The 57,671-nt window shown below is 71.0% G+C and carries 46 protein-coding genes, 1 tRNA gene and 1 pseudogene (1 of these 48 running past the window's edge); 16 read left to right on the top strand and 32 right to left on the bottom strand.

Annotated elements, in window-relative coordinates:
- A protein-coding gene (locus ACFVIM_RS02595; RefSeq protein WP_384297507.1) for a polymorphic toxin-type HINT domain-containing protein crosses the window boundary here: on the bottom strand, nt 1-907 show its start. Its footprint begins 5,993 nt before the window's first position; only the first 907 of its 6,900 coding nucleotides appear in the window; the start codon lies at nt 905-907; its stop codon lies beyond the left edge, outside the window.
- Between the two features lie 439 nt (nt 908-1,346).
- Here ACFVIM_RS02595 and ACFVIM_RS02590 point away from each other — a divergent pair, with 439 nt between their 5' ends.
- Complete coding sequence (locus tag ACFVIM_RS02590; RefSeq protein WP_384297506.1) at nt 1,347-6,416, top strand: FG-GAP-like repeat-containing protein; 5,070 nt, start codon at nt 1,347-1,349, stop codon at nt 6,414-6,416.
- A gap of 566 nt (nt 6,417-6,982) precedes the next feature.
- Here ACFVIM_RS02590 and ACFVIM_RS02585 read toward each other — a convergent pair.
- Nucleotides 6,983-8,092: a hypothetical protein gene (locus ACFVIM_RS02585; protein WP_384297505.1), complete on the bottom strand. Its 1,110-nt coding sequence runs from the start codon at nt 8,090-8,092 to the stop codon at nt 6,983-6,985.
- A 423-nt stretch (nt 8,093-8,515) separates the two neighbouring features.
- Between ACFVIM_RS02585 and ACFVIM_RS02580 the strand changes: the two genes are divergently transcribed.
- Entirely contained in the window at nt 8,516-9,532 is a 1,017-nt protein-coding gene (locus ACFVIM_RS02580; RefSeq protein ID WP_384297504.1) for a hypothetical protein, read from the top strand.
- 248 nt (nt 9,533-9,780) lie between these two features.
- Here the strand turns inward: ACFVIM_RS02580 and ACFVIM_RS02575 are convergent, their stop codons facing one another.
- The 3 genes from ACFVIM_RS02575 to ACFVIM_RS02565 form a co-directional block, all read right to left on the bottom strand.
- Nucleotides 9,781-10,641 carry a DUF5655 domain-containing protein gene (locus tag ACFVIM_RS02575; protein ID WP_384297502.1) on the bottom strand — a complete coding sequence of 287 codons (861 nt, stop codon included), beginning with the start codon at nt 10,639-10,641 and terminating at the stop codon, nt 9,781-9,783.
- Between the two features lie 588 nt (nt 10,642-11,229).
- Nucleotides 11,230-12,279: a hypothetical protein gene (locus tag ACFVIM_RS02570; protein WP_384297501.1), complete on the bottom strand. Its 1,050-nt coding sequence runs from the start codon at nt 12,277-12,279 to the stop codon at nt 11,230-11,232.
- Between the two features lie 688 nt (nt 12,280-12,967).
- Nucleotides 12,968-14,386 (bottom strand): tol-pal system YbgF family protein, encoded by a 1,419-nt coding sequence (locus ACFVIM_RS02565; protein ID WP_384297500.1) that lies wholly within the window; start codon nt 14,384-14,386, stop codon nt 12,968-12,970.
- 785 nt (nt 14,387-15,171) lie between these two features.
- Between ACFVIM_RS02565 and ispH the strand changes: the two genes are divergently transcribed.
- The 8 genes from ispH to ACFVIM_RS02525 all read left to right on the top strand — a co-directional run bounded on the left by ispH (nt 15,172) and on the right by ACFVIM_RS02525 (nt 25,465).
- Entirely contained in the window at nt 15,172-16,476 is a 1,305-nt protein-coding gene (gene ispH, locus ACFVIM_RS02560) for a 4-hydroxy-3-methylbut-2-enyl diphosphate reductase (protein ID WP_384297498.1), read from the top strand.
- Nucleotides 16,473-18,350 (top strand): 1-deoxy-D-xylulose-5-phosphate synthase, encoded by a 1,878-nt coding sequence (locus ACFVIM_RS02555; RefSeq protein ID WP_384297497.1) that lies wholly within the window; start codon nt 16,473-16,475, stop codon nt 18,348-18,350. The genes ispH and ACFVIM_RS02555 overlap by 4 nt, the downstream gene beginning before the upstream one ends.
- Entirely contained in the window at nt 18,337-19,488 is a 1,152-nt protein-coding gene (ispG, locus tag ACFVIM_RS02550; RefSeq protein ID WP_384297496.1) for a flavodoxin-dependent (E)-4-hydroxy-3-methylbut-2-enyl-diphosphate synthase, read from the top strand. Before ACFVIM_RS02555 ends, ispG begins: the two co-directional genes overlap by 14 nt.
- On the top strand, nt 19,485-20,576 hold the full coding sequence (locus ACFVIM_RS02545) for a polyprenyl synthetase family protein (RefSeq protein WP_384297494.1): 1,092 nt from the start codon (nt 19,485-19,487) through the stop codon (nt 20,574-20,576). Before ispG ends, ACFVIM_RS02545 begins: the two co-directional genes overlap by 4 nt.
- Before the next feature lie 193 nt (nt 20,577-20,769).
- Complete coding sequence (locus ACFVIM_RS02540; protein ID WP_384297493.1) at nt 20,770-21,705, top strand: SAM-dependent methyltransferase; 936 nt, start codon at nt 20,770-20,772, stop codon at nt 21,703-21,705.
- 54 nt (nt 21,706-21,759) lie between these two features.
- Nucleotides 21,760-22,605, top strand: coding sequence for a methyltransferase domain-containing protein (locus ACFVIM_RS02535; protein WP_384297492.1), 846 nt, complete (start codon nt 21,760-21,762; stop codon nt 22,603-22,605).
- A 1-nt stretch (nt 22,606) separates the two neighbouring features.
- Nucleotides 22,607-24,079, top strand: coding sequence for a cytochrome P450 (locus tag ACFVIM_RS02530; protein ID WP_384297490.1), 1,473 nt, complete (start codon nt 22,607-22,609; stop codon nt 24,077-24,079).
- Between the two features lie 234 nt (nt 24,080-24,313).
- Nucleotides 24,314-25,465: a terpene synthase family protein gene (locus tag ACFVIM_RS02525; protein WP_384297489.1), complete on the top strand. Its 1,152-nt coding sequence runs from the start codon at nt 24,314-24,316 to the stop codon at nt 25,463-25,465.
- Between the two features lie 77 nt (nt 25,466-25,542).
- Here the strand turns inward: ACFVIM_RS02525 and ACFVIM_RS02520 are convergent, their stop codons facing one another.
- The 11 genes from ACFVIM_RS02520 to ACFVIM_RS02470 all read right to left on the bottom strand — a co-directional run bounded on the left by ACFVIM_RS02520 (nt 25,543) and on the right by ACFVIM_RS02470 (nt 33,740).
- On the bottom strand, nt 25,543-26,421 hold the full coding sequence (locus tag ACFVIM_RS02520) for a serine hydrolase domain-containing protein (protein WP_384297488.1): 879 nt from the start codon (nt 26,419-26,421) through the stop codon (nt 25,543-25,545).
- Nucleotides 26,422-26,841: 420 nt separating this feature from the next.
- On the bottom strand, nt 26,842-28,122 hold the full coding sequence (locus ACFVIM_RS02515) for a hypothetical protein (RefSeq protein ID WP_384297486.1): 1,281 nt from the start codon (nt 28,120-28,122) through the stop codon (nt 26,842-26,844).
- A 40-nt stretch (nt 28,123-28,162) separates the two neighbouring features.
- Nucleotides 28,163-28,456 (bottom strand): chaplin family protein, encoded by a 294-nt coding sequence (locus tag ACFVIM_RS02510; protein WP_384297485.1) that lies wholly within the window; start codon nt 28,454-28,456, stop codon nt 28,163-28,165.
- A gap of 290 nt (nt 28,457-28,746) precedes the next feature.
- Nucleotides 28,747-28,917, bottom strand: coding sequence for a hypothetical protein (locus ACFVIM_RS02505; RefSeq protein WP_384297484.1), 171 nt, complete (start codon nt 28,915-28,917; stop codon nt 28,747-28,749).
- A gap of 397 nt (nt 28,918-29,314) precedes the next feature.
- Nucleotides 29,315-29,545, bottom strand: coding sequence for a hypothetical protein (locus ACFVIM_RS02500; RefSeq protein ID WP_384297482.1), 231 nt, complete (start codon nt 29,543-29,545; stop codon nt 29,315-29,317).
- Complete coding sequence (locus tag ACFVIM_RS02495; protein WP_384297480.1) at nt 29,542-30,000, bottom strand: hypothetical protein; 459 nt, start codon at nt 29,998-30,000, stop codon at nt 29,542-29,544. Before ACFVIM_RS02495 ends, ACFVIM_RS02500 begins: the two co-directional genes overlap by 4 nt.
- Nucleotides 29,997-30,371, bottom strand: a complete 375-nt coding sequence (locus tag ACFVIM_RS02490; RefSeq protein ID WP_384297479.1) for a PadR family transcriptional regulator — start codon at nt 30,369-30,371, stop codon at nt 29,997-29,999. The genes ACFVIM_RS02495 and ACFVIM_RS02490 overlap by 4 nt, the downstream gene beginning before the upstream one ends.
- 472 nt (nt 30,372-30,843) lie before the next feature.
- Entirely contained in the window at nt 30,844-31,698 is an 855-nt protein-coding gene (locus tag ACFVIM_RS02485; RefSeq protein WP_384297478.1) for a hypothetical protein, read from the bottom strand.
- A 73-nt stretch (nt 31,699-31,771) separates the two neighbouring features.
- Complete coding sequence (locus tag ACFVIM_RS02480; protein ID WP_384297476.1) at nt 31,772-32,692, bottom strand: hypothetical protein; 921 nt, start codon at nt 32,690-32,692, stop codon at nt 31,772-31,774.
- A 195-nt stretch (nt 32,693-32,887) separates the two neighbouring features.
- On the bottom strand, nt 32,888-33,307 hold the full coding sequence (locus tag ACFVIM_RS02475) for an ester cyclase (RefSeq protein ID WP_384297474.1): 420 nt from the start codon (nt 33,305-33,307) through the stop codon (nt 32,888-32,890).
- A gap of 28 nt (nt 33,308-33,335) precedes the next feature.
- The gene (locus ACFVIM_RS02470) at nt 33,336-33,740 is read right to left on the bottom strand and encodes a hypothetical protein (RefSeq protein WP_384297473.1); all 405 of its coding nucleotides are present in this window, start codon (nt 33,738-33,740) and stop codon (nt 33,336-33,338) included.
- 384 nt (nt 33,741-34,124) lie between these two features.
- Here ACFVIM_RS02470 and ACFVIM_RS02465 point away from each other — a divergent pair, with 384 nt between their 5' ends.
- Nucleotides 34,125-35,297 (top strand): serine hydrolase domain-containing protein, encoded by a 1,173-nt coding sequence (locus ACFVIM_RS02465; protein ID WP_384297471.1) that lies wholly within the window; start codon nt 34,125-34,127, stop codon nt 35,295-35,297.
- Nucleotides 35,298-35,976: 679 nt separating this feature from the next.
- On the opposite strand, the gene ACFVIM_RS02460 is transcribed toward ACFVIM_RS02465, so the two are convergent.
- The 3 genes from ACFVIM_RS02460 to ACFVIM_RS02450 all read right to left on the bottom strand — a co-directional run bounded on the left by ACFVIM_RS02460 (nt 35,977) and on the right by ACFVIM_RS02450 (nt 38,246).
- Entirely contained in the window at nt 35,977-36,624 is a 648-nt protein-coding gene (locus ACFVIM_RS02460) for a hypothetical protein (protein WP_384297470.1), read from the bottom strand.
- 156 nt (nt 36,625-36,780) lie between these two features.
- Nucleotides 36,781-37,740, bottom strand: coding sequence for a helix-turn-helix domain-containing protein (locus ACFVIM_RS02455; RefSeq protein ID WP_384297469.1), 960 nt, complete (start codon nt 37,738-37,740; stop codon nt 36,781-36,783).
- Between the two features lie 344 nt (nt 37,741-38,084).
- Nucleotides 38,085-38,246, bottom strand: coding sequence for a hypothetical protein (locus ACFVIM_RS02450; protein WP_384297467.1), 162 nt, complete (start codon nt 38,244-38,246; stop codon nt 38,085-38,087).
- 438 nt (nt 38,247-38,684) lie between these two features.
- Between ACFVIM_RS02450 and ACFVIM_RS02445 the strand changes: the two genes are divergently transcribed.
- Both ACFVIM_RS02445 and ACFVIM_RS02440 read left to right on the top strand, forming a co-directional pair.
- Complete coding sequence (locus ACFVIM_RS02445; RefSeq protein WP_384297466.1) at nt 38,685-38,942, top strand: helix-turn-helix transcriptional regulator; 258 nt, start codon at nt 38,685-38,687, stop codon at nt 38,940-38,942.
- Between the two features lie 345 nt (nt 38,943-39,287).
- Entirely contained in the window at nt 39,288-40,169 is an 882-nt protein-coding gene (locus ACFVIM_RS02440; RefSeq protein WP_384297465.1) for a tyrosine-type recombinase/integrase, read from the top strand.
- Between the two features lie 85 nt (nt 40,170-40,254).
- On the opposite strand, the gene ACFVIM_RS02435 is transcribed toward ACFVIM_RS02440, so the two are convergent.
- A tRNA-Pro gene (locus ACFVIM_RS02435) sits at nt 40,255-40,331 on the bottom strand.
- A 116-nt stretch (nt 40,332-40,447) separates the two neighbouring features.
- On the opposite strand from ACFVIM_RS02435, the gene ACFVIM_RS02430 reads away from it, so the two are divergent.
- The gene (locus tag ACFVIM_RS02430) at nt 40,448-40,945 is read left to right on the top strand and encodes a DUF309 domain-containing protein (protein ID WP_384297463.1); all 498 of its coding nucleotides are present in this window, start codon (nt 40,448-40,450) and stop codon (nt 40,943-40,945) included.
- On the opposite strand, the gene ACFVIM_RS02425 is transcribed toward ACFVIM_RS02430, so the two are convergent.
- The 3 genes from ACFVIM_RS02425 to ACFVIM_RS02415 are packed head-to-tail and all read right to left on the bottom strand — an operon-like array spanning nt 40,933 to nt 44,065.
- A complete protein-coding gene (locus ACFVIM_RS02425; RefSeq protein WP_384297461.1) occupies nt 40,933-41,766 on the bottom strand; it encodes a lactate utilization protein C in 834 nt (277 codons plus the stop codon). The genes ACFVIM_RS02430 and ACFVIM_RS02425 overlap by 13 nt on opposite strands.
- Nucleotides 41,763-43,271, bottom strand: a complete 1,509-nt coding sequence (locus ACFVIM_RS02420; protein ID WP_384297460.1) for a lactate utilization protein B — start codon at nt 43,269-43,271, stop codon at nt 41,763-41,765. Before ACFVIM_RS02420 ends, ACFVIM_RS02425 begins: the two co-directional genes overlap by 4 nt.
- Nucleotides 43,268-44,065: a (Fe-S)-binding protein gene (locus tag ACFVIM_RS02415; protein ID WP_384297459.1), complete on the bottom strand. Its 798-nt coding sequence runs from the start codon at nt 44,063-44,065 to the stop codon at nt 43,268-43,270. The genes ACFVIM_RS02420 and ACFVIM_RS02415 overlap by 4 nt, the downstream gene beginning before the upstream one ends.
- Before the next feature lie 92 nt (nt 44,066-44,157).
- Between ACFVIM_RS02415 and cobF the strand changes: the two genes are divergently transcribed.
- Nucleotides 44,158-44,916, top strand: coding sequence for a precorrin-6A synthase (deacetylating) (gene cobF / locus ACFVIM_RS02410; RefSeq protein ID WP_384297457.1), 759 nt, complete (start codon nt 44,158-44,160; stop codon nt 44,914-44,916).
- Nucleotides 44,917-45,070: 154 nt separating this feature from the next.
- Here the strand turns inward: cobF and ACFVIM_RS02405 are convergent, their stop codons facing one another.
- From ACFVIM_RS02405 to ACFVIM_RS02380, 6 genes and pseudogenes are all read right to left on the bottom strand, one after another.
- Entirely contained in the window at nt 45,071-45,700 is a 630-nt protein-coding gene (locus ACFVIM_RS02405; RefSeq protein WP_384297510.1) for a GntR family transcriptional regulator, read from the bottom strand.
- A 104-nt stretch (nt 45,701-45,804) separates the two neighbouring features.
- The gene (locus ACFVIM_RS02400) at nt 45,805-46,806 is read right to left on the bottom strand and encodes a proline racemase family protein (protein ID WP_384297456.1); all 1,002 of its coding nucleotides are present in this window, start codon (nt 46,804-46,806) and stop codon (nt 45,805-45,807) included.
- 1 nt (nt 46,807) lies between these two features.
- On the bottom strand, nt 46,808-47,707 hold the full coding sequence (locus tag ACFVIM_RS02395) for a dihydrodipicolinate synthase family protein (RefSeq protein ID WP_384297454.1): 900 nt from the start codon (nt 47,705-47,707) through the stop codon (nt 46,808-46,810).
- The gene (locus ACFVIM_RS02390; RefSeq protein WP_384297453.1) at nt 47,704-49,359 is read right to left on the bottom strand and encodes an FAD-dependent oxidoreductase; all 1,656 of its coding nucleotides are present in this window, start codon (nt 49,357-49,359) and stop codon (nt 47,704-47,706) included. Before ACFVIM_RS02390 ends, ACFVIM_RS02395 begins: the two co-directional genes overlap by 4 nt.
- Nucleotides 49,360-49,436: 77 nt before the next feature.
- A pseudogene (locus ACFVIM_RS02385) lies at nt 49,437-49,694 on the bottom strand ((2Fe-2S)-binding protein); the annotation flags it as partial.
- A gap of 36 nt (nt 49,695-49,730) precedes the next feature.
- On the bottom strand, nt 49,731-50,918 hold the full coding sequence (locus ACFVIM_RS02380) for an NAD(P)/FAD-dependent oxidoreductase (protein ID WP_384297452.1): 1,188 nt from the start codon (nt 50,916-50,918) through the stop codon (nt 49,731-49,733).
- A 652-nt stretch (nt 50,919-51,570) separates the two neighbouring features.
- Here ACFVIM_RS02380 and ACFVIM_RS02375 point away from each other — a divergent pair.
- Complete coding sequence (locus ACFVIM_RS02375; protein WP_384297450.1) at nt 51,571-53,274, top strand: ATP-binding cassette domain-containing protein; 1,704 nt, start codon at nt 51,571-51,573, stop codon at nt 53,272-53,274.
- On the opposite strand, the gene ACFVIM_RS02370 is transcribed toward ACFVIM_RS02375, so the two are convergent.
- From ACFVIM_RS02370 to ACFVIM_RS02360, 3 genes are all read right to left on the bottom strand, one after another.
- A complete protein-coding gene (locus ACFVIM_RS02370; RefSeq protein ID WP_384297449.1) occupies nt 53,252-54,688 on the bottom strand; it encodes an aminotransferase class V-fold PLP-dependent enzyme in 1,437 nt (478 codons plus the stop codon). The two genes, ACFVIM_RS02375 and ACFVIM_RS02370, sit on opposite strands and share 23 nt — an antisense overlap.
- Nucleotides 54,689-54,955: 267 nt before the next feature.
- Nucleotides 54,956-55,207, bottom strand: coding sequence for a hypothetical protein (locus ACFVIM_RS02365; protein ID WP_384297447.1), 252 nt, complete (start codon nt 55,205-55,207; stop codon nt 54,956-54,958).
- Between the two features lie 79 nt (nt 55,208-55,286).
- Nucleotides 55,287-57,671 (bottom strand): hypothetical protein (locus ACFVIM_RS02360; protein ID WP_384297446.1); only part of this gene is annotated, 2,385 nt, incomplete at its 5' end.

Here is a 57,671-nt window from a genome sequence, read left to right as displayed (position 1 = left end):
AGGACAGGTTCACGGTCGGCGCGGTACCGCCGAGGGCCGCCGGGACGCCGACCGGGTAGGACCAGGACATGGAGCCCGAGCTGCCACCGGCCGTCCAGGATCCGGAGGGGGCCAGTGAGGTGGCCTTGTAGTCGCCGGACGGACCCGAAGCGGCCGCGGTGGCGGCCACAACCGTCATCGCGTTCGCGGCCGCACCGGCCGCGGGCAGGGTGACGTCGGCCACGACCCGTGCCGTCGTCCGCTCGTTCCGGCCGCCGCTGACCGGGGTGCGTGTGCGGCACTCGGCGAGGGCCGGGGTCGTCAGCGCGCAGGCGGGCAGGGTGAACAGGCGTAATCGTGTGGACCAGTCGGCGCCGAAGGCGTCGCGGAATCCGGTGTAGTCCAGGCTGACGGTGACTCGGCCCGGGTCAGAGCTGCCGTCGGTGCGGCGGACTGTGAGGAGTACGCCGTCGACGCCGGCGCGGGCGGTGGTCTCGCGGTCCGCGACCGCGACCTTCACCTTCGATGGTGCGGTGGGGTTCGCGGGGCCGTTGGAGTTGCGGGTGGCGAGGGGGACGGCGGGTGTTCCTGTGGTGGTCGTGATCCACACGGGGCTGCCGGGAACCCGTCCGTCCGACGGCGCGGCGGGTATCGGCGCGCCACCGCGGGGACGGCGCGCGGTGCTGGTCATCGGTGCCGGGGCGGTTTCCGCCTCGATGGCCTCGGGCCAGCGGGCCCTGGCGGGCTTCCAGGTACGTCGGCCGTCGCCGGCCAGGGGTTCGGCGCTGACGGCGGGGGCGTTGGAACCGTCGACGGACGCCGTCCCGGGCAGCGCGCGTGGCGACCATCTCTCCCGGGCGTCCTTCGGCACGATCCAGTCCTGGATCTCTGCCGGGGCCGGTCCGACGCTCGCCAGTAATGCGAGCAAAGTGCCCACCATCACGACGGGCCGAGCCCGGCTGTGCCGGGAATTGCGGAGATTCCTCCACGACCAGCCGCGCATGACTCAACCCCCACCGAGTCGATCGCACCCCAGAGCAGGCGCGAGATCGGACTAGCGGGGCGCACGTTACGTGCCGGAGGCAGCACCCACAATGGCGGCTCCATCAGCCGGTGATAGGGACAACATCTCAACCACCGGGTCATTCCAGAAGTGGACGCCGGACAGGCATCACTCGGCGCGACCGGAACTGCGGCACATCCACACCGGGTCGATCGCGTCCGGACACCCGCCAGCAGATCGAGCCTATCTGTGTGATATGCGTCATGTGAAAGAATCGTTGCTCGACGCCCTTGCCGGCCACTAGATTCCGTCCGCTTGTGCACACCGTGCGTCGACAGGACCCCGGCAGTACAAGGAGCAGTTCATGAGGGAATTACCTCCCTACCGGCGCCTGCGCTCTCGCCTGTCGGCGGCGGTCTGCGGGCTTGTCGGTCTCTCGCTCGCCTGTGGTGTCCTGTCCGCGCCCGCCCGTGCTGACAGCGCGGCCGCACCGGCGCGTGACACGAAGCCGACCGGATCCGTCTCCGGGGCGAAGGCCGAAGCGGAGCAGAGTGCGGCGCAGCGGGCCCAGAGCACCGGACGGCCCGTCCCCGTACCGGAGTCCACCACCGAGACGGACACCGTCACCGCCCAGCCGGACGGCAGTCTGACGCTCAAGCGCACCATCGAACCGTCGCGGACGAAGAAGACGGGTACCTGGGTCGACCTCGACCCGACCCTGCGGCCGTCCGCGGATGGCAGGATCCGGCCGGCGAGTACCACCGGGGATCTGGCTCTGGGCGGAGGGGGCGGCCACCTTCTGGCGTCCATGACCAACCAGGGCCGCACGCTGTCGTTCAGCTGGCCGACACCCCTGCCCGCTCCTGTCCTGGAGGGAGCCGGAGCGCTCTACCCGAACGTGCTGCCCGATGTCGACCTCAAGGTCACCGTGACCGAACAGGGCGGCTTCTCCCACACCCTGGTCGTCAAGAACGCCCAGGCCGCGCAGAACCCCAAGCTGGCCACTGTCGAACTCGGCACCGCGCTCGACGGAGTCGCCCTGACTGAGGATGCCGCCACCGGTGCGCTGTCCGCCAAGACCCCCGAGGGCACCGTACTTTTCGCCGCGCCCACCCCCCGCATGTGGGACTCCCGCATCACACCGGCGACCCCGCCGCCCGCGCGAGGGGGCGGGAGTGCGGCCGCTCCCCGGCAGGGCACCGACGCAACCGGCGCAACCAGTGTGGCGAACACTGTGCCGGATCCGCCCGCGGACATTCCCGCGTCCGACCTGCTCTCCTCCTCGAAGGGCCCCGGTGTTCACGCGAAGACCGCGAACCTGGACGCCGGAGTGGCCGCCGGCTCGCTGACCCTGCGGGCAGACACCGCCCTCCTGGCCGCGCCGGACACCCAGTTCCCGGTCTACATCGACCCGAGCTGGGCATCGGTGAGGAACACGGCGGGCATGTGGAACTGGGTATGGGAGGCGTACCCGAACACCTCCGGTCGAAGCATGGACACCTATGCGCCCGGCGTCGGCTACCAGGGCTGGGAGCCGAAGAAGGGCAAAGAGCGCACCTTCTACAACGTCCCCCTGGGCCTGACTGGCGACGTGCAGATCAGAGCCGCCACGTTCTACGCGACCCAGGTCGACTCCTCGTCATTCTCCTGCGCCAACACGAGCACCTTCCCCGTTCACCTGCACCGTGTCAGTGACAATCTCACGGCGAACACCACCTGGAGCAACCAGCCGAGCGATTGGGGCCGCTGGTCGACCGTCCAGGTTCCCAGCTCCAGCGTCAAGTCCAAGTGCGGCAACAGGCTGGTCGATTTCGACATCAGGTCCCAGGTCGCGCAGGACCCGTCCCAACGCATCCTGACCTTCGGTCTCTACGGCAACGAGAGCGACCGCAACGCCTTCAAACGCTTCTCGAAGATCCCGTCCGAGACCTTTATTACCGTCGAGTACAACACGCCGCCGCACCGCCCTTCCGACCTGCGGATGTCGCCCGTGCCGGTGAACGGGATCGACAACGTGGACTGCGGCTACCTCGGCGCGGTCAACCCCACGGCCGGCGGCGTGCGCTTCTTCGCCCGCATCCGAGACCCCCAGGGCACCAGCGTCAACGCGCAGTTCCACCTGCGCGACCGCACCGCAGGAGGCGACACCCTCGTCTGGGACAGCGGCTGGGTCTCGTGGGGGGCCAACGACCACGAGGCATCGGCGAACGTACCGGCCGGTGTCATCCAGGGCGGACGTACCTACCGCTGGAGCGTCCACGCCGGCGACGGCCAGCTCATGTCCCCGTGGGTGGACGGATGCACCTTCAGCGTCGACACCACACCCCCCACCATCATCGACGTCACCAGCAGCGACTTCCCGGCGAAGCGTGACGGCAGCACCGGGAAGAAGGCCGGCGAACGCGGCACCTTCTACGTCAACGCCTCCGACGGCGAGTCCGGCATGGACACCGTGAAGTACTCGCTCAACAGCACCATCCCCGTCGGCGGCGGAACATCCGCCACCCGGGATCCGCATAACGGCCGATGGCGCATCGACGACCTGTTCGTCCAGACCTGGGGCACCCACACGCTCTATGTCCAGGCTGTGGACCGGGCCGGAAACCTCTCCCAGCAGAAGGCCTACACGTTCTACGCACCGGCCAATCCCAACGCCACCACCACCCTCGGCGACATCACCGGTGACGGACGCGTCGACCTGCTCACCACCGATGCTGCCGGTGCCTTGCGCATGTACGGAACCGACGCCGACCCCGCCGCCGGCGGGCAACTCGCCGCCGGCGCAGCCGAAGGGCCCGGCGGCACGCCCGGCAACCGCACCTGGAACGGTGTCCTCACCACCCACCGTGGCGGCAACGGGATCACCTACGACGATCTGTTCGCCCACCACGGCACCGAGATGTACCTCTATCGCAGCAGCATGGGCCCGGCGAACGCGCTGCCCCGGCCCGGGCTCCCGCAAAACGGCGAGCAGTGGTTCGTCGCCGGAAACCGCCTCTCCGCCTCACGTCCCCACTCCTTCTTCTGCAAGGACCCCACGGGAACCGGCGGGTGCACCGGCTACGCCGCCGACTGGGGGCAGGTCAGGCAGATCCTGGCCCCCGGCGACGTCAACGCCGACGGCAGGCTCGACCTGCTCACCGTCGAAGACGACGGATCCGCAGCCGGCCGCCTGTGGCTGTTCACCGGGTCCACCGCCACCGGCCAGTTCACCACGGCCCACTTCCTGGGCCGGGGCGACTGGCTGCACCACGAACTCCTCTCACCCGGCGACGTCACCGGCGACGAACGCCCCGACCTGTGGGCGCGCGACAAGCGCGACGGGCGCCTGCACCAGTACGCGTCGAGGAAGAAGGCTGACGGCTCCGTCGACCTCGTCGCCCTCGCGGACGGGGCCGCCCGCACACTCCTCGCGTCCGGACTCGACGCCAGCACGTACCCCAGGCTGAACTCCGACGGCGACCTCGACGGGGACAGGAAGGGCGACCTGTGGACCCAGGCCGCCGACGGACGCATCTACGTCTTCTACAGCAAGGAACCCGGAGCCGACCACAACCGCTTCGGCCCCGCGCGCCTGATCGCCGACAACATCCTCGGCTGGAACGTCTGCAAACCCTTCCGCTCCGCCGCCGACCCGGGCGTCTCGCACGACATCTGCGGCCCCATCCTCGCCAAATACGAGGCACTCGGCGGACCCAGCGGACCCCTGCGCCTGCCCACCACACCGACCCGGGTGACGGCGGACGGCACCGGCCGCTACGCCGACTTCCAGGGCTCGCGCAACGACGGCCAGACCAACGGCGCCATCAACTGGTCGGCCACCACCGGCGCGTGGTTCATGCACGGCGGCATCCGCGAGAAGTGGCTCGCCTCCGGCGCCATGAACGGACCCCTCGGCTACCCCACATCGGACGAGACCGTCATCCTGGACCCCGGCACCAACAACACCATCGGCTGGACCACCCGCTTCGCCGGAGCGGACCACGCCGGCGGGTCCATCACCTTCGCCCACAACACCGCCGCCGCCATCACCGGCCCCATCCACAGCCGCTGGCAGGCCATGGGCGGGGCCCGCGGCATCATGGGCTTCCCGACGACCGACGTCCGCCCGACCACCCTCAAACCCGGCAGCTACGCCAACTTCCGCACCAAAGACGCCACCCACGACACCGGCGCGATCTACCACTCGCACACCACCGGCGCCTGGCCGGTCCGCGGCGCCAACTTCGGCCAATACGCGACCCAGGGATACGAAGGCGGCCGGCTCGGCTTCCCGACCAGCGACGAGTACCCCGTCTCGGCCGGGGTGCGCGGCGACTACGAGGGCGGCTACATCCGCTGGAACGAGACCACCGGCATCTCCACCGTCCACAACTGGCAGGACTCCACCCAGGCACGGCGCACCGAACTCTCGGGCGACGTCAACGCAGACCGGCGCGCGGATCTGATCACCGTCTACGACTACGGCCACCACACCGCCGGATTCTGGGTCTCACGCGCACAGCCGGACGGCAGCTTCGCCGCGCCCTATCGCGCATGGCACACCACCCCCGGCTGGTGGGACGCGAACGCCGCCAAATACGTCACCGGCGACTTCAACGGCGACAAACGCGACGACCTCGGCGCCTTCTACGGCTACCCCGACGGCCGCGTCGCCCTGTTCACCTTCCTCGCACAACCCGACGGAACCTTCAACGACGGCACCCGCAGCCGCCAGATCGCACCCGGCAACTGGGACTGGTCCCGGACCACCCTCCTCGCCGGCGACCACAACGGCGACGGACGCGACGACATCTCCGCCGCGTACGACTACGGCAACGGCGCCGCCGGATACTTCACCTTCCCCGCCAAACCCGACGGAACCTTCGACATCGAATTCCGCAGCTTCCGCGTACCCGCCGGCTACTGGTACACCGACCGCGTCAAGTACGCCACCGGCGACTACAATGGCGACGGACGCCACGACATCTCCGCCCTTTACAACCACAACGACGGCCGCGTCGGCCTCTTCACCTACCTCGCGCAGCCCGACGGCGGGTTCGCCAACGGCACCCAATCCTGGATCGCCGCCCCCGGCATGTGGGACTGGAACCGCGTCCGCCTCACCTCCGGCGACTACAACGGCGGCGGCCGCGACGACCTCGCCGCCCTGTACGACTACGGCAACAGCAGCGCCGCGCTGTTCACCTTCATCAGCAAACCCGACGGCGGCTTCGAACCCGACTTGAGGAGCTGGAACGTCCCCGCACACCACTGGGACACAGCGAACTCCAAGCCCGTCTCCGGCGACTACGACGGCAACGGCCGAGACGACATCGCCACGATGTACAACTACCCCAACGGATCCACCACCGCCTTCACGTTCCGAAGCCGCCCCGACGGAGGATTCGACGCCAGCGTTCCCAGCTGGAACTCACCACCCGGAACCTGGTGAACTCCACCACCTCCGACCTCATACACAACGGACCCGACACACCCCGCAGGTCTCCCGTACTCCAGCGAGATCCCACCTACGGACCCATGCTCCCGTATGAACGGAGCCCCACCCGGACGTCACCAACCCAGCACACACGCCGACCACGGACACGCCTCGCCGCATCCCCGAAGCGGACACATGGCTGTACGGCCCAGCACGCTCAGGCTGTGCAGCACCACACAGAAGTCAGCTTTCGACGCAGGCTATCGAGTTGTGTGAAACACCCGGGTTGACCGATGAGCCCTCTGCGCCTTCGGCAACATAACTCCGTCTGCCTTCCGCCGTCTGCTTGGTGTCCTCTATCCCCGCCTGGACCTTTACATCTGGCATCGGGAGGAGCCCACGATCCTAGATCGGCAACCGGCGCTCGACAAAGCGAACTGGGACCTCATTTCGGACTGGGATCGCCGCGTGGCACAGGTAGATCGTCAGCGGCTCCCGTACTGCTGATCCCAGCCGAACAGCGTGCGTTGTGTCCTCGCAGCTCTTCAGCCGCAGAAGCTCCGGCACAGGCAACAGCGCTGCTACCGTCCCGATCCCCTGCGTCCAGCACCGGTTCGTGCCAGACCGGGCAGCAACTGCTCACGATGCTTACTCCGCGCTTCCTTCATCCGCTTCAGGTGGGCGACGGTGCCATGACGACTGTGGCAGTGCGGGGCACAGTCCGCGGCCATGCCCGGGACGTGTCCAGTCGTTCGGCGGATCTCCTGGTGAGGGCTCCCGGCGAAGGTGAGCGCTTGGTTGTATTCGGCGATTTCGCAGGGTGTGTCGGCTTCCAGCAGTTGCAGGTCGAGTCGCCCGGTGCCGTGTCCCGGCCCGTCGAACCAGATCCGGCACCCGCGCGCTCCGTAGTTGCAGGAGCAGGTGCGCATGTCCTCGTTGAGGGCGATTCCGAACTCGGGGTGGGTGAGGTGCTGGATGAGCTCGTCGTGTGGTGTCCAGTGCGGCTTCGCGAAGGTGAGGGTGAAGCCGTAGGTGTTGTTGTGCTTGGTGAAGCCGGCCATGTCCAGCCAGTCGGCGCCGGTTCGGAAGATCATCAGGCGACGGAGGAGGGCGCTGCCGAGTGCTGCTGCCTCACGCCACGCCTCGTCGGACCATGTGTGTGCCCGGGTGAACGCGGCTTCACCGGATGTGAGTTCGCGGCGCCGGAACGGCACCGACGCGCGGTCTTGCCGACGGTAACGGAGCTCCACCGCGGCTTTCCAGGCTTTCTCGGGAATGCCCGCGAGGCGGATGGAGGCGGTGGTTCCCAGGAGTCCCACGTCGATCCTGTTGTGCTTGGCGCGGAGGACGCGCAATCCGCAGATGCCCCTGAGATCGTCCTCGCCACCAGTCGGGAACAGGCCCCAGGCGATCAGTTCGGCGAGCCCATCAGGGTCGGAATCAGCCGCGAATCGCACGACCATTTCGCTCTCCCGCGGAATGACCTGCCGAATACGCAACGGCCGCGTGGTGTAGGTGGTGGGGTACTCCAGCAGCGCGCGCAACACCTGGGACTCCAGGAACTCCTGGTCACCCAGTGCCCGGGGAATGAGCGGGCTGCCAGGCGGGAGTGTCCTGATGCGCTCCATCACTCCGGAGGAAGCCTCTCCGGTGTACCGGCAGCACAGCTCGACAGCATGGTCGTGGAACACGACGGACTCGCTTTCCGTGAAAGATGCTGCTGCCGGATCCCAGCGCGGAAGTGAGTTGGCGTTCCTGCGACTGTCAGGTGCGGTGCGAGGTACTGCGGGGGACTTCCGGCACGCTGCGCTTCCGATCCGGGCGGCGCACGCCGAGGACTCCCTCAACCAAGACCGCACCGTACGGTGCAGCAGGCCAGCGCGCAAGCGGCCTGCCCCGAATGGGGGAACCCGCTGGCCACTCCTGCGACGCCCGCGTCCCTCGGAGTCGTACCGTGTACGATCCGGGGGCGGTGAGAACACCGCTCCCCGGAGAGATTCGGCCCTTCCTTCTCCACGCTCGGGTGAACCGTTCGCCTTTCAGCAGCATGAGGTGCAGCACTTCTGGATTCCCACTTGCCATGCGTCCAGGGCCGGGACGCGCAAGGGAGAAGTATGAGTGCATCACCACAGGACATCGCGGGGAAGCGCTGCCTGTACACGGGGGAGACGTTCCAGGAGGCTTTCCGTGTCCTGGGGGAACTACGCCACGGCGAGGCTCCCGTCCCTTCTGCCGCCAACCCGGATCAGGTGCTGCTGGAAGCCCACGTTCTGCTGAATCTGCTGGAGTCCCGGAACATCTACACCCGCTACCCTCTCGGAATCATCGCTGTCCACCCCGCCCCGGACACCATCGGCCTCCAGGTGGAAAGCTTGGAGCGCGCTACCGAGATCCTCTTCAACATTCTCCCGGCGTACGGGCCCGACGGCGAACTCCACGGTGTGCCGGGCCTGCGGATCACCCGGTGGCACAAGACCGCCATCGAGCTCCACCTCCTGGGGCAACCCGCCCGCCTGCGGCTCTCTGGCCTTCCCCACCGGCTCTGGCGCCAAGCGGAAGCGGGCACGCCGTCGAAATGGATCGACCCAGCCGAGATGCGCCTGTGCTGGCGCTCCTCACCCACCACGTACACCACTGTGGAACGCGGACGCCGGAACATGTGGGAAGACCTGGACGACGACTACACCCAGACAATCCGTCGCGGAGCCTGGCTGAGCAGCGGGCTGCTGCGGCGGGTGGCTCTCCTGCACACGGTGTCCAACACGTCCGTCGCCGATGGGTACCTCGCACTGGACCACGTGGCGCTGGTGGTCCGCTCCTCGCACGTCCGCGGACAGGGACCGGGGCCGCATCACATCGTCGCCGCCCTCTTGGACCCCGCCTTCGGCCTACCGCTCCGGGTGGCGCGGTTCCGGGGTGACACCGACGAGAGCTACGGGGCGGACCAGCACTTTGTCCTCAGGGACCAAGCCGGGACCGCCGCACTCGACCTGCGGGCCTCGACCGATAAGACCCCCTCCCGCATGGACGACACCCTGTGGCGGTCCATCAGTCGCAGACTACCGACGCGGGGCTTCACGAGCCCGGAGACGGGTCCTCTCGCCGTCCTTGACGGCGTCGGAGCACCATAGCGAACTCGCCTGGGCGAAACAGCGGGAGCGTCACCCCGATAGCGTCCGAACCCCGGTCGGCTCGGGCATTCGAGGGCTGGCGGTGCCCCCGGTGCCGTTCACCGGCGCACGATAGCCGGAGATCCCCGGTTCACGAAACCGGGGATCCGCCGGACCATTGATTACTCCACCGCCACGTCCTGCCCCCTCTCGAAGAAGGAACGCCGGCTACGACCCAACCTCCACCCCAGAGCGACAAGCTGGAACTTCTATGCTCCCGCGTAGGCGAGGCACAACAGCTCCCCGGCCCGCTCCAGGTCCCGCTCGGACCGGAGCTGAACCTCCAGGTCCCCCGTTCCATGGTGGCCGAGCCCCGTGACATCCCGGGTGAACCCGGGCGTGAGGCTGACCTCCTTCGGGTCGACCTTTACGTAGGCGAGGATCTTGGCCTGCCGCGCCGGCGGGACGCAGACGAAGTTCCGCAGCCGCCGGTAGGCGGTGTACTGCTTGCGCCGCACCGCCCCCACATCGTTGCCCAGCCCGAGCAGGACCTCGTCCAGGGCCATCGAGAGATCCGCCATCGCCCGGCCGACTGTCTGGCGACCGGGGGCCGCGGCGGTCCGTGCACCCGCCCCGCTCCGGCGGCGGGGCCCTCCGGCGTGCCCGTGGACGGAGGCGACGGTCTCCAGCGCGATGTGGTCGTCGCCGTAGAGCCGGTAGCGGACGAGGTCGATGCTGCGCCGGTGCTCGCGTACGGCGTGCACGTCGTAGCGGGTGAAGTCACCTGCCACACAGATCACCCGCGGGGCGCTCCAGAGAATCCGCCCGCCCGCCTCGGCGCCGAGGCGGTCGCGCACCAAGCGCTGGAACTCGTCCCGGTGGTCCATCAGCCAGGACAGGTAGAACAGGCCCTGGTTGATCACTCCGGCGTCGGTCGCCCGCTTGTACTCGATGATCACCGGCGACCCGTTCTCGTCCAGGCCCAGCGAGTCGATCCGGCCGCCGTGGACCGGCCCGGTGCTGTACTCGCTCGCCAGGAACCGCACTCCGAGCATGATCTCCATATGGGCCTCGACCAGGCCCTGCACATCCGCCTCGACCTCCGCCAGACGCGGCGTGACCTCCGTCATGCCGCGCTTCGTGCTGAACAGCCTCAGCCCCATCGCCCCCATCCCAAGATCGCTCCAGGGGCCCAACACGTGTGGCATGAGGATTATTTCGCCGAGGCTGTCGGCCTCCCACGCCACCCAGCGAAGCGTAGGTACACAGAGTGACGAACTCGCTGGCCCGGCTACGGCATCGGGCTCCGGAACCCCATCCGCCCCTCCCACCTCTTGACGCTCATATGACGCTCAGGGCCCAAAAATCTCCGCACGAGACGGCAATAAATGGCCCCTGACCTGCAACTTCTCCCTACATCGCCGGTTTCGATCCCTTCCCGATGACCTCGCACGTGGAGTGCGTGGCAATCCTCGAGCCGGTAAAGAAGGATGCCTGACCTGCGCATTCCGTCACTGAGCGTTGATACCGACGCCCGGAGAAGCCTTCTGCGGGCGCTCCCTTCGTCGAATTTAGGCCCCATCGTGATCCCGTTGCCTTGCGCAGTAGCTGAGGGGCGGCCGGTAGCCGTGCGGTGGTGCCCCTGCCCGCCGAGGGTCCGCCGGTAGTCGCGTGAACAGACCCGGTTGACCCTATGCGGGTGAGATACGCGAGGGGTCTCAGAGGGATGCGGTTTCCTCCAGTAGGCGTGCCGCGTCGGTGTGGGCGCTGTACGGGCGCAGTACCTCGCGCATGGTGGTGAGGGACGCGGCGGCATGTGCTGACCGCAGTCTTGGGTAGTCGTCGAGAAACCGCCTCCACGTGGTGAGGGATTCTTCGAGGTTCCCCTGGCGGAGCTGTGACTCGGCCAGGAGCGCCGTGGTCAGGGCCCTGGCCCGGCGTGCCTGCGGGGCGCGGGCGCGCAGGGAGGCGTGGAAGGCGGTGTCGGCCGCCTTGTGCTCGTGGAGGGCCGTCAGCGTGCGGGCCCGCTGGTAATGGAGGGCAGCGGCCGGATAGCTGTCGAAGGGGTCGCTCGGGTTCTGGTCCGCCTGGCTGTGGAGGACCTCCGTTTCCCTCAGAGCGAGGAGCGCCCGCCGGCGGTCGTGGATCCGGGCGTGGGCCAGGGCCAGTTGGGACTGAGTGAAGGACTGGATCAGGGGTGAGGAGTGACGGGTGGCGGTGGCGGCCGCCTGTTCGGTCAGAGTGAGCGAGGGCCGCCGGTGGCCGAGTTCCAGTGCATGGGCGGCAAGGGCGCGCAGGGCGACGGTGTAGGTGCCGGGGTCGTCGGCTTCGGCAGCCAGGTCAGCCGCTGCGCGGTGGTATTGCTGGGCCAGCGCATGGGCCTTGTCATCGGCGCACATGTTGCCCAGCAGGACGGTGAGTTGTGCGGTGTGGGTGAGGAGTTGTCGGTGCACGTGGTCGGCGGCGCTAGCAAAAAGCCAAGGGATGGCGCCATCGGCGATGTAGGAGGTGAGTGCCCTGCGGGCGTGTCCGCCGCCGAAGGTGCTGATCGTGGCGGCGAAGAAAGTGGTCATACTCCGGAGTGCTTCGACCTCCGCACGGCCCACCCGGCGCCCGGCCGTGCTGCCGGCGCGGCGGGCCGTGGTTCGCGAGCGCAGTTCGCCCCAGTTCGGGACGGCGAGGGTGGCGAGGTTGTAGGTGTACGCGACCGCGGGTTCTTCCCGATGGGGGTCGGGTTGGCTGTTGGTTGGCTTGGGCAGATGGTCCACGGGGTCTGCCTTCCAGGGCCGGTCCGGTGTGCGGGCGGGGACTCGGGCAGAACCGCGCCCCGCGGCAGCCGGGGGGTCTGCCCAGGCGGCGGGAGGTCGTCTCCGGGAAGCAGGCGGACCAGGGGGGATACCTGGCAGTCGGCACGGAGCGGTCGAGCGGCGCGCGGCGGGTTGGTGCCCGTAGCTGAAAAGTGCCGGTGAGAAGGTGTGGGCGGGGTGGGGCGCATCTCACTCCGCCTCCTCGGTGATGGCGCGGGCCGGGTCCGGGTCGCGACGAGAGCGGTAGCTCTCCCCTCTTCTCGTCACTCACCAACATCCCTGGATTCGGCTGCTTCACCAGGGCGCACGGAAGCGGCGGACGCAGCACACACCCGCGCACCGACAGCCCCGCACGGAGCGGTCCCCCAGCGGCTGCCGAAACCAGAGATGCCGAAGCGGCGGCGCCGGGCCAGGCCGGTCGCTGAACGCCGGTGTGCCTCGTGGGCGAACTCTGCCGCGGCCGGGGTCTGCTGACGCCGGTCTCGCGGGCCGAAGGGGTCTTCGAGCGGTCGGGCACAGTCGGCCGGCTGGATGTCGTGGTCCCATGGGCATCGTGGTCTGTTGCGCCGCGCCGATGGCCGCAGGGCGCTGAGCGGCGCGGTCTACGCGATTGCCGGGACAGGGCGCGCTGTCGATGCGGCCGTCGGGATCACGAGCCGCCTGGGCATGCCGCCTCGCGCATGAGCCCCACCCGAGGCGGCGGCCGTGTCCTCGTCCTGCTGAGGGCTTGAGCGGTGTCGTGCGCGTGTGCGGCGTGAGGGTGGCGCAGATAGGGGCGCAGGTTTGTCTGCAAGCGGGCCAGTGCGGAGTCGGCGCGCGTGGAACGCAGCAGGGGGTAGTGCTGGAGGAAGGCGTGCCAGGCGTTGCAGGCTGCGTCCAGGTGGCCCAGGCGGAGCAGCGTTTCCGCCCTTCGCGCCTGGGTGAGGGCGATCTGCCGGTTGTCATGGGGCCGACGGTGGTGGGTGGAGCTGTCGAAGGCTTGCAGAGCCTGGGGGAGTTCATCGAGCGCCAGGAGGATCTCGCCGCGCTGGTAGTGGAAGCCGGCGCGGGGGTACGTGGCGAAGGGGCCCTGACCCTTGGGGTCCGGGTCGTGGTGGTGCTCGGCGTCGATCAGGTCCGTGAGAGCCTCGTGGTGTCGTCGGCCATGGGCGTGGGTGAGGGCGCGTTGAGCGAGAAGGAAGGCTCGGGTGGCGCCTGAGATCTCTTGTGGTGCGGTATGGACCGCGGCGTCGGCGAGGTCCGCGGCGGCTTGCGGGTGGCCCCGTTCCAGGGCCTGGAGGCTGAGGGTGCGGAGTGTGATGGCGTAGGTGCGGCGGTCGTGGGCCTGGTGGGCAAGGTCGAGCGCGGTGAGCAAGTAGCTCTGGGCCAGGGCGTGGAAGTCGGTGTCAAAGGTCATCTTCGCGAGCAGATGACTGAGTTCGGCCGTTTGGACGAGAAGGCCACGATGCTGAGCCCCGTCCGAGGACCGGGCCAGGAGGGTGGCCGCGTCATCCGTGAGGTAGGCGGCCAGGGCGGAGCGCCCGTGACCGCCACCGCGGTGACCCATCTGCCGGGCAAAGACAACGGCCATCTCCTCCAGTGCCCGGGTATCCGCGGTTTGCGGCCCGATGGTGCCGGACGGCGGACCGGGAGACGGAGCGCGTGTGGCGGGCCAGGTGGGTGGGGTGATGGAAGCCGGTGTGTAGATCATGCGGGTCAGGGCGGAGCGGGTGGTGGGCAGGACATCCGCACGGGTCAGTGAGACCAGGCGGGCGAGGGGGTCGTCCTCCGGTTCCGTCTCGTTCGGCTTGGAGTCCTGGCCGGGCTCGATGCCCTCGTGGACGAGTCCGGTGTCCCCGGGCAGCACCGGGCGCCGCAGTCGGCGGGCGAAGACGGCGGCGATCAGTTGGGGAACGGGTGGGCGTGGACGGGAACCGCGTAGCCAGTGGGCGACCGAGGTACGGTCGTAGCGAAGGTTCAGGCTCTGCGCGCTTCCCTCCGAGTTGATCGCCTCGGCCAGTTCCCGGGCGGTCCAGTCCGCTTCGAGGAGCAACTCCTTCAACTGTTTGTTCGGGGCGTTGCGTGCCATGACCCCTCCTTGGACCACGCGGAGAACGGGTGGACGGACGGGCCACGCGGCAGGCGGTGGCGAGTCCGGCGCCGTTCTCATGGCGGGGCCACGGTTCTGCTGACCGCCCGCCCGCACACACGCTTCGGAGCCGTGCGCAGGGATGGGCTTCTCCCTCGCTGGGACCAAGACTCACCTGAACAAGCAGCGGCACATATAGGAATAGCGGCTTATCGCATCAGATACCTGATGCGGGGCACTTGGCAAGGGACCTGCGGGGAGAAATGCGTGAACGCGTTGAACGCCGCGGCTTCGCCGCCGCCGGAGTCCGCCTGGGGCGCGGTGCGTGCCCCGTAGCGGCCCGTCCGTGCGGGTGTTGAACGCCGTCCCCGTGGTTCGCGCGGATCGGCCGGGCCCCGAAGGTCGTCCCGACAGCGGGCCTCACACCGCCGCGCCGGGGCGATGAGCAGGCCCGTGGCTGACCGTGCGCGGGGATGCCGCACGCCCGGCGGGCCGCGGAGACCTGTTCCCGGTCCGGCCGGGTGCGGTGCTGCCGTCCATGTCGTCCGTTCAACGCGTGCACGCATGGATCATGGACCGGTCTTGTCACCCGGGCCAGGTCGGGTACTTGATGGGAGTGTGCCCGGACGGCACCGGTCAAGGCATCGGTGCCCTTGTCGGCGCGGTACGAGGGGCCCGCTCCGTCACCGGAGGCGGCTGCCCACGGTTCTGCCCGCCCGGCCCGGCAGCCGCAGTTCCCCCCACCAGACCTGATCCCGTCGGCGTGCTCCCAGGAGGCGGCCACCTTGATCGGACCGGAAATCCGCAGTTGTCCCGCCGTACCGCCCACGCCTGCCCTGGAACCGGGTGAGGTGCTGGTGGCCACAGAGGTCACCTGCCCCTCGGGCCCCCGGGCTCCGTGTCCCGCGGCACCGCTGGTGGCGGCCGAGTTGACGCGGGCGGGCACACGGGTGCGTACCGCGCCGGTGGCGCTGCTGCCAGAGGACACCGACAGCACTGTCCGGCTGGTGACGACCGTTCCGGCGAGGGAGTCGGTGGCGCGGCAGCCGGTACTGGCCTGCGGCGCGCTGGTGCCCCCTGGCAACCGAACCGACAGCACCGTGGCAACCTCCCGGAACGCGGTGGAGACCTGGGCCCGTCTCGCCCGCCCCCGCACGGTACTCCTGGCGGCTCCCCGCTCGTTCTGCGCCGGGGTGGAGCGGGCCATCGACGTCGTCGCATCCCTTCTGGAACAGCACGCGACCACGGACGTGCCCGTGTTCGTACGCAAACAGATCGTCCACAACACGCACGTCATCACCGATCTGGCCCGGCGCGGGGCGGTGTTCGTGGAGGAACTGGACGAGGTCCCCGAGGGCGCGCTGGTGGTGTTCTCCGCCCATGGTGTCTCCCCGCAGGTCCGTGCGGAGGCGGCCCGCAGGAACCTCACGGTGGTGGACGCGACATGCCCGCTGGTGACGAAGGTCCACGCGGAGGCACGCCGCTTCGCCGAGCGCGGCGACAGCATCGTGCTCATCGGCCACGCCGGGCACGAGGAGGTCGAGGGCACATACGGCGAAGCGCCCGACGCCACCGTCATCGTCGACGGTCCGCAGGACATCGCCGGACTCGAACTGCCGGACCCGTCGAAGGTCACCTATCTGACCCAGACCACGCTTGCCGTGGACGAGACGCGGGCGACGATCGCCGCGCTCAAGGAACGCTTCCCCCAGGCTCGTGGTCCGGGCTCGGAGGACATCTGTTACGCCACCACCAACCGTCAGCACGCCCTGCAGGCCGTCACCACGCAATCGGACCTGGTCCTGGTCCTGGGGTCGCTCAACTCCTCCAACTCCGTACGGCTCGTGGAACTGGCTCGTAAAGCGGGCACCTTCGCCCACCTGATCGAGGACGCCTCCCATATCCGGCCCTCCTGGCTGGCGAATGTGGCCACCGTCGGGCTCAGCGCCGGGGCATCCGCTCCTCCCGCCCTTGTCGAGGAGACCCTCTCGGCCCTGGCGGGACTGGGACCCCTCGCGGTGAAAGAACAGGTCACCACGACCGAGAACACCCGCTTCGCACCGCCTGCCGCAGTGAGGAAGAGCCGATGAGCACCGCCAACGGACACATCACCGCCTATCCGCTGCTGGCGAAGGCCGACCACCCGGCGGCACTGCGGGCCGTGTCCGGAGAGGAACTTAACCGGCTCGCGGCCGAGATCAGGACGTTCCTGGTGAACACGGTGTGCGCGACAGGCGGTCATCTGGGGCCGAACCTGGGTGTGGTGGAGCTGACCCTGGCGCTGCACCGGGTATTCGACTCACCCAGGGATTCGATCGTCTTCGACATCGGTCACCAGGCCTATGTGCACAAGCTTCTGACGGGCCGCACCGGCCGTTTCGATTCGCTGCGGGGTGCGCACGGCCTCTCCGGGTACCCGTCGCGCGCCGAGTCGCCCCATGATCTGGTGGAGAACTCCCACGCCTCCACTGCTCTGTCCTACGCCGACGGGCTGGCCAAGGCCCGGCGACTGTCGTCCGGGGCGGACCACGGTGGGGCGGTGGTGGCGGTCATCGGGGACGGTGCCCTGACCGGCGGCCTGGCCTGGGAGGCGCTGAACAACCTCGGTGCCACCCCCGAGCGGCCGGTGATCGTGGTCGTCAACGACAACGGCCGCTCCTACGCGCCGACCACCGGGGCTCTCGCCACCCACCTGAGCGATCTCCGGGGGCGGACCGGCGGGACGCGAGCGCACCGCAACCTCTTCACCGAGCTGGGATTCGTCTACCTCGGCCCGGTCGACGGCCATGACATCACCGCGACCGAGGCGGCACTGCGCCGGGCCCGCGAGCTGGGCCGTCCGGTGGTGGTGCACGCGGTGACGGTCAAGGGCAAGGGCTATGCCCCGGCGGAGCAGGACGAGGCGGACTGTCTGCACGCGGTCGGCGTGGTGGACCCGGCCACCGGCCGGTCCGGCACACCGTCCGGGCGGTCCTGGACGAGCGTGTTCGGGGACGAGCTGGCGACGCTGGCCGCCGAACGCGACGACGTGGTCGCGATCACCGCGTCCATGCTGCGCCCGACCGGTCTGCACCCCATGCGCGAGAAGCTCCCTGACCGGGTCTTCGACGTCGGTATAGCCGAGCAGCACGCCGTGACCTCCGCCGCCGGAATGGCGATGGGCGGCCTCCACCCCGTGGTGGCGATCTACGCGACGTTCCTGAACCGGGCGTTCGACCAGGTGCTGATGGACGTGGCGCTGCACCGGCTGCCGGTCACGTTCGTGCTGGACCGGGCCGGGGTCACCGGCCCCGACGGGCCCTCCCACCACGGCATGTGGGATCTGAGCATGCTGTCCGCGGTGCCGGGCCTGCGGATCGCCGCACCACGAGACACCGTGCGGCTGGGCGAGCAACTGCGCGAGGCGGTCGATACGGACGACGGACCGACGGCACTGCGGCTGGCCAAAGCCCTCGCCGGACCGCCGGTCCCGGCACTGGCCCGGATGGACGGCCTCGACATCCTGCACCGCACCCGCTCCGGCCCGCTCGACGTCCTGCTCGTCCCCGCGGGCCCACTGGCCACGGCGGCCCTCGAAGCAGCCGCCCTCCTGGAGGCCGAGGGCCTGGGGGTCACCGTCGTCGATCCCCGCTGGGTCCTGCCCGTGAACCCGGCACTGCCCGCGCTGGCCGCCCGGCACCGGCTGGTCGTGACCGCCGAGGACGCGCTCCGCATCGGCGGCATGGGCACCGCCCTGGCCCAGGCGTGCCAGGACACGGCGGTCACCACCCCCGTAGTCGCCCTGGGCCTGCCCACCTCCTTCGTCCCGCAGGGCCCGCGTGCCGCGCTGCTCGCGGCGGCCGGTCTCGACGGGCCCGGCATCGCGGCGGCCGTCCTCGCCGCCCACCCCGACCGGCGGCCCCCGTCCACACAGCCGACGACCAACCTCGCGACATCCGCCAGGGGGCGTGATGACCACCACTGACCTGGGACTGCCGACGGTGCCGACAACTCCGGTGCGCCGCCGTACCCGCCCTCTCCGCGTGGGCACGGTGCCCGTGGGCGGCGGCGCACCGGTCTCCGTGCAGACCATGACCACGACCCTCACCGCCGATGTCGACGCCACCCTCCAGCAGATCGCCGAGATCACCGCCGCCGGATGCGACATCGTCCGCGTCGCCGTCCCCTCCCAGGACGACGCCGACGCCCTGCCCCGCATCGTCGCCCGGTCGAAGCTGCCGGTGATAGCGGACATCCACTTCCAGCCCCGTTACGTCTTCGCCGCCATCGACGCCGGCTGTGCCGCGGTACGGGTGAACCCGGGCAACATCCGCAAGTTCGACGACCGGGTCGGCGAGATCGCGAAGGCCGCCTCGGCGGCGGGCGTGCCAATCAGGATCGGGGTCAACGCCGGCTCTCTCGACCCCCGGCTCCTGGCCAAACACGGCCGGGCCACCCCCGAGGCCCTGGTGGAATCCGCCTTGTGGGAGTGCTCCCTCTTCGAGGAGCACGGCTTCCAGGATCTGAAGATCGCGGTCAAGCACCACGATCCCACGACGATGATCGCCGCCAACCGGCTTCTCGCGGAAGCCTGCGACTACCCCCTCCACCTCGGCGTCACCGAAGCAGGACCGGCTTTCCAGGGAGCCATCAAATCCGCTGTCGCCTTCGGAATCCTGCTGGGCGAGGGGATCGGCGACACCATCCGTGTCTCCCTCTCCGCCCCGCCGGTCGAACAGGTCAAGGCGGGCTGCCACATCCTCTCCTCCCTCGGGCTGCGCCCCCGCAAGCTGGAGATCGTCTCCTGCCCCGGCTGCGGACGCCTCCAGGTCGACATCCACCGCCTCGCCACCCAGGTCGAGGCCGCCTTCGACGGCTTCCCCCACCCCCTGCGCATCGCCGTCATGGGCTGCGTCGTCAACGGACCCGGCGAAGCCCGCGAAGCCGACCTCGGCGTCTCCTGCGGCAACGGCAAAGGCCAGATCTTCCGCAAGGGCCAAGTCCTGCGCACCGTCCCCGAACACAGAATCGTCGGCGCGCTCCTCGACGAAGCCCTCCGCCTCACCGACGAACCCGACCGCCCGGACACATCCGAGACCACCACCGCCGGGAATGCCTCATGACGACCTCCACCGTCCCGGCCGGGCACCACGGCCTCGACTCTGACCGGATCCGCGCCGAGGTCGACGCCGTCCTCGACGCCTTCCTCCGCCACAAGGCCCGCACCGCCGCAGGGCGGAATCTACCCACCGAAGTGACCACCGTCCTGCGGGACTTCCTGGCCGTCGGCGGGAAACGCATCCGGCCCCTGCTCTGCGTCACCGGCTGGCACGCCGCAGGAGGCAGGAACCGCCCTCACGCCCTGGTCCAGGCCGCGGCCTCGCTGGAGATGTTTCACGCGTTCTGTCTGATCCACGACGACATCATGGACAACTCCGCCACTCGCCGCGGACAGCCCGCCGTCCACCGCACCCTCGCCTCCCACCACCGACAGGGTCGTACCACCCCGGCGGCCGACCGGCTCGGCAAGAGCGCCGCTGTCCTCGTCGGCGACTTCGCTCTCGCCTGGTCCGACGAACTCCTCCACACCGCAGGCCTGGACACACGGCAACTCAGCGACGTCCTCCCACTGGTCGATGCCATGCGCACCGAGGTCATATATGGCCAGTACCTCGACGTCACGGCAGCAGGAGCACCTACCGACGACGTCGAACGGGCACTGGCGATCTGCCGCTACAAAACCGCGAAATACACCATCGAACGCCCTCTGCACATCGGCGCCGCACTCGCCGGAGCCGATCAAGGGCTACTCGACGCACTGTCCGCGTTCGCCCTCCCGCTGGGCGAGGCGTTTCAGCTCCGCGACGACCTCCTGGGGGTCTTCGGCGACCCCCGGCAGACCGGGAAGCCGACCCTCGACGACCTCCGCGACGGCAAGCACACGGTCCTCATCGCCCACGCCATGCGGCACGCCGACGACACCCAGCGCCAGATCCTGCGCACCCTGCTGGGCAACCCTCACCTCGACGAATCCGCCGCCGACCGCCTCCGCCGCCTTCTCACTGCCGTCGGCGCACCGGCGGCGGTGGAGGACATGATCCGGGAACGGCACGACGCCGCCCGCCGCGCCGTCGAATCCGGCCCGATCCCGTCCGGCACGGCTGCCCTGCTGCTCGACATGGCGCGGCAGGCCACCGCGAGGACCACATGAACCCACCTCCGCCTCCGCGCCCGGGCCGGAAGGCCCGAGGCCACCCCTCGGGACCACGACGACTCCGAACCGGGACCGCCGGAACGGCGACACGTCCACACCCGGAACAGCGACGGGCGGGCTCCCCCTCGTTGCCGAGTGGGCGTCGCCCGAGCGGTTCCCGCACAGTTCGCTCTCGACCTGAGGACACGTCATGACGCATGAGTCAACGACCTCACCAACCATCCAGGTGATCGACAGCCCGCGGCTCGATCCTTACCGTGACAAGGTCGTCCAGACCTACGACGATCCGCCGTGGATGTGGCACAACGCGCTCGGCCCGGACAACCTGCTGTTCCAGTTCGGCCTGTTCGACGCCGGGGAACTGGCCGCCGGTCCTGCCCGGGGATCGGTGGGCCCCTCCGAGATACGCCACTTCGACCGCCAGCTTCAGATCGCGGGCCTGACCGGACCCGACAGGCCGCGGGTCGACCGCATCCTGGACCTGGGCTGCGGCTGGGGATTCCTTTCCCGCTACCTCGCCGAGCGCTTCCCCGAGGCCCGGTACGTGGACGCCGTCAACATCAGCGTGCGGCAGCTGGAGTACTGCGCCGAGCAGCTCACCGGACACCACGCGGCCGACCGGATCCGGCTGTTCCTGTGCGACGGGCAGGACATCGACCTGCTGCCCGAACCGGAGATTCCCTATGACCTGGTGGTCGTGCGCGGGGTGTATACACACTTCCTCAACGATGTCTTCGAGACGTCCGTCAAAGCCGTCTCCCAGCGCATCCGGGACGGCAGCCCCCTGGTCATCTCCGACACCCTCTACAAGCGCGACCTGACCCGCTACGAATCCGCCATCCCCGACACCGTGGACCGCCTGGCCTGCGGCAACCGCAAGAGCCCCGCCTACTTCGCCCGGGTCCTCGAAGAGCACGGCATGATCCTCCAGGACATGCGGATCATGCCGTCCAACGCGGAGGTCATCCACTGGTTCCAGACAGTGCGGCTCAACATCGAGCACCACTTCCCCGGCGGCGTCACCGGCCCCATCGAAGAGCTGCGTGAGATGGCGGTCAGCTTCTCCGACGCCCTCGCCAAGGACAAGGCGTCCGTCTACAGCATCATCACCCGGCACTCCGGGTGACCCGGGCGGCCCTCGGTTCACCCCGTGCTTCCCTTACCGAAAGGCAGGTTCACCATGGCGCAGCAACCGCAGCCGACTACTGACGACGTAGCGCAGATGTACGACCGGCTCACCGACCTGCTCACCCAGGCACTCGGTGACAACATTCATCTCGGCCTGTTCGGCCAGGCCGGTGCGGAACATCCGGTCGGGGCCGCCACGGACGCGCTGACCGACGCGGTGGCGGACCTCCTCGGCCCACTCGCCGGCGAGGACCCGCATCTGCTGGACATCGGGTGCGGCACCGGGCGACCCGCGCTGCGGATCGCCGAGCGCACAAGGGGTGCGGTCACCGGAATCACCGTCAGCGAATACCAGGTGCGGCAGGCCCGGCAGGCCCTGGCCGAGTGGTCCACGGCACGTCCCCGCGCCGCAGGTACCCGCTTCGAACTGGCCGACGTCACACGACTCCCCTATGCCGACGCGTCGTTCGACGCGGCCTGGGCCATCGAATCGCTGCTGCACATTCCAAGCCGGTCGGCCGCGCTCGCCGAGGCGCACCGGGTCGTGCGACCGGGCGGCAGGCTGGTCGTGGCCGATCTGTTGCTGCGCGGCAAGGTCCACGGCTCGGCCAAGGCGGCGGTGGAGGCCACCGCGGGCATCTTCCAGGTCGCCTCGGTGGCCACCGAGCAGGAGTACCGGCAGCAGCTGGCCGATGTCGGCTGGAGGGTGGTGGAGTTCACGGACATCGGGGACGAGGTGCGTCCCACGTACCAGCGGATCACCGCACTGATGCGGCAACTGGTCGACGAGGCACCGCAGGAGCTCGGCGCTCAGCTCACCGACGGGGCTGCCGCACTCGACGCCTTCGCCGCACTGCCCGAGGTGGGCTACGTCCTGCTTGCCGCGGAGCGTTCCTGACATGGCCGGCGACACCGGCAGGCCCCCTGCGAATGCCCCCCGATGCCCCGTGCGAGGCGGAGCGAGCCCCCACGGCCACGCGGTCGGGGGACCGGCAGCGGCCCCGCTGGCTCCGGGGGCTCTGCCGCTCATCGGGCACTTGGGCGCCCTGGCAGCCGGACCTCTCGCCTTCTTCGAAGGGCTCCGCGCGGCTGGCCCCGTCGTGCGGATCAAGCTGGCGGGACGTGAATGCCATGTGGTGAACTCCGCCTCGCTGGTTCACCACATGCTGGTCGCAGGCCACGGCGACTACGACAGGGGCGGTCCTGTCATGGAATCCTTGCACGCGGTGTTCGGGGACGGGCTGCCCGCCTCCCCGGACGCGATCCACCGGGTGGAGCGCCCTCTGCTGCAGCCGCTCTTCCGCCGGGAGCGGATGCCCGGCTACACCGCCCGGTTCCTCACCGAGGCGACGCAGCAATGCGCCTCTTGGGCGAACGGGCAAGTGCTGGACGTGAACACGGAGATGACCCGGCTGTCGACGGGAAGTCTCACCCGGGCGCTGTTCCGCGACCCGGTCTCGGCCAGGGTCGTGCGGCAGTTCCAGGAGGATCTGCCGGTGGTGCTGCGCGGCGTGGCCGTCAGGGCGGCGCTGCCCTCCGTCGCACGACTGCCGCTGCCCGCCAACCGTCGTTTCGCCCGTTCGGTGCGGCGCACCTACGTGGCGATCGACGAGATGGTGGATCATCGCGGGAACGACGCGGACGCCTACGACGATCTGCTGACCGTGCTCCTGGCCCCGCGGCCGGATGGTGCGGTAGGGCAGGCCCGCGAGGGGGCGAAGGAGGATCGGTCCGCACTGATCAGCGGACACATCTGGGGCTTCATGATCGCCGGGATCGAGACCACGGCCTCACTCATGACCTGGATGCTGCAGATCCTGGTCTCGCACCCCGAGCACTACGCGCGAGTGCAGGAGGAGGTCGATGAGGTCCTGTCCGCTGGTACGCCCGATCTTGAGGACCTGCAACGGCTCGGCCAACTGGATCGCGTACTCAACGAAGTTCTGAGGATGTACGCGCCGACGTGGCTGTCGACCCGGATCACTCGCCGCCCGACCGTGCTGGGCGGATACACACTCCCCGGGGGGGCGGACGTGCTCTTCAGCATGTGGGCGCTGCACCGCGATCCGGATGTCTTTCCGCACCCGCACCGCTTCGACCCGGACCGCTGGCTCGACAAGAACACGCCGCGCACCCCGCACCAGGGGTTCCTGCCCTTCGGAGCGGGGACCCGCAAGTGCATCGGGGATGTGTTCGCGGTCGCCGAGGCAAAGGCAGCGCTCGCCGTGCTCCTGCACCACTGCCGGTTCGAGACCGCCCGCGGCACGAAGGCGGTCCCACGGATCAGCCTGACCCAGCGCGCGGCCCGAGTCCGGATGACCGTGACACCCCGGAGGCCGAGCGCACCCAAGCGGCGAGACAAGGAGTGCTGAGCCTCCTCGGCAGAGGCGCCCGCAGGTTCCCCGGCCGGCCGAGCAGATCGGAGAGCTGAACCGAGCCGCCGCCACAGGGGCAGGTCCGGTCGATCCCGCTCCGCCTCGGCCTTTCTGCCCGTCGCGGTGCAGTACGGGACAACTGCTCCCGCGCTCGGCGAAGCGGCCCCTCGCGTCGCGTCTTCCGCAGCACCGCACAGCACTGCCCACCGCTCATCAAGGAGGCAGGTCCCGATGACCGCAGCCCATCACCGTCATCCCGGCGCACGCCGTGCCCCGGAGCCGGATGTGACGCGGGAGCAACAGGCCACACCCACACCGCCCATCGACGTCCCCCCCTACTACTGGCCGCACCCGGCCGCCAAACACCCGGACACGGAGGAGGCCAGGCTCGTCGCCAACGACTTCCTGGACCGACATCGGCTGTACGCGGACGACGGCATGCGGCACAAGCAACTGCGCACCGAGAACGGGCGCTTCGCTGGCTACGCCATGCCCGCAGCGACCAAGGAAGCGGTCTTCATCTACGCGAAGTTCACCGTGTGGGGATTCGCCTACGACGACGAAGTCCTGGACGAGCGGCCCACGGGCATCGACACCACCGCCACGGCGATCGACAACCTGCGCATCATGCGCACGGCCGAGATCACCGAATACCCACCCGCGCTGACCCACAAGTACGGTCTCGCCCTGCGCGAGATCCGGATGGACATCGACAGTCTCTGCGGCCCCGAGGCCGGCCAGCAGTTCATCGACCTGATGTACACGTACACCGCGATGGAACTCAACATCATGGCCATGCGGCAAGCACGGCACCGTCCCACCATCGACGAGTACCTGACCTGCCGCATGTACCAGGGCGGAGCGCATACCTATCCCAGCCTCGCCATCATCCTCAACGGCCACGGACTGCGTCCCGAACACATCGCGGACCGCCGGGTACGGGCCCTACGGGAGATCATGGCGCTGCTGGGCGGATGGACCAACGACATCTACGCGTACTCTTACGAGCGCGACAACGTACCCGCCTGGGCCACCGCCATCGACATCCTCCGTGACACACACGGATACACCTACCCGCAGGGCGTCCGCGCCGCCATGGACGTGCACGACCGCTGCATCGTGCTCTTCGACCGGATCAGCGACCAACTGCTCGACGACGACCACGACCTGTACGCCCCCGTGGTGCACACCCTGCGCGACTTCCACGGCGGCCATCTCGCCTGGGTCACCGACAACACCCGCTACGTCAGCAAGCAGGACCTGTCGGACACGTACCACTTCAATGGATACGGCCCGGCCACACGCCCGGCCGATCCGGCACCGCTGCCATACCCCTACATCTCCTGGTGGTGGGAGCACGACGGCACGACCACTTCAGGCTGACAGTGATCATGTGAGTGGTGGTTCTGCTGATGAGCCTGACTCGCCCTCTGACAGTGGTGCTGTCAGATGCTGAGGCACTACAGGCCCGGTGTGGTGAACAGCTCGGCCAGGATGGCGGAGAGGTCACCCCCGTCGCCGCGGGTGAGGATGACGACGGTGGTGTCCCGTTCGGGGAGACGGACCAGCAGAGAGCGGTATCCGGGGTTGTCGCCGTGGTGGAACCGGGCGCGGTGTTCGGCCAGGGCGCCGAGGAAGACACCGTAGCCGTAGCCGGTAGCGGTGAGGGGCGCGAAGCCGGGGGCGTGAGGGGTGGCGTGGGAGGTGTACATACGGCGGAGTGACGCCGGGCGCAGAAGTCCGCCCCGCTCCAGCACACGGGCCCAGTGGGCGAGATCGCGCGCGGTGGACCACAGATCGCCGGCGCCGGGCAGACAGCCGGGGTCTGTCACCCCACTGGTCGTACTGACCAGGCCCTGGGCAGCACCGGTGTGGGCGAGGCCCAACGGGTCAAGGATCCGCTCGCGCAGGATGTCGGCGTACGCGCGCCCGGTGGTCTGTTCGATCAGCAGAGCGACGAGGACATAGCCGGGGCTGCTGTAGTGCCAGCGCCGCCCCGGGGCGGCGAGCGGCAGCATACGCATGACCTGTGCGACGGTGTCCGAGCGGGAGGGCGGCGCCCCGGGCCCGATGGGTTCGGAGAGGGCGTCCCAGTGGGGCAGACCGGAGGTGTGGGACAGCAGATGGTGCAGGGTGATCCCGCTCCATGCCGCCGGGGAGCCAGGGAGCCTGTCGGCCGGTCGGTCGGCAAGGGACAGCGTCCCGTCCTCCACAAGGAGGAGAGCGGTGGCGGCGGTGAACTGTTTACTGAGAGAGGCGGCCTGAAACCGCTCCTCCTGGCCGCCGTCGCCCCAGTACACCTCGTGCGCACAAGTGCTGCCGCAGGTCACCACTACCACGCCGGACGACTTCGCAGGGCACAGCCAACCACGCACCGGCAGGCCGGGGGGGGGGTGAACACACCGCTCGCGTGCCGTGCGCCCACGAGGGAAGCCGCCCGAAGCAGTTCCTTCTCCGCCAGCTCTCTTGGCCCCTGCAGCCGGGGGCGGAAAGGCCGAGGTGGGTCATCTGCGCCGAGCGCCCGTCACCCGTCACCCGTCACCCGTCACCCGTCACGATCATGCGGACCCAGAGGCCGCTTCCCTGATCACGATTCCATGTCGGCGGAATATCCGCAGGTCCAGGGCGATTCGCTGCCCAGCGATCTAGCGATGGGCTGGGCTTCGTGTGGGCGATCTGAACCTGTTCCGGCTGGGTGAGCGCGCGCGAACACTGACGCCCCGGTCCCTGGCGATGCCATGAACCCCGGGGGAACACGGTCAGGACGGCACGGTTTCCCTCACGGCACGCGGAGTGAGAAGAAGGTCCTCATAGCGGTGGTGGCGGCGGATGGTGGTGCGGTGGTGGAGCAGGGCCGCGGCGCGTGAGGGTTCGCCCGCGTCGACGAGGGCGCGGGCCAGGGTGTCCTGGACGATCTCACGCTCCACGCGTACGCCGCCGATCCGCTCGACCTGGTCGCCCAGGGCGGTCAGCGACTCCACGGCGGCGCGGGGACGGCCCACGGTGATGTCCGCCAGAGCGTGGACCACGGGGGCGAGGACCTCGCGGTAGTCGGGCCGTTCGTCACGTGCGGCGCGGCGGGCGAGGAGGTACAGCTCATCGGTCGCGGCTTCCACGGCGAGCGCGAGCGCGAGGTTGAAGGTGTGGAAGACCTCCGCCATCCCGCCGGGCGCGGCGAGCAACTCCCGCACCTGAGCGGGGTCGCTGTGCTGGGCGGGCTCCTGCCCGACCAGCAGCAGGCGCCAGTTCGTCGCGGCGCGCATCCCCACATCCGTACGCGCCAGGGCGGCGTCCGCCCGATGGCGAGCCGCCGGGAAGTCGCCGCGGGCGATCTCCTGCAGAGCCGCGTGCCAGCTCAGGTGTCGTGTCTGGATCGCCTGGGGGTCCGCCGCCAGCCAGTGGTCCAGGAAGTCGACGGCGGCGTCACCGGTCCCGAGTTCATGCCCGGCGTGGGCCAGGGCGTGGGCGGCGACGCCCGAGCGTGGATACAGGGCCAGGGCCCGCTCCGCCAGATCATGTGCCTCCCGGACCCGACCCTGCTCGGCCCGGGTCGCGGCCAGCCAGCTCAACCACGGCCAGTTGTCCGGCCCGGCCAGCGCTGACTGCCGTTCCACCAGGGCTTCGCCGTGCACGCGGTAGGCGACGTCCGCACAGGAGGGGAAGGCGTCCAGTATGAGTCCGGCCGCCTCGTCCCCGGGCCAGCGGGCGAAGTGGCCCACCAGGTGCTCGGCGGTCAGACGGTACTGACGGTGGGTATGGAGGTACACCCCGTACACCAGGCTGACCTCCCGCTCGCCCGCGGCGAGGGCGTCCCAGTAGGCGTGCGTCATCTGATCCTTGAGCGCCGTGTCATCGAGCTGGTCCCCGGTCGCGAGCATCAGCAGCGCACGTGCCACGCCGCTGTCCGGCTCCGAGGTCACCCACTCCCGCAGCAGGGGCAGGGCACGGCCACTCAGCGCGAGCAGCTCCACCACCGCCCGATCCCCTACGGCCGTGTCCCGTGCCATCTGGTCGTGCGCCCCGCCCGCTCGCGTGGTCATCGGTGACCCGTCGGACGCTCGCCCCACCCACCCCGCACGGTCATACGCTCGCCCGGAACAGGGCGGTGCAGACGATGCCGCTGTTGCCGCACTGGTTGCGTGGCAGGCTCAGCGGCAGACCGGCCTGGTTCGCGTTCGCCACACCGCTCCCGGCCACCGTGGATCCCGCGGCCCGTGCGTCACCGTGGTGGACGCAGGTGTTACCGAACGCCGCGTTCCCCACCCCGATGACGCTCGCCTGGGCCGCTCCCGCCGGGACCAGCGCGACACCCGCCACCGCACCGAGCACGGCGGCCCGCGCACCACCACCGCGCCCCCAAGTCTCCACGCCCATCACACGTCTCCTCATGTCAGGGAAGCTCTGTCCCGAATACCGGTACAGATCACTCTTGAGTGGATGAAATATCCACAACCCGACCAACGAGTGGACAGGGCTTCCGACACGTCAACACGTGCACGCAGCCTGCCATACGCGTCCGCGGGAAGCGGACGAGCCGCGCGAGTGAGCCGGGTGCCCTGTGGTGTGGGGGGCGGTTCCGCCCCCCACACAGGAGAGGAGGCCGCCAGCCCGCACCGCTCTCGCGGAGCCGGTGGCCGGTCCACCACTCGCATGAGATGACCTCGTCAAGTCCCCTCGGGCAGGGGGTTGAAGGTTCTACCGCCTGACTGCCCGGGGCGGGCACATGTCTCCCGCGCCCAGAAGCCGATGAACTCGGCGAGCTGGACATCGAACTGGCTCAGCCGGTCCGTCGGCAGCGCCGCTCGGATCTCCTCCACCGTGCTGGGTAACGCCACCTGAGCCTCCTGAAGGTACCTGTCCGGTGCACGGAACGGATCGTCCATATCATCCATGGACACTGCTCCTTTCCTGGTGGGCTGTCAGTGAAGTTCAGGCTATGGGTGTTCCCGGTTACGGCGACCGTGCTGGTGAGGGGCGTGCGGGGGCGCGATGGGGTACGGAAGGGCCGGATCGGCTTCCCCCCTCCCAGCGGGAATCCCGTCGGCGCGCGAGGTGCGGCGCACTCCGTGGTGACTGGCCGTATGCGGGTGCGCGGGGGGCGTCGGCCCAGGCGTGCGCGGGTGCCATGGAGACCACGCCATGGGCCATGAACGCGCCGTGGGCCAGAGGGAGCGCTCCCGATGACCGCTTCCCTGGCGGCGCTCGGGGCCGCCGCCGGTCGTTGTCGTGAGGTCAGGGTCCGATGATCCGGTTCAGGGCGAGTGCGCTCACCCCGAGGCAGGTCAGTCCGGCGAGCAGCGCGCCCGCGGTGTCGCCGGTGCTGAGGTAGGTGAGGACTCCGCTGACGGCTCCGATGACGGTCGCGGCCAGCAGGACCACGGCGGCGCGCTGGGTGAGCAGCTCCGGTTCGGTTCCCGGGCGGGGGTGCGGGTCGCCGCCCCCGGTGGGTGTGGGTGTGGTCATACCGTTTCCTTCGCTGAGCCGGTGCGCACGGTGTAGGCGTAGCGGGGCATCCCCACCAAGGTCGCGAGGACCCACTTCCACCGGGCGCGGGAGTCGGGCAGATCCCTCAGGTAGCCCCGCTGCTCCCCCACCCAGTCCGCACGCTCGGGCGGGGGCAGGAGCCGCACGAGGCAGTGAAGGGGGGCCAGAAGAAGGCCGCTGGTGTCCTGGGTGAGCGGCCTCCCGTGGATGGGCGGTTCGACGGTGCCCCGTTCGGTCGGGAGTGACCGCTCCCGTCGTCGGTTGCCGGAGGTGAAGGTCCATTCGTGCAGTTGGGCGGGGATGTAGATCCACTGGTCCACCCGCTGGGACGCCGTCCTCGGAGGCGTGGCCTCCCGGGCCGGGGCGGACACGGGCGCGGCCGCCTCGCCGCCACCGTCGCCGCCTCCCGGTCGGGACGGTGGTTTCCCGTTCATGAGCTGCCCCCTGCCAGACCGGGGGCGAGGGTCCCAGAACGCACGGTGGAGGGGGCGTTGGCGGTGGCCTCGGCGAGGGCGTGAGGCGCCAGGTCGGCCCCTTTGGCGCTGAGGCGGTAGAAGCGGCGGCGGGGTCGTCCCTCGGCCTCGGCACTCGCGTCCGCCTCCCAGTAGCGCTCGACCCATCCCGCCTGCTGGAGGCGCTCCAGTAACGGGAAGAGCGTGCCGTTGGGCAGACCGGAACGTCTGGACAGCTCCAGGCCGTACAGCCCTTCCGTCCGGATCGTCGTGCGGTCGGCGAGGTCGCTGTCCTGGCCGAGGAGCACGCGCAGGACCGTCTGGGTGTGCTTGGTCATGCGGGGGCTTGGCATGCCGAAGAAACTACTTAGGTAGACAAAACCGCGTCCAGCCGAGCGAGAAAGTCATACCGGGTACCGATTCCGGGGGCGGCCCGCCATCGCTCCTCCGATCGGGGGACGACTCCTGCGGGGGACCGTCGGCATGGGCCATGCCCACGCCGCCTGACATGAGGAACATGGCGCCCGCGTCACTGACGCGGGTGACCCCAGCGCACGGCGACGGCCCACCCAGGGAGCCGAATCCCTCCTTCCGGCCATCGCGGCTTGAAAGGGCCTCACAGAATGCGTGATTCCACCGTTCCCCGGCCGCTGACGGCCCGCAAGGACCTACGTCTCCGACATCTCCACGCTCGCCTCCCGACCACTCCTGGCGTAGCGGGAGTGGTGCAGATGTGGCCGTCCGCCGTGTCGCGTCGAGCGCGGTCGATCCGCTCCCGCGCCCGTCGGGTACGTCCGCCGCCCGGCGGAGAGCGGCGGGGCGCGGTCAGTCGGCGCAGCCGGGTACCGGGGCGGGAGAACCGGCGCAGTCGTTCGGCAGGTTCCCGGTGACCGAGGACCGCGATGCGGTGGCGGTGCCTCCGTTGAGGATGCCTCCGGCGGTCTCGGCCGCCCGGTTCTCCGTGACAGTGGTGTGGTCCAGGTGGAGTGTGCTGAGGGGGCCGTTGCTGAGGATCCCTCCCCCGACCCCGCCGAGCGCCGCGTTCCGGATGACCTGGCTGGCGGTGAGCGCGGTGGTGCCTCCGTTGGTGAAGAGCCCGCCGCCGCCGAAGCCCGCCGTGTTGTCGCGGACGGTGGTGTGGTGGAGCGTCGTGGTGGCGCGTTCGCCGTTGGTGGCGATGCCGCCGCCGAACTCCCGGGCGTGGTTGGCCTCGACCGTGCTGTGGTTGAGGGTGAGGGTGCCGAAGTTGTTGAAGACGCCCCCGCCGCTGCCGAAGGAGCCGCCGCGTACGGAGACACGGTCGAGGGTGAGACGGCCGCCCATCTCCACCTCCAGCAGGCGGAAGTGCGGTGTACCGTCCGCCGCGCCCCGGGCGATCACGGCGTTCGACGGTCCCGGCGAGGCGATCCGGACATCACCGCTGACGGCGGTCAGCGCGTTCATCCGTCCGTACGGCGTCGTGATCGTGTAGACGCAGCCCGGCTCAAGGACGATGTCCCACCGTGTCCCGGGCTGACCGTTCCCGGCCGTGATCGCGTCGTTCAGCATCCGGCTCCGGTCCGCGACACACGGGACGACGACCTCACCCCGCCTCTCCGCGCCCAGGGCGGACGGTCCCGGCCCGAGCACGACGATCACGGTGACGACCACACAGCGGCGGAGTTTCACGGCGAGTCCCATGGAGCGAGCATCCCCACCACCGGCACTCCCCGCATGCCGGACGGCACTCGGGCGTGCCCACGGCGGCACCGGGTCAGGGCACGGTGTTCACCCGGGTGGCCCTCGCGTGCCAGAACACGGTGGCGGTCGCGGCAGCGACGGCCACCGCGAGGACGATCCACGCGGTGGAGGTCGCCATGTCGGGGGCGAACAGGGGCTGGGTCCTGCGGGCCTGCCAGACGGTGAGAGCGATCAGGCCCAGGCAGGTGACGGCGGCGATGACGACCAGGGCGGTGCGGTGGCGGGGCCCGAGCGTCCGGGGGCCGAGAGTGAGGAGCAGTCCGAGCAGGACGATCACCTGGAGGGAGTGGACACCGACGAAGTGGGCGACCCGCAGATCACCGGCGGTGGTGCTGAAGTTGGTCAGGAGCATGCCCGGTCGTCCATCCGGTTCGCCGACACTGTGCGCGCCGATGTGCGGCATCCCGCGCCCCAGGTCGGCGGCGGCTTCCTGCGCGGCGGTGGGGGTCACCATCAGCGCGCCGACGGCCATGCCGACGACCCCGACCGCCAGCCCCAGCCGCAGTGCCCAGGCGAGCTGGGGCGGTTCGACCCGCTGGAGGAGCAGCAGGCCGATGGTGGCCAGGGCCATCAGACCGAGCAGGGAAATGACCACCAGCATGGTGATCAGCAGCCCGCTGTAGCCGGGTGTGGTGAAGTTGAAGTGGCTGGTCGTTCCGCCCGCCGCCGAGCCGGTGACCCAGAGCACCTCCACGACGGCCGTGACGGCGGTGACCCAGGAGATCACCCGCACCAGAAAACCACGCCCCTGGACGAAGGTCAGCAGCCACAGCAGCGTCAGCGTGTAGACGGCGAAGGAGAACCCGAACCGGGCGGGTTTGGCCCAGGCGGGCTGCCCGGTGATCTCCCTCGGGTCCACGACGAGGCCCACCAGCGCGACCAGGCTGATCAGCAGCAGGACCCCGCTGGCCCCGGCCAGCGGCGGATTGGCCACCCACACCCGCCGCGCCGGCGCTCGCGATCCGGACACCACCACAACCGGTTCCCTTCCCATCATGATCACCCCGTGCCCGCATGATGGGCCTCACCCCTCGGGATCCCCGGTGCCCCAGCCGTGTCCTCACCCGCCCGAGCCCCTGGGGCGGGCCACCCGGCCGAACCTCCGGAGCGGTACCGCCCGACCAGGGCCTCAGCCGCTCGGAGGGGGCGGGCGGAGCTGCTCCATGGCTCCCTGGACATCCCAGTTGAGCCAGCACTCGGCGATCTTCCCACCACGGAACCTGAGGGTGATCTGTCCCGAGACCTCGAACCGTCGGCCGGTGGGCGGGAACCCCTGGTACGTACCGGTGTGATGACCCCGGACGATGAACCTGGCACCGACCAGATCGCCCTCGCCGATCACGCTCTGAGCGGTGTGCCGCAGCCCGAAGGCCGCCATCAGCTCCCGGTAGATCCGCACGGCCTCCGCCAGGCCGACGGTCTCCCGCTCCATCGCCGGGTCGTGTTCCCTGTACTCCTCGGTGCACGAGTGGGCGTAGGCGGCCTCGCGGTTCCGCTCCGCCGTCTCCTCCAGAAAGCGACGGGCCACGGCCTTGTTGCGCTGTTCCATACGAGGATTCCTACCCCGGTGCGGTCACTCAGAGCCGCTGGATCAGACCGACCGCGAGGGCGATGAGCGCGGCGGCGATCAGGAGGGCACCGACCCGGGTGAGACGGGTCCCCGCGGAGGTCTGGCCCTCGGTACCGAAGGCCAGATGGAGGAAGAACCCGCCGGACTGGGCGAGTACCCCCACCAGCAGCAGGATCCCGAACAGCCACGCGATCCCGGAGGAGAACCCGGCACGGGGCAGATAGAGGAAGTAGACCAGGGACAGGATCAGCAGCACCCCGGCATGGGCGTGCCCGGCGCGGAAGAAACGCTCGCGCAGCGGGGTGAGCTTCCCGTCCTCGGTGGTGATGAACTTCAGCAGCCCATGGCCGCCGAACTCCACCGTCACCAGGGCGAGGACGGCGATGACCGGCAGGAGCTCGGACGCTTCCACGACGTACCGCCTTCGGCTGTGACGGGCACGGGAACAACCGCACGCTACGACAGGCGCCGTCGGCGCGCCGCGCTCGGTGGGCCGTTCGGGGAGCGGTTCACCCGGACGGCCCCTCCTCGACGGCGTGTCGTACGCCTCGGGCGGCCGCGCCGAAGCGCGAGGGCACCGAGCGCACCCGCGGCCGGGCTCGCCCGGGCTTGTGCCATGTCACCGCCGCGCCGACACCGAGGCGGTCCACCGGCCGGTCCCGATCTCAGCCAGCAGCGCCTGTCCCGTGCCAGGCGCCCCCACGGACCACGCCCCGCAGGTGTCCGTGCGCGAGTCGAGAGGGGCTCTGTTTGACTGAGTACGGCAGATCACGGTCCGGAATCGGAAGGCGGATCCATGCGCCTGCTCGCCGGAAGAGGACGTCCGGCCCTGGTATCCGGGGCCGCGTGGCTGGCGGCCGCGCTCCTGTCACCGCTGGCCTCCGCGTCCGCCGCGGCGCCGGGCGACGGGGAGGGCGTCCCGACTTCCCCTGCCGCGACGCGGGCGGCGATGGTGGAGGCGGTACGGCGCGGGGCACCGGGGGTGCTGGTCACGGTCGTGGACGGCACGGACCGGTGGACGGACTCGGTGGGCGTCGCGGACCGGCGCACAGGGCGTCCACCCGTCGCGGCGGATCACTTCCGGGTGGCAAGCGTCACCAAGACGTTCACGGCCACCCTCCTACTCCAGTTGGAGGCAGAAGGCCGGCTCAGTGTCGAGGACACCGTGGAGAAGCACCTCCCCGGAGTGGTGCGCGGCCACGGACACGACGGCCGCCGCGTCACCGTCCGCCAGCTCCTCAACCACACCAGCGGCATCTACAACTACCTCAACGACCCCGCACTCCATCAGTACGGACCGGCCTGGCTCACACACCGGCACCAGACCTGGACCCCGGAGGAACTGCTCGCCGTCGCGATGTCCAAGCCACCGACCGCCGCACCCGGCGAGAGGTTCGTGTACTCGAACACCAACTACCTGCTGGCGTCGATGATCGTCGAGCGGATCACCGGAAACTCCTACGAACACGAGCTGAACCAGCGCCTCATCACCCCCCTGGGACTGCACGGCACCTCGTCCCCCGGCACCCGGGAGACCGTGCCCCGACCGTCGGGCCGCGCCTACTCCACCGCCCAGACCCAGACACCCCCGCCAGGCGTCGACGTCACGGAGTTCAACCCGTCGGCACTACGCGCCGCCGGGGAGATGATCAGTACGGCCCACGACCTCAACCACTTCTACGGCACGCTCCTCAGCGGCCGACTGCTGCCCATGGCCCAACTGCGGACGATGACCACCACCATCCCGGATCTCACCGGCGACCACGGCCTCGGCCTGATGCGTATGACCACCTCCTGCGGGATCGAGCTATGGGGACAGCGTGGCGGCGGATACGGGATCGAAGTCCTCTCCGTCTCCACCCACGACACCCACCACCGGATGACCGTGTACCTCAACACCGACGCTCTCGCCTTGGCGGGCACGGCGGTCCGGAACATCGCCGACGCGGAGTTCTGCCGGGGCCGGTGACGCCTGCGCGGCGCGGATACCGGGCCGCCACAGCACCGCGTACGGCCGAGACCCACGGCATCTGACACACTCCGGCCCTGCCGGAGCGCCCCAGCCTGGACACGCCTCGCTCTCGGATCCGCCGCAGACTCACTCCCGCGGACCTGCCCCGGCAGTCCGACGGCCAGGGGCGCGAACCCGACCTGCCAAGCTCATCCTTCGATCCACACTGATATCCGATAATCGAATTCGCGGCCATATGTTCCTGTCGTAAAGCGTCAGCTATGCACCCACCATCGCCTATATGACTCAATTCCGGTCACTCTGCCTGGTTCCTCGCTTACGCGCCGGTCATCACTCATCTGGGCCGCTAGCGTTCTGATAAGCAGCGGTTCCACAGGGGTACCGCCGCTCGACGTCTCTCAGAACCCATCTTTAAAACAAGATCACCGGAGTTCCGGGGATGGGTTCTGCGGCTGAGAAGAGGGGACCTGCGGCGGGGATTCGGCTCCCGCGCTGTCCGGCCCGGGACGCGGGAGAAGCCCGGATCCCGCCGGTGGGCGTGGTCCGGGCTTCGAGGTCTGGCCCGTGGCTGCGGAGGGAAGGAGACGTCGGCCGGGTTCACGGCCGGGCCTCTCGCCTGCCGCAGGGAACAGTCCTGGAGGCTGCGGTGAGATTCCGCGACGACCAGTCCGCCGGGTCAGCAGTTGCGGACCCAGTGCACCCAGCTCCAGTCCGCGTTGGGGTCGGAGCTGTAGGCGCCCGGCGAGGTCCAGCGAACCACGCGGTCACTGCTCATGAACCTCGCCCGTGTGCCCCTGGTCTGGTTGTTGATCCATGAGCCGCGTGTGAGCCACGGGATCCGGTAGTCGGCGCAGCGGAGCATGTCGATGGTGTTTCCTGTGTAGTTCCTGTCCTTGTACGCGCACATGTGGCCGTAGGCACAGGAGGCGAGCGCGCGGGTGGACCTGGGCTGGGTCAGGTCGCGGGCGTACTTCTCACCGGGGACGGCGAGAGTCATGATCGCCCCGCCGAGGTCGATCCTGTTGGGCGCCACCTGGGTGCCGCCTGTCCGGGCCACGTTGGCTTCGGCCTCGGTCTGAAGAGCCCTGGCCTGGGCTGCCGTCAGGCCCAGGTTCCGCGACTGGGACATGAAGTGCGAGGCGCGGCCGGGAGCGGTGGAGGCGCCGTCGGCAGTCACCGATCCGGTGGTTGCCGGAGCGCCGCTCACCTGCCCGGACTGCGCGGCCGGGGCCGTTCGGTGCGCGGCGGTGGCGGTCACGGGCGGGGTCAGGGTCGCGGCGATGGCGGCGAAGGCCATGAGGCCGGTGGTCAGTTTCTTCTTCACGGGATGTCCCATCGTTCGGAGGTCGTTCGTCCCATCGCCCCTGCTGGGGTGGCGGGGCACGGTCGGCATCCGCCGTGCGCCGGGCGGTCGGGGACGCGGCCGGTGCGGGCTGCGCGGCTGCCGGTCCAGGAGGTTTCCCTGGTGCTGTCCTCGACGTTATGGGCGGAGGGTGACGGGTTTCTTGGACGAATGCGAACGACGGCAGATCTCGTGAACGGTGATGTAGGGCGGCGGCTGTGCCGCAGGCCGGGGCGGAAGGAGTTCGGTGGGTGTGCATCCCGCCAGTACGCGGAACTCTCGGTTGAGGTGGGCCTGGTCGCAGTAGCCGGACAGGTAGGCGATCTCGGCGAGGGTGTGGCCGGGCACGCCGAGCAGGCGTGCCGCGTGCTGGAACCTCCAGACCCGGGCAACGGCCTTGGGTGACAGGCCGACCTGTTCGCTGAAGCGCTTCTCCAGATAGCGTCGGCTGCAACCGAGTTCGTCGGCGAGCCCGCCCACGGCCAGCCGGCCGGCGCTCCGCCGCAGCCGATGCCAGGCGTGAACCACCGGTGCTTGCGCCGGGCGGCCGTCGCGCAGCCACTGTGCCAGCTGCTGGTCCAGCAGCCCGAAAAGCGCTTCCCAGGTCCGGGCCTGTGCCAGTTGCTCCAGAAGCCACCACGCCTGCTCGCCGAGCAGAGCGTCGAGTCCGGTGTAGGTGTGCGAGAGCTCGGACATCGCGACCCCGAGGAGCGTGTACGCGGCGGGCGGTGCCAGGCCGACGGCCACACCACGGGGATGGCCGCTGTGCTCCACGGTCGTGGGACGGTCGTGCAGGCCGACGACCGATACCGGGGACATGGCCAGTGTGCCGGCGGGGCCCAGCAGATGTGAGCCGGAATCGAAACTGAGTACGAGTATGACCGCGCCGGCGGGCAGGACCCTCTGGGTCAGGGGGAGCTGGGACTCGGGCCCGAAACCGACATACCCCAGAACACTCCCGCGCAGCGGCCTCCAGGGGACCCCGACGGTGATCCCCGCCGGACTCCGCCTGCCCGCGCCGCGTGGCGCGGGGACGGCGGGAACACCGTGCACGGGCAAGTCCTCGGCAGCCGCACGATACGACTCCTCATCGACCATCGCACCCTCCTCCGGACTGGACCGGATTCCCGAATCTCCATGCGGCCACAGTGACGCGGCACGACCAAGAGTGTTCAGAGAACGCCGGAGGACCGCCCGGCAGGGTGAGGCTGCGACTCAGGAGAACACGCCGTCCGCGACGAGCCGGCGCGGTGCTCGGGTCGCCGGAGTCCGCCGGGCCGGACACAGCGCTCAGGCTGTTCGCACCGTCTCTGTGGGACGAGGGAGTGCCGATGTGGGGTAGGCGGTCTGGCGGGTGAGGCGTCGGGTCATGAGCGTGATCGCGGCGAGGGTGAGCATCGCCTCGAGGGGTAGCGGCGTTCGCGCATCACAGTCCCCTCTTCTCAGGCGATCAGGTCGAGGGTGGCCTCGACCGCCTTGAGCCGGGTGTCGATGTAGCGCACCCGCTTGTCTTCCGGGGCTGCGGCGGCGTGCTGGGCGACCGTGGCGGTGAGCAGTCGGCGGGCCTCGGTGAGCAGTTCACGGATGCGGCCGATCTCGAACACCTCCAGCTCGCCCGGGTCCGCATGAGGACTATTTCGCCGAGGCGGTCGGCCTCCCACGTCACTCAGCGCAGCGCAGATACACAGAGTGACCGCCTCTCTGACGCGACTACGACAGCAGGCTCCGGAACCTCATCTACCCTTCCCCCCTCTTGACGCTCATATGACGCTCAGGGCCCAAAATCATCCGTGCGAGACGACCCTAAATGCCCTCTGACCTGCTACTTCTCCCGGCATTGCCGATGCCGATCTCTTCCCGATGACGCACCACGTGGAGCACCGAAGCCGTCGCGTCAATGAGGACGGTTCAATCAGCGTTACGGGCAGCAGAGCCTTGTAACACGACTTCCCCTGTTACTGAAATCGGGGTTTCCTCGAACACTTGCGAGAAAGGAAACGTCGCCTCCGGCGCGTCCAGCCGCTCTTTCCCGCAAGGAAGTTATGCCCCACAGTTCACCCCCGCCTGTACCTGATATTTCACCCGATGGTGATCCGCTTCTTAGCAGTGGCTGGCACACAACCGAAGAGCTCGCAGCCCTGCTCCGAGTCGATCCGTCCACCCTGCGCCGCTGGCGCACGGCACGTCCGCATCAAGGGCCGCCCCATGTCCCGCTGACCGACCGGGTCACTCTCTACAGCGCCGCCGATGTCGAACGGTGGCTGCGACAGCGTCGGATCGCGCCCGGCACGGGGGCCTGATGGCTCACGCTGAAACGGTTCCCCTCGGAGTGCGGCTGTCCACGGATGTCGAGCACCGCCCCGACCGGCGCAGCCCCTACCGGGCGCGGGTCCGCTGGTTCGACCCCGAAACCGGAGAGCGGCGTTCCCTGTCCGTCGGCAAGAACGACCAGGACGAGGCGGATGACTGGATCAGAGGCATCGTCGAGGCCGCCGCCATCGGCATTACGCCCGAAACGGCGACGGCGTCGCTCACCGATTACGGCACCGCCAACATGGACCTGGCCCCTGCGCGGCCTGGAACTCAAGACCCGCGACCCCTAACTCGCTGGCTGGCGCCGACGGGTGATCCCGTCCCTGGGACACGTGCCCGTACGTCTGATCACCCACGGCGCGGTGGACCGCACCGTCCATGGCTGGATCGCTGACGAGCAGAGCCGGTCCACCGTCAAGAACAGCCTCGCCGTCCTGGTCCGCGTCATGGAACAGGCCGTTCGTGACGGCCTCATCACCATCAACCCAGCCCGGGTTACTGGCTGGCAGCACGAGTACAAGAAGGCCGAGGACGAACTTGACAACCCCCGAGCGCTCGCGCTGCCCGACTGGCCCACCCTGCTGCACCTCGGCCAGGCACTCGTGGCGCGGTCACACGGCCACTACCACGGCTGGGGCAACGTCGTCGTCTTCGCCGCCGCCACCGCCGCCCGGATCGGTGAGGTCTCCGGTGTCCGCGTCGGCGACATCGACACCGAGAACTGGATATGGACCGTCCGACGCCAGACAACCCCCGCCCCCGGAGGGCTCGTCGACAAGGACACCAAAGGCAAACGCGCCCGCTTCGTCCCCCTCATTCAGGAGATCCGCCCCCTCGTCGCCGAACGCCTCCTCGCAGCCGGACCCGATCCGCATGCCCGGCTGTTCACCGGCCCCCGCGGCGGACGCATCTCCACCGCCGTGCTGCGCGACGCCACCCACTGGGACGAAGTCGTCACCGCCCTCGGCCTCGAACACCTCCGCCGCCACGACCTCCGCCACACCGGCCTCACCTGGCTCGCCGACTCCGGAGTCCCCGCACACGTCCTCCGCAAGATCGCCGGACACGGATCCCTGCTCACCACTCAGCGATACCTCCACCCCGACATGCAGAAGATCACCGACGCCGGCACATCCCTCAGCGCGTACCTCAGCCCTGTCCGCGCACCAGTCATCCTGCCCGTGTCCCCGGCAGGACCCGCCAGACGCCGCTAGACCCGCTGGTCCCCAACTGGTCCCCAAGAACGACGATAAGGCGGTACCGGATGTCTCCGATACCGCCTGCGACCCGCGAAAACGCTGGTCGGGACGACAGGATTTGAACCTGCGACCCCTTGACCCCCAGTCAAGTGCGCTACCAAGCTGCGCCACGTCCCGTCGCGTCCGGCTCCTCGGTGGGGCCGCCCGCGCAGAAAGAACATTACCCCACGTCGGAGGGGGCGACTCACACCGTGCCGGGGGTGCGGTGGCCCGGGGCGCGGGAGAATCGAGGGGTGGGTGAGACGGAGCGGGACCGTGATGAGCGGGGCAGGGCGCGCAGTGCGCGGCCACGGGACGGACTGGGACGGCCACTGCCGTACGGGGCCGCCGGGGTGGAGCGGCAGCCGGAGGGGGTGGCCAGGACGGTCGAGGGCACCCTCGCGGAGGCGCAGGAGTTGCTGGACGCCGGGCGGCCGTTCCATGCGCACGAGGTGTTCGAGGACGCCTGGAAGGCGGATTCCGGTCCGGAGCGGGAGCTGTGGCGCGGGCTGGCGCAGCTCGCGGTGGGGCTGACCCACGCGGCCCGGGGCAACACCACCGGTGGGGCGCGGCTTCTGCTGCGGGGGGCCGGGCGGGTCGCGGACTTCGCCGGTCCCGGCGGGGACGGTCCCCACGGTCTGGACATCCCCGGGCTCGTGGAGTGGGCGCGGGAGCTGGCGGGACGGCTGGCCGGGGAGGCTCCCGTCGACCCGCGCGCGGAGGCGCCCCGGCTGCGGCGTCAGCCACGCTGATCGACCAGGATCACCTCCAGCCGGCGCGGCCCGTGGACGCCCTCGACCCGGTCCAGCTCGATATCGCTGGTCGCGGACGGTCCGGAGATCCAGGTCAGGGGCCGGGACGGGTCGAGCCGGGGCAGCGCCAGCGGCACCGAGGCGACGATCTGCTCCGGCGCCCGTACGACACAGAGGTGGAGGTCGGGGACGAGGGTCAGCGCGCGCCGCCCCTGGTCCGGGCCGCCGTCCAGGACAAGCGTCCCGGTCTCGGCGATGGCGAGCGCGCAGCCGGTGAGGACGGCGTCGAAGCGGTCGAGTTCGGCGGGCGTGAGCGTTCCGCCGCCGCCCCTGCCGCTCCCGCTGCCATTCCCGCCATTCCCGCCGCTCTTGCCGCTCTTGCCGCTCTTGCCGCTCTTGCCGCTCTTGCCGCCACTGTCCCGGCCATCCCCGATATCACCGCCGCCCTCGCCGCTCCTGCCGTCCTCGCCGCCGCTGCCATCCCGGTGGTAGCTGACCGGCGGGGCGTCTGCGGCGTACGGAGTCGGCGGGTGCGCCCCGGTGGGGGTGAGCCAGGCGGCGGGCACGGCGGGCGGGAGCACGACGGTGCGCGCGCCGTGGGCGGCCAGGACCGCCGCGATGGTGGCGGGGAGCCCGGCCGGGGTGGTGCGGCGCACGACGGCCCGGTAGTCGCTGAGGTGGTGGTCGAGCAGGTCGAGCAGGGTGCCGGGGTCGTCGGGGACATGCCGGGGGCGGTAGTCACGCAGAACCTCGGGAGCCTCGGGGCTCCCCGCGACGGCGGCCCGGATCCGGGCGAGCATCTCCTCGCGTGCCGCGCTCACCGGTGGTTCCGCTTCCACCAGTCGCGGAAGGACTCGGCGGGCAGCTCGGGCAGGTCCCGGGCACCGGTCCAGGCGCCGGCGCCCGGGGGGCGGCGTGGCTGGAACCGGCGTGTCCGCAGGGCGAGCCGCTGGCCCGCCGCGAGCGCCCCGGGGTGGTTGAGCACCCAGCCCGCCGCCGCCAGCGCGATCCGTTCGGTCCGGGAGGCCGTGATGCCCTTGTCCGGCGCGTCGGCCCCGGCGGCCGTGTCCACCACGCGTTCCCTCAGCCTCAGCAGCACCTCCGGGATGTCGATGGCGACCGGACAGACCTCGTAGCAGGCCCCGCAGAGGGTGGAGGCGAACGGCAGTGAGGCGTCGAGCGCGCTGTGGACGCCGCGCAGTTGCGGGCCGAGGATCGCGCCGATGGGCCCGGGGTAGACCGATCCGTACGCATGGCCTCCGGCCCGCTCGTACACCGGGCAGACATTGAGACAGGCCGAGCAGCGGATACAGCGCAGGGCCTGGCGGCCGGTGGGGTCGGCGAGGGCGTCGGTGCGGCCGTTGTCGAGCAGCACCAGATGGAAGGCGCGCGGTCCGTCGGCGTCGGTGGTCCCGGTCCACATCGAGGTGTACGGGTTCATCCGCTCGGCCGTCGAGGAGCGTGGCAGGGTCTGGAGGAAGACCTCCAGGTCCCGCCAGGTGGGGACGGTCTTCTCGATGCCGACGACGGAGATCAGCGTCTCGGGCAGGGTCAGGCACATCCGGCCGTTGCCCTCGGACTCGACCACGACGAGGGTGCCGGTCTCGGCGACCATGAAGTTGGCGCCGGAAATGCCCACTTTCGCCCGGAGAAACTTCTCCCGCAGATGGAGCCGGGCCGCCTCGGCGAGCTCGGCGGGGGTGTCGGTGAGCCCGTCGGGGGCCGGGCGGCCCCACTGGCCCATCCGCTCGGCGAAGATCTCCCGGATCTCGGCCCGGTTGCGGTGGATGGCGGGGACCAGGATGTGGGAGGGGCGGTCGTCGCCGAGCTGGACGATGAGTTCGGCGAGGTCGGTCTCGTAGGCGGTGACGCCCTCGGCGGCGAGGGCCTCGTTGAGGCCGATCTCCTGTGTGGCCATGGACTTGACCTTGACGACCTCGGTCTCTCCGGTGGCCTTGACCAGGTCCGTGACGATCCGGTTGGCCTCGGTGGCGTCGGCCGCCCAGTGGACGGTGCCACCGGCGGCGGTGACGGCCGCCTCCAGGCGCTCCAGATGGTGGTCGAGATGGCGCAGCGTCTGGTCCTTGATCCGCTTGCCCGCCTCGCGCAGCCGGTCCCAGTCGTCGAGTTCCGCCACGGCGCGGGCGCGTTTGTCGCGGATGGTGTGGGTGGCGTGGCGCAGGTTGGCCCGCAGCACCGGGTCGCGGACAGCGTCCCGCTCGGCCTCGGGGAACGTGGGCGCGGGGGGTGCGGCGCCGGGGTCGGCTCCCCGAGAGCGGGGGGAACGGGCGAGCCGGGCGGGCATACCGAGGAAGGTCCTGGTCATCGCGGTGCCTCCGAGGTGCTGTCCGAGGCGCCGTTCCTGATCCGCGTTTCCCCGGTGGCCCCGGCGTCCGCTTCCCCGGTGGCTGTATCCGTCGTGTCCGCTTCCGTCGTGGCGAGGATCTCCGCGATATGGAGTGCCCGCAGCGGCTCGTCCTGGCGGTGGATGATGCCCCCGAGGTGGGCGAGGCAGGAGTTGTCCGCGCCGCAGAGCACCTCCGCCCCCGTGGCCAGCGCGGCGCGGATCTTGTCCCGGCCCATGGCGACCGAGACGTCCGGGTTCTTCAGGGCGAAGGTGCCGCCGAAGCCGCAGCACTCCTCGGCCCCGGGCAACTCCCTCAGCTCAAGCCCCCGCACCGCCGCCAGCAGCCGCCGGGGCCGGTCGCCGAGCCCCAGCAGCCGTGCCCCGTGACAGGAGGGGTGGTAGGTGACGGTGTGCGGATAGTGGGCCCCGACATCGGTGACGCCGAGAACGTCCACGAGGAACTCGGTCAGTTCATACGTACGGGCCGCGAGCTCCCGCTCGCCGAAGCCCGGGTAGTGGGCGCGCACCATCGCGGCGCAGGAGCCCGAGGGGGTGACCACATACGGGTATCCGGCGAAGGCGCGGGCGGTGCGGGCGGCGAGGGCGGCGGCGCGGCGGCGGTGGCCGGTGGTGAGGAAGGGCTGGCCACAGCAGGTCTGTCCGGCGGGGAAGTCGACGGTGACGCCGAGGCGTTCCAGCAGGCGTACGGTCGCGATACCGGTGGCCGGGAACACCGCGTCATTGACGCAGGTGACGAGGAGGGCGACACGCATGGTCGGAGGATAGGCCGCGCGCGCCCGCACTCGATAGACGGCACGCGCCCCCCGGTCGAGAGCGCGCGCCGGGCGTGCGGCACACTCTCCGGGTGCGGAAAATCTCTGTGATCGGCATCGGGGCGGGCGACCCCGACCATCTGACGCTCCAGGCCATCAAGGCCATGAACAGGGCCGATGTCTTCTTCTTGCTGGACAAGGGCGAGGAGAAGTCGGATCTGGCCGCGTTGCGGCACACCCTGCTCGACACCCATGTCCCCGCGGGGAGCTATCGACTGGTCGAGGCCCCGGATCCGGAACGGGACCGTCAGACATCGGAGTACTCCTCGGCCGTGGATGACTGGCGCTCCCGTCGCGCCGACATCTGGGAGCGGTGGATCACCGAGGAGCTGGGCGAGGACCAGTCCGGCGCGTTCCTGGTGTGGGGCGACCCGTCCCTGTACGACTCCACGCTCGCGATCCTGGAGGAGATCCTGGAGCGCGGCCGGGTCGCCTTCGAGCACGAGGTGGTGCCCGGGGTCAGCAGTGTCTCCGCGCTCCTGGCCAAGCACCGCACCGGGCTCAACCGGGTGGGCCGCCCGGTCCAGATCACCACCGGCCGCAGGCTGGCGGAGGGCTGGCCGGAGGGCGTGGACGATGTGGTGGTGATGCTGGACGCCCGGCACGCCTTCACCCGCCATCTGGACCAGGACCTGTTCATCTACTGGGGCGCGTACGTGGGCACCGCGGACGAGATCCTGGTGTCGGGGCGGCTGGCCGAGGTGTCGGAGCGGATCGAGCGGCTGCGGACCGAGGCGCGGGAGCGCAAGGGCTGGATCATGGACACCTATCTGCTGCGCCGCCACCCCTGACCCCGGGGCGTGCGTGCCCCCGCGCGCGTAGGGGTAACGCGCTCCCGGACCCGGTCACCCCTCCGGCGGCTGGGGAGTGTCGGCGACTGACGACAACGCGGCGTGGGGGCACCTCCCGGGCCCCTGGGCCCAGGTGGGGGCACCTCCCGGGCCCCTAGGCCCACAGGGTCCTGACATGGGTGAGATGGCGGGTCATCACCTCCCGTACCGCCGTCTCGTCCCGGGTCAGCAGGGCGTCCAGCAGCTCGTGGTGTTCGCGGGCCGACTCCTCCAGCAGGCCCCGTTCGACGAGAGCGGTCAGGCCGTAGAGCCGGGAGCGTTTACGCAGATCCCCGACGACCTCGACGAGATGGGCGTTTCCGGCCAGGGCGAGGAGTCCGAGGTGGAAGCGGCGGTCCGCCTCGATATAGCCGACCAGATCGCCCGTGGCGGCGGTGGCGACGATCTCGTCGGCGACCGGGCGCAGCGCGGTGAGGGCGGCGGGTTCGGCGGTGGCGGTGAGCGCGGTGACCGTCGGGATCTCGATGAGCGCGCGGATCTGGGCGAACTCGTCGAGCTGGGCCTCGGTGACCTCGGTGACCCGGAAGCCCTTGTTGGGGACGGTGGTCACCAGGCCCTCCTTCACCAGGTCGAGCATGGCCTCCCGGACGGGGGTGGCGGAGACCCCGAAACGGGCGGCGAGGGTGGGGGCGGAGTAGATCCGGCCCGGCAGCAGCGTCCCGGCGACGAGGGCGGCGCGCAGGGCGTCCGCCACCCGGGCGCGGTAGGAGGTGCGGCCCTCCAGCGGCGGTAGCGACGGGGCGGCCGCGGGGAGGAGCGCCGCGGGTGGGGCGGTCGCGCGTGGGGCGGTCGCGGGCGGGGTGTGCACGGGCTTCACCGGCGGGGTGTTCACAGGAGGAATCCTGCCGGGAACGGGTCCGTCGGGTCGAGATGGAACTGGGCGGTGGCGGTGATCCACGCCCGCCCGGTCAGCGACGGCAGCACCGCGGGGACACCGCCGACCTCGGTGGTTCCGGTGAGCCGCCCGGTGAACGTCGTACCGATGAAGGACTCGCTGACGAGGTCCTGGTGGAGCGGGAGCAGTCCACGGGCGTGGAGCTGCGCCATCCGCGCCGAGGTGCCGGTGCCGCAGGGGGAGCGGTCGAACCAGCCGGGGTGAATGGCCATCGCGTGCCGGGAGCGCCGGGCGTCGGCGTCCGGGGCGAGGAACTGGACATGGCGAACTCCCCTGATGGCCGGGTCCTCGGGGTGGACCGGCGGGTCATCCGCGTTGACCGCCGCCATCAGGGCGAGAGCGGCGGTGAGGATCTCGTCCTTGTGGGCGCGGTCGAAGGGGAGCCCCAGCCGTTCCAGCGGCAGAATCGCGTAGAAGTTGCCGCCGTAGGCGAGGTCGTAGCGGACCGTGCGCCCGTCGGGGAGGGTGACGGCGCGGTCGAGGGCGGCGCAGTACGAGGGAACGTTGCGCAGGGTCACCGCCGTCGCCGCGCCCCCGCTGACGGCGACCTCGGCGGTGACCAGTCCGGCCGGGGTGTCGAGCCGTACGGTGGTGAACGGTTCGCGCACCGGCACCATCCCGGTCTCGACGAGGACGGTCGCCACACCGATGGCGCCATGGCCGCACATCGGCAGCGCGCCGGAGACCTCGATGAACAGCACGCCGGTATCGGCGTCGGGCCGGGTCGGCGGCTGGAGGATGGCGCCGCTCATGGCGGAGTGGCCGCGGGGTTCGTACATCAGGAAGGTCCGCAGCCCGTCCAGGTGCGCGATCAGATGGGCGCGGCGCTCGGCCATGGTGGCGCCGGGCAGGGTGCCCACGCCTCCGGTGACGACACGGGTGGGCATGCCCTCGGTATGCGAGTCCACGGCGTGCAGCACGCGGGTACTGCGCATCTCAGCGGCCCGTCCCCGCCGTGGTACGGGCCCGGTCCGTCGCCGCGCGGACCGCGGTGAGGTGTTCCGTGGCGAGCGGGGAACGGGGTGGGCGGCACGGCCCCCCGTACCGTCCGGCCGCCTCCATCGCCGCCTTGATCGCCTGGACGAACTCCGGGCGGGAGTCCCAGCGCAGCAGCGGGTGGAGCCGCCGGTAGGCGGCGCGAGCGGCGGTGAGGTCACCGCGGGAGGCGGCGCGGTGGAGCGCCGCGCAGTCGGCGGGCAGGGCGTTGGCGACTCCGGCGATCCATCCCGTGGCCCCGGCGAGGACGAGTTCGAGCAGGACGTCGTCGGCGCCCGCCAGCAGATCGAGCCCGGGGGCGCGTTCGGCGATCTCGTAGGCGCGGCGGACATCGCCGCTGAACTCCTTGACCGCGCGGATATGGCCGTCGGAGTGAAGGGCGGCGAGGAGGGCGGGACTGAGGTCGACCCGGGTGTCGTGGGGGTTGTTGTAGGCGACGACGGGCAGGCCCACGGCGGCGATCCGCGCGTAGTGCTCGCGTACGGCGCGTTCGTCGGCCCGGTAGCCGGTCGGCGGCAGCGCCATCACACTGGCGCAGCCCGCCTCGCGGGCGTGGGTGGCCCAGCGGTGGGCCTCGGCCGCGCCGTAGGCGGAGACCCCGGCCATCACCCGCTCACCGCCGACGGCGGCGACGGCGGTCTCCACGATCCGCCCGCGTTCGCCGGGGGTCAGCGTCTGGTACTCGCCGAGGGATCCGTTGGGCACCACCCCGTCGCAGCCGCTGGCGACCAGCCAGGCGCAGTGGGCGGCGTAGGCGTCGTGGTCGACGGTGAGGTCGTCGCGGAGCGGGAGGGCGGTGGCGACCATGACTCCACGCCAGGGTTCGCGTCGTGTGGTCATCGGGGCTCCTGTGGGTGGGCGGGCCTGTGTGTGGTGTTGGCGTCTGGGGTGTGCGGGCCTGGGGTGTGCGGGTCCGGGGTGTCCAGGCGTTCGGCGGCTCGACGCGGGGTGCCCTGTCGGTCGCCGGAGGGGCAGGAGAAGTCGGAGGGGTCGGAGAAGTCAGAGGGGCTGGGCGGACCGGAGGGGCCGGAGGGATCCAGGCGGGCGAGGACGGCCAGCGGCACCGGCCGGTCGAAGGGCCTGCGTACGGTCTCCGGCCCGGTGCCGGCCACGGCGGCGACACCGGGGCCGCAGATCCGCCCCTGGCACCAGCCCATCCCGGCGCGGGTGAGGAGTTTGACGGTCCGGGCGTCCGTGGCGCCGAGCTCGTCGACGGCCCGTCGGATCCGGCCCGCCGTGACCTCCTCGCAGCGGCAGACGACGGTGTCGTCCGGCAGGCTCCGGCAGGGCGCGCTGTCGGGCGGGTGGACCTGGTCGAGTACGGAGGCGAACCGCCGCAGCCGGGCGCGGCTCCACAGGGCCCGGGCACGGCGGCGCGAGGGCGCCCCGGCGAGCCAGGCGGCCGCGTCACGTCCGGCGATCTCGCCCTCGGCGCGGGCCAGGGAGGCGCCGCCGATCCCGCAGATCTCCCCGGCCGCCCATACCCCGGGCACATCGGTGCGCTGCCGCGCGTCGGCCACCACCCCGCCGGGCGTGGTCCGGCAGCCCAGCGCGGCGGCCACTTCGGTCCGGGGCAGCAGCCCGTGCCCGACGGCGAGCGCGTCACACTCCACCCTCCGTACCGCTCCCCCGCCGACCGGCGCGAGGGTGACGGACGCGATCCGTCCGTCCCCTTCGGCGGCGCGGACGGAGTGCCGGGTGAGGACGGGGACACGGTGGCGCGCGAGCCGGAGTCCGTACCCGGCGGCCTCGGCCAGCTTGGCGGGGTGCCGTACGAGGACCGGGGCGTGCCGGACGTACGTACGGGGGTCGGCCGACTCGACCAGCGCGGCGACCGCGGCTCCGGCCGAGGCGAGGGCGGTGGCGACGGGGAGCAGCAGCGGTCCCGTCCCCGCGACGACGATCCGGCGGCCGGGCAGGGCGAGCCCGCCCTTGAGCATCGCCTGGGCGCCACCCGCCGTGACCACTCCGGGCAGGGTCCAGCCGGGGAAGGGCAGGACCCGTTCAGCGGCCCCGGTGGCCAGCAGGAGCGCGGGTGCGGTGAGGGTGGTGGGGCGGTCGTCGCCGTCGAGGGCGTGCAGGGTGAAGCCGCCTTCCCCGTGTTCCACGGACCAGAGGTGGAGCCCGGGGAGCCAGCGGATCCGACCCCTGCGGCGGTGTGCCCAGAGCCGCTGGAGCAGCCGGGTCCAGGTGGGGTGGTGGCGCGGGCGGGGGCCGGTGGTGGCGAGCGCGGGCGCGGGGCGGCGGTGGATCTGGCCACCGGGCCGGGGGCCGGAGTCGAGCAGCAACACCACCGGGACACCGCCGTCGGCGGCCGCGACGGCGGCGGCGACCCCGGCGGGTCCGGCTCCGACGACGGCGAGGACCGGAGTGGCGGGGGGTGGGGGTGCGATAGGGGCCCGCGGGAACGAGGCCGGGGCCTGGCGGGACGGGCTCAGGGGCGGCTGGTCGGCGCCCGGGTCCGGCCCCGGCCCATCGGCGGCCCCTTTCATGTCAGCGGCCTCGGGGGAGCCTCTCCGGGCCGCTCGGAGTACGCGTTCATCGTGGCTCCTCCGTCGGTGGACGGGCCGTGGCCGTCCCCTCGTTGGGTGCGGATCACATCGCCGGGGGCGGCGGGGGTGAGACAGGCCCGCCGGTTGGGCCGGTCGTTGACGGTGACCAGACAGTCGAAGCAGATCCCGATGCCGCAGAACGCCCCGCGCGGCTCCCCGCTCCGGGTGGTGCGCCAGGCGACCGTGCCCGCCGACCACAGGACGGCGGCGAGGCTCTGGCCCGGCAGCGCGGGAAGGGGATCGCCGTCGAAGGTGATGGTGAAGGGGGTGGGCATGGGCCTCCTCGGGGAGCGCGGGGCGGGCGGTCCGGGTCAGGGGCGGTACGCCAGGGCCGGGGGGTCCCCGAACCGGGTGGGGCGGAACGGTGCCGGATCCAGTTCGGGTGGCTCACCGCACAGAGCGCGTGTGATCAACAGGGCCGTGCCCGGCGCCAGTCCGACCCCGGCACCCTCGTGGCCGCAGGCGTGGTGGAGTCCGGGCGCTCGCGGATCGGGGCCGATCACCGGCAGGTGGTCGGGTACGGAGGGACGGAAACCCAGGTAGGCGCGGAGGGCCTGGACCCGGCCGAGGAAGGGGAAGAGCGCGGTCGCGCGGGCGGCCAGCGCTCCGGTGACCGCCGTCGGCAGCCGCCGGTCGAACCCGGTGTGCTCGCGACTGGAGCCGATGAGCACGGGCCCCGCCTCGGTGGACTCGACGACCGGGGAGACCCTGAGGGCGTCGGTGTCGGACGCGACGTCGCCGACGTAGTCCGCCGCGTAGACCTTGTGCCGGATCACACGCGGCGGCAGGGGCTCGGTGACCAGGACGACGCCCCGGCGGGGCCGGACGGGCAGCGAGAGCCCGGCGCGGGCGGCGAGTTCGGCGCCCCAGACGCCCGCCGCGTTGACCACGGCGGGCGCGTGGACGTCGCCGCGCGTGGTGCGGACGCCTTGGACCCGGCCGGAGCGGTCCCGCACCACGGCCACCACCTCTGTACCGGTCCACAGGTCCGCGCCGAGACGGCGGGCGGCGCGCACCCAGTGGGCGGCGGCGAGGGCGGGCATGACCTGGCTGTCCTGGGGGTAGTGGACCGCGCCCGCGAACCCGGGGGCGAGCAGGGGTTCGAGGGCGGTCACCCCGTCGGCGGTGACGGTACGGGCGTCGACGCCCTCGGCGCGCTGGGCGGCGGCGAGCGCGGTGAGGGCGGCGAGCGCGGCGGGCCGGCCGGCGACGACGAGACCGCCCTTGGGCCGGTACTCCACGGCGGTCGCGAAGGACGGCGACTCCTCGGCCAGGTCGCGCCAGAGCCGCAGGGAGAGCAGGGCGAGTCTCAGCTCGGGGCCCGGTTCCTTGTCGGAGACCAGGAGGTTCCCCTCGCCCGCTCCGGTGGTGCCACCGGCGACCCCGCCACGGTCGATGAGCAGGGGCCGCAGTCCGGCGCGTACGGCGTAGAAGGCACAGGCGGCGCCGACCACGCCCGCGCCGACGATCACGACATCACATCCGTGACGAAGGCTCACCTCAGTACCATGTCACATGCTATGGCGGCCGCCCAGAGGCCGGGCGCGGATCCGGACAGCGGCGGCGCGTCGCGTCCCGTGTCCGCGTACAGGTGCGGGTGCCGCGTACAGGTGCGGACACCGCGTACAGGTGCGGACACCGCGTACGGGTGCGTGGTCGTGCGCGGGCGCGGAGTCGCGGGCGAGTACCGAGTCGTACCCGAGTACGGACCGCGCGCGGTCGTGGTGGCCGGAATGACCCGGCGGAGCCCGGACCGCGCCGCGTCGAGGGCGACCGGTGGACCGCCCGCCGCACCCCCGTGAGCGCGGACGCCGCCGCGCGCCGACCCGTCCCACGCCTCCTTCGAGTGAGCCCGCGCGTCGGGCCGCGCCGGGCGACCCCGGCGTACAGATGCCCGCCACCGTCCCGTCCCTCCCCCGCGGGTGCGCAGGTCAACCACGTTCCTCACACAACCCGTTGTTCAGTAGCACGAGCCTGGTACGGGCGTGACGTCCGGTGCGCCGCGCTGAACAGGCAGAACGTCCACGCGCTCCGGAGTGCGCGGGCGCACCCCTCGAAGCGGCGCGCGCCGCTGGCGGTGGACCGCCCCCTGACGGGCTCTAAGATCACGGCGGCGGCCGGGGTGATTCGGCCGGAAAGGGGCGTGAGCCGGTGGCGGGGATCGACCAGATGGAGCGGAACGACGGCGGGGTGCGGATGCACACCGTCGGCGCGGGACTGCGACTGCGCAACGGACGGGAGGTGCTCCGGGGCGTCACCCTCGACATCCCACCCGGGCGGCTCGTCGGCATCGCGGGCGGCAGCGGCGCGGGCAAGACCCTGCTGCTGGAGACGCTCGCCGGGCTCCGCCGCCCCGGTCGTGGCCTGGTGCGCCACGACGGCCTGGAGCCCGCCGAGGCGGCCGTCCCGTTCGGTTTCGTTCCCCAGGACGACATCCTCCACCGTGGTCTGGGGCTCCGCCGGGGGCTCTGGTACGCGGCCCGGCTGCGGGGCGCGGACCCGGGCGATGTCGACCGCGTCCTGGACCGGCTGGGGCTCGGCGCCCGCGCCGCCCAGCGCGTCGACACCCTCAGCGGTGGCGAGCGCAAACGGGCCGGGATCGCGGTGGAACTGCTCTCCCGGCCGCGTGCCCTCTTCCTCGACGAGCCCACCTCGGGGCTGGACCCGGCGACCGGCGCCACCTTGATGGAGACCCTCACCGAGCTCGCCGCCGGCGGGGTGACGGTGGTGCTCACCACCCACTCCCCCGCCGATCTGGCCCGCTGTGACCTGGTGGTCTTTCTGACCCCCGAGGGTGCCCTGGCCCACGCGGGCACCCCCGAGGAGACGGTGGATCACTTCGGCGCCGAAGACCTCACGGGGGTGTACGCGGAGGTCGCCGCCCTCCCGGCCGCCCCGGAGCCCGCGCCGGCGGCCGCCCCGCAGCCGCGGACGCGGGTACGGTCCCGGGGACGCCGTCCGGGCCCCGGGCCGCTGACACAGTGGCTGCTGCTGACCCGGCGCGGCGGGGAGATCCTGCTGCGGGACCGGCTCTCCGCGGCGATCGTCGCGGGCTCCCCGCTGATGATCGTGGCCATGTTCGCGCTGCTGTTCCGGCCCGGGGTGTTCGACCCGGCGCGGCCGAGTCCGTCGGCGGCGGCGATGGTGCTGTTCTGGATCGGCTTCGGCGCGTTCTTCTTCGGACTGGCGTACGGACTGCTCCAGATCTGCGGGGAGCTGGCCGTGGTGCGCCGGGAGCGGCTCACCACGCTGCGGCTCGGCCCGTACGTGGCCAGCAAGATCACCCTGCTGCTGCCGGTGCTGGCGCTGGCGGACGCCGCGCTGCTGGCGGTGTTGCGGGCGCTGGACCGGCTGCCGGACGCGGGCCTCGGTGTGTACTCCTCGCTGCTGGTCACCAGTGTGCTGGCGTCCGCCGCCGGGCTGGCACTGGGGCTGCTGACCTCGGCGGCGGTCTCGGACCCGGGGCAGGCGGCGCTGATGCTGCCGCTGCTGTGCTTCCCCCAGGTGCTCTTCTCGGGCGCGTTCGTCCCCGTACCGCTGATGGCGGCGGCGGGGCAGTGGCTCAGCGCGGCGATGACCAACCGCTGGGCCTTCGAGGCGCTCGGCGCGGGCGCCGGTCTGGAGGCGCTGTGGGCGGGCGGCGGCTCCCCGCTGGGGCCGCCGCTGCTCACCTCCTACGGGGACAGCTTCTCCCACGAGCCATGGTCGCGCTGGCTGCTGCTGGCCGCCTTCACGACGCTCTTCCTGCTCGCCGCGCACCGGGTGCTGGACCGGCGCTGCCCGACCGTCAGCAGGCCGGTGCTGAGCAGGTCCTTGCTGAGCAAGCCCGTGCTCAGCACGTCAGACGAGGGCTGAGGTCGTCGGCGTACGGCAACTGGTCGCGGTAGGTGCCGGCGAGGAAGCGCAGCAGCGCGTCCACGTCCCCCGGGCTGGAGGAGAGCCCCAGGGAGACCCGCACGGCACCGCCGGAGGACAGTCCGAGCCGGGGCAGATACTCGTCGATGGAGGTCACCGTGGCATCGCGGCCGGTGCGGCGCAGGGCGCGGCGGCTGATCTCGAAGGCCGCTTCCCCGGCGCCCGGGTTGCAGAAGCAGCCGGTCCGCAGGGATATCCGGGCGGCGGAGCTGTCCCGGGCCACGATCCGTTCGTCGACGACCCGGCCGTCCGCGTCGAGCACGTTCAGCGCGACGGTGCCGCCACGGCGGTGGGTGGTGCGCGGCCCGTACAGCCGCACCAGGGGGCTGCCGTCGCTGTGGCGCAGGGCCAGCAGCCCGGCGAGGAGACGGCCCGTCAGCCGGGTGACATGGTCGTGTATCGCGCCCATCCCGAGGGACTCGATCCAGTCGAGCCCGGTGGTGACCTCGGGGATGGCGTGGAAGTCGACCGTGCCGTCCTCGAAGGCGGCGGGTCCCTCCGCCATCCGGTGCCACTGGCCCTGCGCGCTGACCACCTGGATGGTGCCCCCGGAGAACCAGGGCCGCCGCAGCAGCCGCAGGGCGCTGGTGCGGGCGATGAGGACCCCGACCCCGGTGGGGTAGCCGAAGACCTTGTACCAGCTCAGCACGGTGAAGTCGGCGGGCCAGCGGCTGAGCCGCAGCGCGTTGGTGGGGGCGTAGGCGGCGGCGTCGAGCAGGACGTGCCAGCCCGCCTCCTGGGCGGCGGGTATCCACTCCAGCGGATGCTGGACACCGCTGAAGTTGCTCTGCGCCGGATAGGCGAACAGTCCGCGCCGGGCGCGCAGCGCGCGCAGCAGGTCCTCGTCGCCGACCCGCATCTCGGGCCCGGTGAGCGGTACGTAGGTGGTGGGCGTCGAACGGGCCCGGGCGAACGCGCGTAATCCGTTGACCGAGTTGTGGTTGTCGAGGGTCAGCAGCAGTTCGGCGCGGCGGCGGCGGAACGGATACGCCTCGCCGACCAGTCGGCAGGCGGCGGTCGCGTTGGCGGTGAAGACGACGGTGAACTCGGCGGGGTCGGCCCCGGCGAAGTCGAGGACGCGCCGTCTCGCCTCCTCCACCAGGGCGGTGGTGCGCGCGGACGCGGGACTGTCGGTGTGGGGGTTGCCGAAGACTCCCCGGGTCAGTCGTTCGGTCTGCGCGTGGAGCTGGCGCTGGGCGGGCAGCGCCGCCCCGGTGTGGTCGAGATAGATCTGGCGGGTCTCGTCGAGGTATCCGTACTCCAGGGCGCGCACCCGTGCGAAATCGGTGTCGGCGGCGGCCACGTCGGGGTAGTCCCGGCGCGGCCGTCGATCTTCGGTCCCCGTGGTTTCCATGGCCACGACCTCCCAGTTCTCCCCTGATCACCCAGGATGCGGGGCGGTACGGCGCGGCGGCAAGAAGGCGAGGGCGGCGTACTGGATCACGAAGGTCTCGCACAGCCGCACGTCAGCCCGGGGCACTCCCGGCCCCTCGCCCGGGGTACGCGAAGGGGGCCGTACCGAGGTGGTACGGCCCCCTGGGGGGTGGGCTCCCCGGCGTGCGGGGCGGGGTCCGGGGTCCGTCAACGACGGGGACGGACCACCGCCGCGCACGGCGTCTGGCTAGCGCCAGTCCCCGGGGATCTGGGCGATCTGCTGGAAGAAGTCCCATTTCTCGGGACGGTGCTTGGGGCTGTCCCAGCGGGCGCCCTGGCCGACCCACAGGCCCCGGAGCTCGCGCACCTGACCGATGTTCTCGTCGCCGATCCCGGACTCGTTGCCGCAGCACTCGCAGATGACGTAGTTGGGCACGCCGTTCGCGTCGTACAGTTCGGCGCCGTCGTCGAGACCGCAGATTCGGCAGGCGGTCGGCATCGGGCTCTCCATCATCGTGCCTCTGTCGGTTCTTGCCCGGTGAGTGTCGGTACCGGGGCGGGGTGTGCCATGTCTCCGGTCACCTGTACTGGGTTCCGCGACCGGGGTTATTCAACCAGTCCTCAAGAGAGCCCTGGTATCCGCCCGGGTTCGTCTCCCGGTCGTACGGGCGGGGCTTGTACATGGTCTGGGGCACACCCTTGTCGGTGTACGCGGCGTAGATGTTCCGCTTCTCGTCGTAGAGCGCGAGCCGTCCGTTGCCCTGGTCGTAGATGCGGTAGCCCGGCGTGTACTTGCGCATCATCGCCAGGCTTCCGTAGGAGTGCGCCAGCTGCACATACTCCTTGGCGTTGTTCAGCTCGGAGAACTCGCCCTTGTGCTTGCTCCAGTGCGACACCGCGTTCCCGGCGTGGGTCAGGCCCTTCCGCGGGTTGTCGGACCAGATGTTCGGCACCATGCCCCGGGCACGCTGCGACTTGAGGTACGCCTCCAGCGCGTTGGCGCCCTTGGCGCTGAGCTTGCCGCCGGTGGCGCCCCAGCCGAAGAAGGGGACCATCGCGGCGCAGGAGAGGCTGGCGTTGAGGGTGTCGCCCTCGGCGCCGTACCAGCCGCAGTTGATGCCGTCGGCGACCTCACCGAAGACGGGGACGAGGCCGAGACCGTCGAGGGCGAGGTGACCGCCTTCCTTGACGGTGTCCCACCAGTCGGTCTCCTCCTCCTTCATCGACTCCTGCCACTCGTCCTCCATTTTCTGGAGCTGGTCGGTGTCGGCGCGCTTCTGCGCGTCGCGACGCGCGGCCTCCCGCTCGTCGCGGTACTTCTTGACCGTGATGACCAGGGCCTCGACAGCGGCGACAGCGGCGGTCGCGGCGTCCTTGCCCGCCTTGATCGCGTCCGCGCGGGCGGTGTTGGCGGAGGCCCAGGCGGCGCTGGCGGAGCCGCGCGCGGACGCGGCCGAGCCCTCGGCGCGGGCGGCGTGGGCACCGGCCTGCCGGGCGGAGCGGTGGGCGCTGGCCTCGGCGTTGCGGGCGACCTTGGCCGACTGGGCGGCCTGGGCCGCGGACGCCTCGGCGTCCTTGGCGGACTGGTTGGCCTGGGCCGCGTAGCCGTCCGCCTCCTTCGCGGAAGCGGCGGCGGCGTTCTTGTACTTCTCGGCGTCGGCGGCGGCCTTACGGGCGACGGCGGCGACGCGCTGCGCCTCGTTGGCGTAGATCTGTGCCCGGGCGGCGACGAGGCTGGCCCCGGCGATCAGGCCCTGGACCCGCTGGACATGGGTCGCGGCGAGGTGGTCCTTGCGCTGGGCCATGTACTGCCCGTTGTCGACGAAGGCCCGCATCATCTCGCGGGAGCCTTCCATCGCGATACGCGCGGCGGCCTTCACCTCAGGGGTGCCGCTGCCCACGAGCTGTACGGCGCGGACCCGGTCGTCCTGCTCGCGCGACACGTACTGCCCGGTGGTGATGAAGTCCCGCAGCGCCTGGGCGTTGCCCGCGTTGAGGGCCGCCTGACCGGCGTCCTTCACCCCACGGCCGGGGGCGGCGCTGACGATCTGGGTGACCTGCACCCCGTAGTCGTGGATGGCGGCCTGGTGCTGACCGGCCTCCAGGAACGTCTTGATCTGGGCGGGGGTGCCGTCGAGCGCCGACTCGGCGGCGGTACGGACCGGGGCGACCTCGGAGACCGTGGCGAGCTGCTCCACCCGGCCGAACTCGTCGCGCTCGGCGGACGACTTCCACTCGGTGCGGACGTAGTCGGTCACGACCTTGTCGTCGCTGGCGAGGGCGACCTCGGCGGCCAGCCTGCTCCAGGGGCCACGGGTCTTCATCGCGAGGACGGCGACCTTACGGCCCTTGGTGGCGACCTGTGCGGGGTCGGCGCCGGGCTGGTTGGCCTCGGCGGCGAGGCGGATGGCCTCCGCGTCGAGGTCCTTGGCCTCCTGACGGGCGCGGTTGATCTCCGCGAGCCGCTCGTCGTCCCGGGTCTTGAGGTCCTTGGCCTGCTCGATCGCGGCGGCGGTACGGGCCGCGAGCTCCTGGGCCTCGATCTCACGGGCCAGGTCGAACGTGGTCTTGGCCTTGGCCACGGCGGCGGTGGCGGCGTTGGCGGCCTGGGTCGCGGCGTTGGCGTGGGCGGTCGACTTGGCCGCGGCGGTGGCGGCGTCGCCCGCGTGCTGGGCGGCCTCGTCGGCCGCGACGGCGGCCTTCTCGGCGTGGTCGGCGGCCGAGTTGGCCGCGTCCCGCGCCTCGTTGGCCGCGGTGGCCGAGCGGTCGGCGAGCGCGACGGCGGCGTTGGCGGCACGCGTGGCCTCACCGGCGTGGCGGCGGGCCTCACCGGCGGCGGCAGCGCCCGTACCAACCTCACGCTGATGGCCCCGGCCGCCCCCGGCGGCGGCTGGGACCTCGCGGCCCGCGAATCGCAGCAGGCGATGCGCTCCTCCGGCGTCGTGAACAACGTCCAGGTGGTC

The sequence above is a fragment of the Streptomyces sp. NPDC057638 genome, from assembly GCF_042800315.1.
In the GTDB taxonomy this organism is placed as follows: Bacteria; Actinomycetota; Actinomycetes; order Streptomycetales; family Streptomycetaceae; genus Streptomyces.
Note: the sequence above shows the minus strand (reverse complement) of the source record. Positions and strands in the feature narration are given on the sequence as shown.

Coding starts and splice junctions, on each gene's coding strand:
- ACFVIM_RS02465 (WP_384297471.1), top strand. CDS start 34,125: ATGCGCCTGCTCGCCGGAAGAGGACGTCCGGCCCTGGTATCCGGGGCC.
- ACFVIM_RS02555 (WP_384297497.1), top strand. CDS start 16,473: ATGAGCACCGCCAACGGACACATCACCGCCTATCCGCTGCTGGCGAAG.
- ACFVIM_RS02515 (WP_384297486.1), bottom strand. CDS start 28,122: ATGACCACGCGAGCGGGCGGGGCGCACGACCAGATGGCACGGGACACG.
- ACFVIM_RS02395 (WP_384297454.1), bottom strand. CDS start 47,707: ATGACCACACGACGCGAACCCTGGCGTGGAGTCATGGTCGCCACCGCC.
- ACFVIM_RS02545 (WP_384297494.1), top strand. CDS start 19,485: ATGACGACCTCCACCGTCCCGGCCGGGCACCACGGCCTCGACTCTGAC.
- ACFVIM_RS02530 (WP_384297490.1), top strand. CDS start 22,607: ATGGCCGGCGACACCGGCAGGCCCCCTGCGAATGCCCCCCGATGCCCC.
- ACFVIM_RS02370 (WP_384297449.1), bottom strand. CDS start 54,688: ATGGAAACCACGGGGACCGAAGATCGACGGCCGCGCCGGGACTACCCC.
- ACFVIM_RS02455 (WP_384297469.1), bottom strand. CDS start 37,740: ATGGTCGATGAGGAGTCGTATCGTGCGGCTGCCGAGGACTTGCCCGTG.
- ispG (WP_384297496.1), top strand. CDS start 18,337: ATGACCACCACTGACCTGGGACTGCCGACGGTGCCGACAACTCCGGTG.
- ACFVIM_RS02540 (WP_384297493.1), top strand. CDS start 20,770: ATGACGCATGAGTCAACGACCTCACCAACCATCCAGGTGATCGACAGC.
- ACFVIM_RS02565 (WP_384297500.1), bottom strand. CDS start 14,386: ATGGCACGCAACGCCCCGAACAAACAGTTGAAGGAGTTGCTCCTCGAA.
- ACFVIM_RS02590 (WP_384297506.1), top strand. CDS start 1,347: ATGAGGGAATTACCTCCCTACCGGCGCCTGCGCTCTCGCCTGTCGGCG.
- ACFVIM_RS02445 (WP_384297466.1), top strand. CDS start 38,685: ATGCCCCACAGTTCACCCCCGCCTGTACCTGATATTTCACCCGATGGT.
- ACFVIM_RS02535 (WP_384297492.1), top strand. CDS start 21,760: ATGGCGCAGCAACCGCAGCCGACTACTGACGACGTAGCGCAGATGTAC.
- ACFVIM_RS02420 (WP_384297460.1), bottom strand. CDS start 43,271: ATGACCAGGACCTTCCTCGGTATGCCCGCCCGGCTCGCCCGTTCCCCC.
- ACFVIM_RS02580 (WP_384297504.1), top strand. CDS start 8,516: ATGAGTGCATCACCACAGGACATCGCGGGGAAGCGCTGCCTGTACACG.
- ACFVIM_RS02525 (WP_384297489.1), top strand. CDS start 24,314: ATGACCGCAGCCCATCACCGTCATCCCGGCGCACGCCGTGCCCCGGAG.
- ACFVIM_RS02490 (WP_384297479.1), bottom strand. CDS start 30,371: ATGCCAAGCCCCCGCATGACCAAGCACACCCAGACGGTCCTGCGCGTG.
- ACFVIM_RS02575 (WP_384297502.1), bottom strand. CDS start 10,641: ATGACGGAGGTCACGCCGCGTCTGGCGGAGGTCGAGGCGGATGTGCAG.
- ACFVIM_RS02400 (WP_384297456.1), bottom strand. CDS start 46,806: ATGCGCAGTACCCGCGTGCTGCACGCCGTGGACTCGCATACCGAGGGC.
- ACFVIM_RS02365 (WP_384297447.1), bottom strand. CDS start 55,207: ATGCCGACCGCCTGCCGAATCTGCGGTCTCGACGACGGCGCCGAACTG.
- ACFVIM_RS02475 (WP_384297474.1), bottom strand. CDS start 33,307: ATGGAACAGCGCAACAAGGCCGTGGCCCGTCGCTTTCTGGAGGAGACG.
- ACFVIM_RS02510 (WP_384297485.1), bottom strand. CDS start 28,456: ATGGGCGTGGAGACTTGGGGGCGCGGTGGTGGTGCGCGGGCCGCCGTG.
- ACFVIM_RS02500 (WP_384297482.1), bottom strand. CDS start 29,545: ATGACCACACCCACACCCACCGGGGGCGGCGACCCGCACCCCCGCCCG.
- ACFVIM_RS02485 (WP_384297478.1), bottom strand. CDS start 31,698: ATGGGACTCGCCGTGAAACTCCGCCGCTGTGTGGTCGTCACCGTGATC.
- ACFVIM_RS02415 (WP_384297459.1), bottom strand. CDS start 44,065: ATGCGTGTCGCCCTCCTCGTCACCTGCGTCAATGACGCGGTGTTCCCG.
- ACFVIM_RS02495 (WP_384297480.1), bottom strand. CDS start 30,000: ATGAACGGGAAACCACCGTCCCGACCGGGAGGCGGCGACGGTGGCGGC.
- ACFVIM_RS02390 (WP_384297453.1), bottom strand. CDS start 49,359: ATGAAAGGGGCCGCCGATGGGCCGGGGCCGGACCCGGGCGCCGACCAG.